General features: G+C 44.4%; 55 protein-coding genes, 3 tRNA genes, 1 other RNA gene, 2 pseudogenes and 1 riboswitch (2 of these 62 cut by a window edge). Of the genes and pseudogenes, 37 read left to right on the top strand and 24 right to left on the bottom strand.

Annotated elements, in window-relative coordinates:
* The 3 genes from RJ60_RS02780 to RJ60_RS02770 form a co-directional block, all read left to right on the top strand.
* Positions 1-897: the 3' portion of a tripartite tricarboxylate transporter substrate binding protein gene (locus tag RJ60_RS02780; RefSeq protein ID WP_103133950.1), read on the top strand. It extends 60 nt beyond the left edge of the window; 897 of the gene's 957 nt are visible here — the last part of the coding sequence; its start codon lies off the left edge, out of view; the stop codon is at positions 895-897.
* A 62-nt stretch (positions 898-959) separates the two neighbouring features.
* The gene (locus RJ60_RS02775) at positions 960-1,457 is read left to right on the top strand and encodes a tripartite tricarboxylate transporter TctB family protein (protein ID WP_103133949.1); all 498 of its coding nucleotides are present in this window, start codon (positions 960-962) and stop codon (positions 1,455-1,457) included.
* A gap of 4 nt (positions 1,458-1,461) precedes the next feature.
* Positions 1,462-2,958: a tripartite tricarboxylate transporter permease gene (locus RJ60_RS02770; protein WP_103133948.1), complete on the top strand. Its 1,497-nt coding sequence runs from the start codon at positions 1,462-1,464 to the stop codon at positions 2,956-2,958.
* Between the two features lie 76 nt (positions 2,959-3,034).
* Here the strand turns inward: RJ60_RS02770 and RJ60_RS02765 are convergent, their stop codons facing one another.
* The 4 genes from RJ60_RS02765 to RJ60_RS02755 form a co-directional block, all read right to left on the bottom strand.
* Positions 3,035-3,313, bottom strand: coding sequence for a DUF427 domain-containing protein (locus RJ60_RS02765; protein WP_103133947.1), 279 nt, complete (start codon positions 3,311-3,313; stop codon positions 3,035-3,037).
* A 540-nt stretch (positions 3,314-3,853) separates the two neighbouring features.
* Positions 3,854-4,207, bottom strand: a complete 354-nt coding sequence (locus tag RJ60_RS02760; RefSeq protein WP_258006162.1) for a GNAT family N-acetyltransferase — start codon at positions 4,205-4,207, stop codon at positions 3,854-3,856.
* 3 nt (positions 4,208-4,210) lie between these two features.
* Complete coding sequence (locus tag RJ60_RS15485; protein WP_180979885.1) at positions 4,211-4,360, bottom strand: hypothetical protein; 150 nt, start codon at positions 4,358-4,360, stop codon at positions 4,211-4,213.
* Between the two features lie 159 nt (positions 4,361-4,519).
* Positions 4,520-5,770 carry an HD-GYP domain-containing protein gene (locus RJ60_RS02755; RefSeq protein ID WP_103133945.1) on the bottom strand — a complete coding sequence of 417 codons (1,251 nt, stop codon included), beginning with the start codon at positions 5,768-5,770 and terminating at the stop codon, positions 4,520-4,522.
* 379 nt (positions 5,771-6,149) lie between these two features.
* Between RJ60_RS02755 and RJ60_RS02750 the strand changes: the two genes are divergently transcribed.
* Positions 6,150-7,454 (top strand): MFS transporter, encoded by a 1,305-nt coding sequence (locus RJ60_RS02750; protein WP_103133944.1) that lies wholly within the window; start codon positions 6,150-6,152, stop codon positions 7,452-7,454.
* Between the two features lie 120 nt (positions 7,455-7,574).
* On the opposite strand, the gene RJ60_RS02745 is transcribed toward RJ60_RS02750, so the two are convergent.
* Positions 7,575-9,224, bottom strand: coding sequence for a peptidylprolyl isomerase (locus RJ60_RS02745; RefSeq protein ID WP_243392217.1), 1,650 nt, complete (start codon positions 9,222-9,224; stop codon positions 7,575-7,577).
* A gap of 71 nt (positions 9,225-9,295) precedes the next feature.
* Here RJ60_RS02745 and RJ60_RS02740 point away from each other — a divergent pair, with 71 nt between their 5' ends.
* Both RJ60_RS02740 and RJ60_RS02735 read left to right on the top strand, forming a co-directional pair.
* Positions 9,296-9,679 (top strand): hypothetical protein, encoded by a 384-nt coding sequence (locus RJ60_RS02740; RefSeq protein ID WP_099828837.1) that lies wholly within the window; start codon positions 9,296-9,298, stop codon positions 9,677-9,679.
* Positions 9,680-9,890: 211 nt separating this feature from the next.
* Entirely contained in the window at positions 9,891-11,561 is a 1,671-nt protein-coding gene (locus RJ60_RS02735; protein ID WP_099828836.1) for a hypothetical protein, read from the top strand.
* 201 nt (positions 11,562-11,762) lie between these two features.
* Here the strand turns inward: RJ60_RS02735 and lpdA are convergent, their stop codons facing one another.
* From lpdA to RJ60_RS02700, 7 genes are all read right to left on the bottom strand, one after another.
* A complete protein-coding gene (gene lpdA / locus RJ60_RS02730) occupies positions 11,763-13,124 on the bottom strand; it encodes a dihydrolipoyl dehydrogenase (RefSeq protein WP_099828835.1) in 1,362 nt (453 codons plus the stop codon).
* Entirely contained in the window at positions 13,117-13,695 is a 579-nt protein-coding gene (locus RJ60_RS02725; protein ID WP_099828834.1) for a sulfurtransferase TusA family protein, read from the bottom strand. Before RJ60_RS02725 ends, lpdA begins: the two co-directional genes overlap by 8 nt.
* 70 nt (positions 13,696-13,765) lie before the next feature.
* The gene (gene tusB, locus RJ60_RS02720; protein ID WP_099828833.1) at positions 13,766-14,029 is read right to left on the bottom strand and encodes a sulfurtransferase complex subunit TusB; all 264 of its coding nucleotides are present in this window, start codon (positions 14,027-14,029) and stop codon (positions 13,766-13,768) included.
* 10 nt (positions 14,030-14,039) lie between these two features.
* Positions 14,040-14,396, bottom strand: coding sequence for an intracellular sulfur oxidation protein (locus RJ60_RS02715; protein ID WP_099828832.1), 357 nt, complete (start codon positions 14,394-14,396; stop codon positions 14,040-14,042).
* An 8-nt stretch (positions 14,397-14,404) separates the two neighbouring features.
* Complete coding sequence (locus RJ60_RS02710) at positions 14,405-14,761, bottom strand: DsrE/DsrF/TusD sulfur relay family protein (RefSeq protein WP_103133943.1); 357 nt, start codon at positions 14,759-14,761, stop codon at positions 14,405-14,407.
* Between the two features lie 10 nt (positions 14,762-14,771).
* On the bottom strand, positions 14,772-15,761 hold the full coding sequence (locus RJ60_RS02705) for a YeeE/YedE family protein (RefSeq protein ID WP_099828830.1): 990 nt from the start codon (positions 15,759-15,761) through the stop codon (positions 14,772-14,774).
* 18 nt (positions 15,762-15,779) lie between these two features.
* The gene (locus tag RJ60_RS02700) at positions 15,780-16,019 is read right to left on the bottom strand and encodes a sulfurtransferase TusA family protein (protein WP_099828829.1); all 240 of its coding nucleotides are present in this window, start codon (positions 16,017-16,019) and stop codon (positions 15,780-15,782) included.
* Between the two features lie 248 nt (positions 16,020-16,267).
* Here RJ60_RS02700 and RJ60_RS02695 point away from each other — a divergent pair, with 248 nt between their 5' ends.
* Together RJ60_RS02695 and RJ60_RS02690 are read left to right on the top strand one after the other, a co-directional pair.
* On the top strand, positions 16,268-16,783 hold the full coding sequence (locus tag RJ60_RS02695; protein WP_099828828.1) for a cob(I)yrinic acid a,c-diamide adenosyltransferase: 516 nt from the start codon (positions 16,268-16,270) through the stop codon (positions 16,781-16,783).
* Positions 16,784-17,111: 328 nt separating this feature from the next.
* The gene (locus tag RJ60_RS02690) at positions 17,112-18,794 is read left to right on the top strand and encodes an HD domain-containing phosphohydrolase (RefSeq protein ID WP_103133942.1); all 1,683 of its coding nucleotides are present in this window, start codon (positions 17,112-17,114) and stop codon (positions 18,792-18,794) included.
* Between the two features lie 184 nt (positions 18,795-18,978).
* Here the strand turns inward: RJ60_RS02690 and corA are convergent, their stop codons facing one another.
* Complete coding sequence (gene corA, locus RJ60_RS02685; protein ID WP_103133941.1) at positions 18,979-20,043, bottom strand: magnesium/cobalt transporter CorA; 1,065 nt, start codon at positions 20,041-20,043, stop codon at positions 18,979-18,981.
* 330 nt (positions 20,044-20,373) lie between these two features.
* Here corA and RJ60_RS15960 point away from each other — a divergent pair.
* Positions 20,374-21,983: pseudogene (locus RJ60_RS15960) on the top strand (dipeptidase).
* 19 nt (positions 21,984-22,002) lie between these two features.
* On the opposite strand, the gene RJ60_RS02675 reads toward RJ60_RS15960, so the two are convergent.
* Complete coding sequence (locus RJ60_RS02675; protein ID WP_258006157.1) at positions 22,003-22,590, bottom strand: flavin reductase family protein; 588 nt, start codon at positions 22,588-22,590, stop codon at positions 22,003-22,005.
* Between the two features lie 259 nt (positions 22,591-22,849).
* Between RJ60_RS02675 and RJ60_RS02670 the strand changes: the two genes are divergently transcribed.
* The 5 genes from RJ60_RS02670 (at position 22,850) to RJ60_RS02645 (ending at position 30,574) form a co-directional block, all read left to right on the top strand.
* Positions 22,850-23,971 (top strand): Ldh family oxidoreductase, encoded by a 1,122-nt coding sequence (locus RJ60_RS02670; RefSeq protein ID WP_103133940.1) that lies wholly within the window; start codon positions 22,850-22,852, stop codon positions 23,969-23,971.
* 43 nt (positions 23,972-24,014) lie between these two features.
* The gene (locus RJ60_RS02665) at positions 24,015-25,280 is read left to right on the top strand and encodes an NAD(P)/FAD-dependent oxidoreductase (RefSeq protein WP_103133939.1); all 1,266 of its coding nucleotides are present in this window, start codon (positions 24,015-24,017) and stop codon (positions 25,278-25,280) included.
* 493 nt (positions 25,281-25,773) lie between these two features.
* Positions 25,774-26,124, top strand: coding sequence for a VOC family protein (locus RJ60_RS02655; protein ID WP_243392226.1), 351 nt, complete (start codon positions 25,774-25,776; stop codon positions 26,122-26,124).
* A 66-nt stretch (positions 26,125-26,190) separates the two neighbouring features.
* The gene (locus RJ60_RS02650) at positions 26,191-28,434 is read left to right on the top strand and encodes a WD40 repeat domain-containing protein (protein ID WP_103133964.1); all 2,244 of its coding nucleotides are present in this window, start codon (positions 26,191-26,193) and stop codon (positions 28,432-28,434) included.
* Position 28,435: 1 nt separating this feature from the next.
* Positions 28,436-30,574 (top strand): hypothetical protein, encoded by a 2,139-nt coding sequence (locus RJ60_RS02645; RefSeq protein WP_103133938.1) that lies wholly within the window; start codon positions 28,436-28,438, stop codon positions 30,572-30,574.
* Here the strand turns inward: RJ60_RS02645 and RJ60_RS02640 are convergent, their stop codons facing one another.
* Positions 30,575-31,474: a GGDEF domain-containing protein gene (locus RJ60_RS02640; protein ID WP_103133937.1), complete on the bottom strand. Its 900-nt coding sequence runs from the start codon at positions 31,472-31,474 to the stop codon at positions 30,575-30,577. It lies immediately after the preceding gene.
* A gap of 107 nt (positions 31,475-31,581) precedes the next feature.
* On the opposite strand from RJ60_RS02640, the gene RJ60_RS02635 reads away from it, so the two are divergent.
* Positions 31,582-32,166: an N-acetyltransferase gene (locus RJ60_RS02635; protein ID WP_258006161.1), complete on the top strand. Its 585-nt coding sequence runs from the start codon at positions 31,582-31,584 to the stop codon at positions 32,164-32,166.
* Between the two features lie 39 nt (positions 32,167-32,205).
* On the opposite strand, the gene RJ60_RS02630 is transcribed toward RJ60_RS02635, so the two are convergent.
* The 4 genes from RJ60_RS02630 to RJ60_RS02615 form a co-directional block, all read right to left on the bottom strand.
* A complete protein-coding gene (locus tag RJ60_RS02630; protein WP_099828817.1) occupies positions 32,206-33,000 on the bottom strand; it encodes a M55 family metallopeptidase in 795 nt (264 codons plus the stop codon).
* Between the two features lie 347 nt (positions 33,001-33,347).
* Positions 33,348-34,034, bottom strand: a complete 687-nt coding sequence (locus tag RJ60_RS02625) for an RNase H family protein (RefSeq protein ID WP_099828816.1) — start codon at positions 34,032-34,034, stop codon at positions 33,348-33,350.
* On the bottom strand, positions 34,031-34,801 hold the full coding sequence (locus tag RJ60_RS02620; protein WP_099829013.1) for an A24 family peptidase: 771 nt from the start codon (positions 34,799-34,801) through the stop codon (positions 34,031-34,033). Before RJ60_RS02620 ends, RJ60_RS02625 begins: the two co-directional genes overlap by 4 nt.
* The gene (locus RJ60_RS02615; RefSeq protein WP_099828815.1) at positions 34,786-35,856 is read right to left on the bottom strand and encodes a lipopolysaccharide assembly protein LapB; all 1,071 of its coding nucleotides are present in this window, start codon (positions 35,854-35,856) and stop codon (positions 34,786-34,788) included. The genes RJ60_RS02620 and RJ60_RS02615 overlap by 16 nt, the downstream gene beginning before the upstream one ends.
* A 151-nt stretch (positions 35,857-36,007) precedes the next feature.
* On the opposite strand from RJ60_RS02615, the gene RJ60_RS02610 reads away from it, so the two are divergent.
* Entirely contained in the window at positions 36,008-36,505 is a 498-nt protein-coding gene (locus RJ60_RS02610; RefSeq protein WP_103133935.1) for a ferritin family protein, read from the top strand.
* On the opposite strand, the gene rnr is transcribed toward RJ60_RS02610, so the two are convergent.
* Complete coding sequence (gene rnr / locus RJ60_RS02605; RefSeq protein WP_099828813.1) at positions 36,502-38,715, bottom strand: ribonuclease R; 2,214 nt, start codon at positions 38,713-38,715, stop codon at positions 36,502-36,504. The two genes, RJ60_RS02610 and rnr, sit on opposite strands and share 4 nt — an antisense overlap.
* A gap of 100 nt (positions 38,716-38,815) precedes the next feature.
* On the opposite strand from rnr, the gene RJ60_RS02600 reads away from it, so the two are divergent.
* The 14 genes and pseudogenes from RJ60_RS02600 (at position 38,816) to guaA (ending at position 50,191) form a co-directional block, all read left to right on the top strand.
* Positions 38,816-39,838 (top strand): 6-phosphofructokinase, encoded by a 1,023-nt coding sequence (locus RJ60_RS02600; protein ID WP_099828812.1) that lies wholly within the window; start codon positions 38,816-38,818, stop codon positions 39,836-39,838.
* Positions 39,839-39,847: 9 nt separating this feature from the next.
* Entirely contained in the window at positions 39,848-40,363 is a 516-nt protein-coding gene (amrA, locus tag RJ60_RS02595) for an AmmeMemoRadiSam system protein A (RefSeq protein WP_099828811.1), read from the top strand.
* A 21-nt stretch (positions 40,364-40,384) separates the two neighbouring features.
* Complete coding sequence (gene amrS, locus RJ60_RS02590) at positions 40,385-41,380, top strand: AmmeMemoRadiSam system radical SAM enzyme (protein WP_099828810.1); 996 nt, start codon at positions 40,385-40,387, stop codon at positions 41,378-41,380.
* On the top strand, positions 41,350-42,390 hold the full coding sequence (locus RJ60_RS02585; RefSeq protein WP_099828809.1) for an FAD:protein FMN transferase: 1,041 nt from the start codon (positions 41,350-41,352) through the stop codon (positions 42,388-42,390). Before amrS ends, RJ60_RS02585 begins: the two co-directional genes overlap by 31 nt.
* Positions 42,387-42,737: a NusG domain II-containing protein gene (locus tag RJ60_RS02580; protein ID WP_099828808.1), complete on the top strand. Its 351-nt coding sequence runs from the start codon at positions 42,387-42,389 to the stop codon at positions 42,735-42,737. The genes RJ60_RS02585 and RJ60_RS02580 overlap by 4 nt, the downstream gene beginning before the upstream one ends.
* A gap of 106 nt (positions 42,738-42,843) precedes the next feature.
* Complete coding sequence (locus RJ60_RS02575) at positions 42,844-43,353, top strand: Gx transporter family protein (protein ID WP_099828807.1); 510 nt, start codon at positions 42,844-42,846, stop codon at positions 43,351-43,353.
* A complete protein-coding gene (locus tag RJ60_RS02570) occupies positions 43,341-43,904 on the top strand; it encodes a nucleoside triphosphate pyrophosphatase (protein WP_099828806.1) in 564 nt (187 codons plus the stop codon). Before RJ60_RS02575 ends, RJ60_RS02570 begins: the two co-directional genes overlap by 13 nt.
* Position 43,905: 1 nt before the next feature.
* Positions 43,906-44,541 (top strand): annotated as a pseudogene (gene radC / locus RJ60_RS02565) (DNA repair protein RadC); the annotation flags it as partial.
* A 40-nt stretch (positions 44,542-44,581) separates the two neighbouring features.
* Positions 44,582-45,130, top strand: a complete 549-nt coding sequence (locus RJ60_RS02560) for an HDIG domain-containing metalloprotein (RefSeq protein WP_099828804.1) — start codon at positions 44,582-44,584, stop codon at positions 45,128-45,130.
* A gap of 36 nt (positions 45,131-45,166) precedes the next feature.
* Positions 45,167-45,916 carry a deoxyribose-phosphate aldolase gene (gene deoC, locus RJ60_RS02555; protein ID WP_099828803.1) on the top strand — a complete coding sequence of 250 codons (750 nt, stop codon included), beginning with the start codon at positions 45,167-45,169 and terminating at the stop codon, positions 45,914-45,916.
* Between the two features lies 1 nt (position 45,917).
* Complete coding sequence (locus RJ60_RS02550; protein WP_099828802.1) at positions 45,918-46,547, top strand: cyclodeaminase/cyclohydrolase family protein; 630 nt, start codon at positions 45,918-45,920, stop codon at positions 46,545-46,547.
* Complete coding sequence (tgt, locus tag RJ60_RS02545) at positions 46,540-47,685, top strand: tRNA guanosine(34) transglycosylase Tgt (RefSeq protein WP_099828801.1); 1,146 nt, start codon at positions 46,540-46,542, stop codon at positions 47,683-47,685. Before RJ60_RS02550 ends, tgt begins: the two co-directional genes overlap by 8 nt.
* A gap of 4 nt (positions 47,686-47,689) precedes the next feature.
* The gene (locus RJ60_RS02540) at positions 47,690-48,517 is read left to right on the top strand and encodes a hypothetical protein (protein WP_099828800.1); all 828 of its coding nucleotides are present in this window, start codon (positions 47,690-47,692) and stop codon (positions 48,515-48,517) included.
* Between the two features lie 38 nt (positions 48,518-48,555).
* Positions 48,556-48,654, top strand: a riboswitch (purine riboswitch).
* A gap of 31 nt (positions 48,655-48,685) precedes the next feature.
* Positions 48,686-50,191 (top strand): glutamine-hydrolyzing GMP synthase, encoded by a 1,506-nt coding sequence (gene guaA / locus RJ60_RS02535; protein WP_099828799.1) that lies wholly within the window; start codon positions 48,686-48,688, stop codon positions 50,189-50,191.
* 190 nt (positions 50,192-50,381) lie between these two features.
* Here the strand turns inward: guaA and RJ60_RS02530 are convergent.
* The 3 genes from RJ60_RS02530 to RJ60_RS02520 all read right to left on the bottom strand — a co-directional run bounded on the left by RJ60_RS02530 (position 50,382) and on the right by RJ60_RS02520 (position 50,635).
* A tRNA-Gly gene (locus tag RJ60_RS02530) sits at positions 50,382-50,456 on the bottom strand.
* 18 nt (positions 50,457-50,474) lie between these two features.
* Positions 50,475-50,559: transfer RNA gene (locus RJ60_RS02525), tRNA-Leu, on the bottom strand.
* Positions 50,560-50,635 (bottom strand) — tRNA-Lys (locus RJ60_RS02520).
* A gap of 172 nt (positions 50,636-50,807) precedes the next feature.
* On the opposite strand from RJ60_RS02520, the gene RJ60_RS02515 reads away from it, so the two are divergent.
* The 7 genes from RJ60_RS02515 to RJ60_RS02485 all read left to right on the top strand — a co-directional run bounded on the left by RJ60_RS02515 (position 50,808) and on the right by RJ60_RS02485 (position 56,934).
* Complete coding sequence (locus tag RJ60_RS02515; RefSeq protein ID WP_099828798.1) at positions 50,808-51,605, top strand: type III pantothenate kinase; 798 nt, start codon at positions 50,808-50,810, stop codon at positions 51,603-51,605.
* Positions 51,571-52,917, top strand: a complete 1,347-nt coding sequence (locus RJ60_RS02510) for a radical SAM protein (RefSeq protein WP_099828797.1) — start codon at positions 51,571-51,573, stop codon at positions 52,915-52,917. Before RJ60_RS02515 ends, RJ60_RS02510 begins: the two co-directional genes overlap by 35 nt.
* On the top strand, positions 52,907-53,437 hold the full coding sequence (gene folK / locus RJ60_RS02505) for a 2-amino-4-hydroxy-6-hydroxymethyldihydropteridine diphosphokinase (RefSeq protein WP_099828796.1): 531 nt from the start codon (positions 52,907-52,909) through the stop codon (positions 53,435-53,437). The genes RJ60_RS02510 and folK overlap by 11 nt, the downstream gene beginning before the upstream one ends.
* Entirely contained in the window at positions 53,434-53,943 is a 510-nt protein-coding gene (locus RJ60_RS02500; protein WP_099828795.1) for a hypothetical protein, read from the top strand. Before folK ends, RJ60_RS02500 begins: the two co-directional genes overlap by 4 nt.
* Positions 53,933-54,838 carry a TIGR01212 family radical SAM protein gene (locus tag RJ60_RS02495; protein ID WP_099828794.1) on the top strand — a complete coding sequence of 302 codons (906 nt, stop codon included), beginning with the start codon at positions 53,933-53,935 and terminating at the stop codon, positions 54,836-54,838. The genes RJ60_RS02500 and RJ60_RS02495 overlap by 11 nt, the downstream gene beginning before the upstream one ends.
* Before the next feature lie 4 nt (positions 54,839-54,842).
* An RNA gene (gene rnpB, locus RJ60_RS02490) (RNase P RNA component class A) lies at positions 54,843-55,171 on the top strand.
* A gap of 20 nt (positions 55,172-55,191) precedes the next feature.
* Positions 55,192-56,934, top strand: a complete 1,743-nt coding sequence (locus RJ60_RS02485; protein ID WP_099828793.1) for a YgiQ family radical SAM protein — start codon at positions 55,192-55,194, stop codon at positions 56,932-56,934.
* Here the strand turns inward: RJ60_RS02485 and RJ60_RS02480 are convergent.
* On the bottom strand, positions 56,866-57,671 hold the 3' portion of the coding sequence (locus tag RJ60_RS02480; protein WP_099828792.1) for an SLC13 family permease. The gene runs 469 nt beyond the window's last position; only the last 806 of its 1,275 coding nucleotides appear in the window; its start codon lies beyond the right edge, outside the window; its stop codon occupies positions 56,866-56,868. The two genes, RJ60_RS02485 and RJ60_RS02480, sit on opposite strands and share 69 nt — an antisense overlap.

The following is a 57,671-nucleotide window of genomic DNA, read 5'->3' as shown; positions in this document are numbered from 1 at the left end:
GTTGACTATCCCAGAAAGCCCGTGTCGGTTATCTGCCCCTGGGGTGCAGGCGGTGGAACTGACAGAGTTGCGAGATACGTTGCTGACGAGTTAAGCAAAGCTCTGGGTCAGCCCTTCACAGTTGTGAACAGAACTGGGGGCGGCGGGGCAGTCGGTCACAGTGCCGGAGTGTATGCAACACCAGATGGCTACACAATAACCCTTGTAACACTTGAGATCGCCAATATGCACTGGCTAGGACTGACAACGATAACTTACGAAGACTTTGAGTACATTGCGCAGTTCAACGAAGACGCAGCAGGCGTTATCGTTGCTGCAGATGCTACGTGGAATGATATTCACGAACTACTTGCCGATATTAAGGCAAATCCAAATGAATTCTTCTTCTCCGGTTCAAGTGCCGCTTCCATATGGGATCTCGCCAGAATTGGTATGTTCAATGAAGCAGGCGTTCCCATTGATTCTGTCACATGGGTTCCGACAACAGGAGCGGCCGCTTCGATAATCGAGCTTCTCGGAGGGCATGTCGATGTAATAACCTGTTCGATAGCCGAGGCAGCTTCTCAGTTGGAGAGCGGTCAGCTTAAGGCTCTCGCAGTTATGTCAGATGAAAGACTAGGCAAATTCCCGGACGTTCCCACACTGAAGGAACAGGGTATAAACTGGTCCGCAGGTACCTGGAGAGGTATTGCCGTTCCTGTCGGCACTCCCGATGAAGTCAAGGCAATACTCGAAACCGAAGTCCTCAAGATAGCCAATTCCGACGCATTTGCGAATTTCATGGCAGTTAACGGATTCGGAATAAAGATCAGAAATGGCGAAGAATTCTACGAATTTGCAAAGCAACAGGATAGCGCCTGGAAAGAAGTTCTCAAGCTTGGAGGATTCATCGAATAAACTGCAGCAGCAGGCGGCCCTCTTGGGTCGCCTTTTCCATATTGAGTAATCGGGGTGATTTGATGAATATCAAGAACATAGTTTTCGGTGTATTTCTAATCGTCTTAGCATTACTGGTATTGTATTTTGGATGGTCTTTCCCAGCCTATAGAATAAGGGGAGAGACTTTACCCGGACCGAAATTCTTCCCTTTCACACTGGCTGTAGTTCTTATGATTGTTGGCGCTTATTATATCATTAAGAGCGTTGTCATGATCAAAAAGAAAATGATACCGAAAGACTCGTCGATTGCGTTTGAAGAAAGATTTACCTTTGAGGGAATAAAGAACATAGTCGCAGTAGTAGCCGCCATCTTGTTCTTTGTTCCGATTATTGAGTTTTTGGGGTTCATACTGGGCACGATAATCGTTTCGTCAGTACTGATGATGATACTTAATGTGAAAGTACTTCGTTCAATCATATATTCAACAATCTTAGCTGTCATGATATTCCTGATATTCGGAACACTATTCAGACTTCCTCTTCCCGAGGGAGTAATCATGAATATCATCAGGGGGTGAACAAATGGACTCTGTATTAGCAGTTTTCAGCCCCGATATAATTTTCCCTGTTCTGATGGCAATGACATTCGGGATTTTTGTCGGTGGTCTGCCGGGATTAACTGCAACTATGGCCGTAGCTCTAATTATTCCAATCAGTTACTACATGACCCCTCTCGCCGGTCTTGGAATGGTTCTTGGAGTATCATTCACATCGATATTCTCAGGCGACATACCGGCAACCTTCTTAAGAATACCAGGGACTCCAGCTTCAGGAGCTGCGGCTCTTGACGGATTTGAGCAGGTCAAGAAGGGGAAGGGCTCTCTGGCGCTTACACTCGACCTGTTTTGCTCGGCAATAGGTGGTTTGATTGGAATACTTCTTCTAATACTAATCGCTCCTCCTCTCGCTAATTTTGCTCTCAAGTTTACTAACTTCGAATACTTCTGGCTGGGCCTTTTCGGACTCAGCATGAGTGCGGTACTCAGCAAAGGCAACATGATGAAAGGTCTGACATCGGCCGTGCTTGGATTGCTGATCTCAACTATAGGAATCGATGTGACTACCGGCTTTCCTCGCTACACTTTCGGAAACATAGAGTTAATGGACGGTCTCGGCTTCATACCAGTTATGATTGGGCTCTTCGGCATTTCTGAAGTATTGAAGCGTGTTCAACAAGGCGCTTCAAAGCTGCAGCTACCTCCAATTACAGAGAAGGTGAAGATATCTCCGCTCGAAGCTCTTCGAATAATCTGGCAAAACAAGTGGACGCTTATTAAGTCTGCATTTGTCGGCACTTTTGTGGGAGCGCTTCCTGGAGCTGGAGCAGATATTGCGTCGTGGGTAGCCTATGGCGTAGAGAAAAAGACTTCAAGAAACAGTGAAGACTTTGGTAAGGGAAATATCAAGGGAGTAATTGCTCCAACAAGCGCGAACAATGCGGCTCTCGGAGGAACATGGATTCCCGCGCTGGTTTTCGGCGTTCCCGGAGACACAATAACCGCTATAGTCCTCGGGGCTATGCTCATGTACGGTCTGAAGCCCGGACCACTAATATTCACGGAATCTCCCGATTTGGTGAATGGCGTTTTCAGTATTGCGATTCTTGCGAATATTCTACTAATTCCGATTGGCTACCTTGGAATAAAGGCTTTCGCCTTCGTTCTGAAGATGAAAACTAGCGTAGTCTTAACAGCAGTAGTCCTCTTTTCAATGATTGGTTCTTTTGCAATAAGAAACAGCTATTTTGATATTTATGTAATGCTGATCTTTGGTCTGATTGGATTCCTTTTTGAAAGGTTATCAGTTCCTTTAGCTCCAATGATACTGGGCTTGATTCTTGGACCGATGGTCGAAGATAATCTAAGAGTCGGTCTTATAAAGACCGGAGGAAGCATGGGTCAGTTTTTCACAAGACCGATTTCACTGGTTCTGTTTATTCTGATAGTGTTGGTCTTTCTGGGCGGTCCCGCCTTGAACCTCTTAAAGAAGGGCTTTTCCAAACACAAAACAGAAGAATAGTCTTGTAAGGAAGAACAAATAAGCGATGCCTATGAGCATCGCTTTTCTGCTTTTCTGCTTTTCTTCTCCAAAGAGTCTACTCAACTCTTACACCTTTCCAAAACGCAACGAAATCCTTGATGATTGATGCTCCTTCAAGTGGTTCAGGGTAGTACCAGGCAGCGTTCTCGTTCTTCTCGCTGTCAACAATGATGTTGTAATAGTGAGCTTCGCCCTTCCAGTGGCATATGGTAGTTAAATCGCTGTGTTCAAGAAGAGCTTTGTTTACTGTCCCGGGAGGAAAGTAGTGATTACCCTCAATTACGATTGTCTGGTTGCTCTCTGCAATGACTTTTCCCTTCCAAAGCGCTTTCACGTTTATCACCTCTCATGGATAAACTTATCATTACGCGGCAATTGCCGATGCCTTTTCTCCACTATTATATGATAAAGAATCGTCCGAAGTGACGTGATTTAAAGAGTCACTGTTGCTTAGTCGGTCTAGCAAAAGTGATTCTGTCCTGAAAACCTGTTGTATTCTTTTGATCTTCACAGAGATCCGTCGAAAGAATTGGTCTAAGAACTCACTTCGTCAGCACAATTACGATTCTCTTCCAAACATACTGTTCACCAGTAGTGAATGAAATCCTTATCTAGAGTTGATTTTGTTTGTAATCGCATCTCTTATTCCATTCTCAGGAGCTTCATATCCCCAGAATATCTCTCTCCCATTTCCGAAAATCGCTCTTGGCAATCCGAACTCTTCCTCGACTCCCGGCTCTTCGATTTCGTGAAGATTGAAAATGACATTTTATTTGAACTCTTTCACAACTCTCATAACTCTATATGCCTCTATTTCACTGGTTGAGCAGAAACGGTTGAAGAAGAGATCGACCACAATTTTCCCTTCAACAGGCTAATAAGTATACTTGCTGACTATTTGTCTCGGTATCTCTGCCTTACTGGATAGAACAAGCATCATCAATCTCTCTTCTCCGTTTCTAGAGATTTCACTTAAGTCCAACTTCTCAAAGAAAGAGACAGGGAGGTACCATTTCGGATCTGTGTATCCAAATAAGATTACCCCTTTTCCTGAAGAACTCATGGCAATATCAATAGCGCTAGACATCATTCTCTTACCTACTCCATTCTTCTGATAGTCCCGCGTAACAAACAGACAGGTAATGACAAACAGCTCTTTGCCAACCGGTCCCCAGGGAAAGATCTTAATCGGAAACATGTTTAGGAACCCAACGCACTTCCCTTTCAGAAGCTATATCAGAGATACCAGACCGTTCAGCCTTTTTCCCGTGAACCACGGTATTCTTCTTTGAACCGATTCAGATATTTCATGGTTAATCACCCGGCCACAACCTGCAATGAACTCTAGTTCCTCTTCTCCAGCCCTTCTTACTTCAATCACCCTAATCACCTCCACAGATAACACTTCAAAGATGAAGCCTTATCCTCAACGGCTCTCATAAGAAAGAAAAAAGAGCAAACAAAGATAACGAATTCTAGATGACGAAATGTATTGATTTCTGACAGTTCCTGCAGTGGTAATAGAATTTGTTTCTAGCAGCTAAGTTTCATAGAAGAAAAGGGTTTTTCGTGTGTTCGTTCTAGTGAAGTCAAGACCTTCGGCAACCAGTTCCCTCAGTTTCGTAAATACATATTCATCAAGTAATCCGCTCTGAACTTGACGGACGATTACGTCCAAAGAAGCACTTATAGACATTCCTTTTCGATACGGTCTATCTTCTGTCAATGCCACAAATACGCCTGCAATCATTATAATTTTTGATTCCAGATCGAGTTCAGCTGAGCTCTTTCCCCAGGGATAACCACTACTGTCCAATCTTTCATGGTGGTTCACTCCCCACTGCAGGAGTCTGTGTTTCTCGATTGCCTCTCTTCCGCCGACTATTAGGTAGGAATCGAAGATGTGGCGCTGAATTATACAGGTCTCTTCTCTAGTTAGTTTTCCCGGCTTTTCGAGAATAGATATTGGAGTTGCCATCTTTCCAAGGTCATGAATTTTGGCAGCAAAAAATACTTCCATCGCCCTTTCCTCTCCAAGATGCTCTCTTTCTGCAAGAAGCTTCGAAACGTAGGCGATTCTCTCTGAGTGAAAGGTGGTGAAACGGCTCTTAACATCGGTCATGTACATGAGAATGTCTCCCAAAGATTGTAGATCGGAATTACTCAGAGGATTTTCCTCAAGATCCCTTTCAAATTCGTCGTAAACGGTGTTCTCATCCACTTCGGCCCACAAGAAGCCCTTCTTTTTCGAGATCTTTTCAAATGCAAACTTCGCTTTCTCTAGAAACTCGTTTGAGTTTACAACTGAGCGTTTGATTGTCTCCATCTGGTTAAAGTCTTTCTCACCAGGCAACAGCCGTATGCTCACGGAATCTGCAAGATGTACAACGCTTGCCATTATGTCATGATCGATCTCCGGGTTAAGTAGCGTCGAATAATAATGGTGCTTTTCAACCATGTCCGATATTTCGGAGATATCTTCTATATGCCTCACTATTCTGGCTCCGACTACCGCGTGATTCTCCTGAAGTCCACTGTCAAGAGCCAACCAATTGCTGATAGTCGCATTTTCAACACCGAGGATTCTTTGAACCTGGTTCACCTGTCCGGGATTAAGGAGACCAATATCATGCAGAAACCCAACAACATTCAGTCTATGCTTGGAGAACCCGAGTTCCCTTCCAACTATCTTTGAAACACACGCAACCTGCAATGAATGAATCTCAATCTTAGAAACCCTTTTGAGAAGTCTAAAAAGTATCAGATACATCTCTTTCGTTTTGAAGCGCACTTCACAGGTCCTCAAGACTCAATTGATCTTCCAGTCAAACCCTGAAATTACTCGAACGCTTTTCTTATACAAGAACACGACAGAATCGCGGACATATTGGTATAACCTCTTCGATGCAGAACACATATACAATGTGTGAAGTCATTTGGCTAATGTGTTGTGACGACTGCCACACCGGTCTCTTAGACCATCCAGACTCTAACACTGTTCGAAAGCAGACATCTTCATACTCATTTGATAATCATAACTGAATTTGAACTATAATTAGCATTGCTTTTACTTGTAATGATATTTATTAAATCACAGCTTGATTTTTTTGCATTGTATGTGATAATATGTACTCATGATTTAATAAATTCAAGGTGGTGCGGCGAAAGATATGGGAAGGAATTTCTGGCTCTTTTCAGTTGGAAGGTTAGTTTCTCTCATAGGAAGCGGCGTTCAGACTTTGGCAATTCCCCTATACATCCTTGACCTAACTGGTTCCGGAACAATTATGGGAACGTTCGCAGTGATTACTATGATACCCAGGATTATCTTCGGACCAATTGCAGGCGTACTTGGTGACAGGTTCAACAGGAAACTGATAATGATCTACATGGATTTTGCCAGAGGCACAGTTATTCTCGCCATGGCCTATATGGCAAATGCAGAAGTTCTTACAATATCTATCCTTTTCATATTTCAGCTGTTGATTTCGACACTTGATATTTCTTTCGATCCCGCAACCGCGGCAATGCTTCCGGATATTATCGAAGAAGACAAGCTCTTGAGAGGAAATTCTATCCTTGGAGCAGTGAATTCCATCTCTTATATTGTGGGACCGGCGCTGGGAGGAGTGCTCTACGGACTTTTCGGAATCGAATTAGTGTTCATTCTGAACGGAGTGTCTTTCGTCGCATCCGCAATCAGTGAGATCTTCATAGTTTACGAACAAACAACTGAGAAATCTAGAATCTCCGTAAAGAGTGTATTTGTCGATATTGTTGAGGGAATCAGCTATCTCAGAAGAATAAAAGGACTGATGATGGTTCTGATATTTGCTATGGTATCGAATTTCCTTTTGGCACCGGTGTTTACGGTTGTGTTCCCGTTTTTCGCGCGAACTGTGGTCGGTTTTTCCAGTCAACAATATGGGTTCCTTCAGTCCGGATGGGTGGTCGGAGTTCTTATAGGAAACATTCTCCTGGGGACAGTTCTTTCTAAGAGAAGACAGGGAAGTCTCTTTGCAGGAGGTCTAGCAACGGAAACAGTCATCAATTTCATTCTGGCAGCTTTCTTCTTTCCTTACTTCATGAATCTTTTTGGCGGCGCTTCATGGTTGTATTTTGCAGCACTTGGAGTGCCGATTCTCGTGATGGGAGTATTTAATGCATTTGTTAACACCCCGCTTCAAACTCTGTTTCACCGGATTGTTCCTACTAGCTACAGATCCAGGGTGTTCTCCGTGATCTCAATTCTCGCTCAGATTGCAACTCCTTTAGGTTCTGCGATCTTTGGTTTTGCTGTTGATCGATTCCCTGTCCATTATCTTGTGCTCTTGTCATGCATTGGCAACGCTATTCTAACTATCTTATTTCTGATGAAGGGCATGTCGAGACTCTTCGAAGAAAAGAGAACAGATAACAGCAATGGCTCAAAGGGAAAGGCCGTCGAGCCTGTGAGAGAAGGAATTGGTGCATAGGTTCCTCAAGTATCATCGTAGCCCTCCCCAGATTCCTCTGCGCTTGACAGGCTGAAGCAAAATCGGTAAAAGAAGAACCGGAGCTTGATTCTCCGGTTCTTCACTCATATTGATGAAAACTTAGTCTGTTGCGCTCTGGCTATCCCTTTCTGCAGCAAGGTATTCCAGTTCTGAGATTATTGAATCGATCTCTAACTGAGCCTCTTCAGAAGGATCGACTTCCATTAGCGCTTCCATGTAAGTGAGCCTTTTACTGAGCTTCTCTTCAATCCAGTCTGGGCTGTAGTCAAGATCTAGAGATAGAGAGTTGTTCCTTATCAAAACGTAAAGAATATCTGCTCTGACTTCCTGAGACATTTCCCTTTCTAACGTGGCTTCCAGTCCCGATTCGATTTCATCAATTGTACTGAAGACATAATCTACGAAACTTTGCCCGTAGTTGCTCAGCTGCTGCTGAAGAAGCTGTTGATTCATGAACGTCATTTCTAGTTCCTCTAGCCAGGAGTTGTAATAAGCAGCTGCAACTTCAGGAACGTTGCTATCAAGCTCATACATCATCTGGACAATCATGCCTCGCTTCTCTCCTATCTCAAACAAGGACCTTACGGCCACTTCGTAGTCAATGCTCTCGGTGTATCCCAACATTTGAGACAACTCGATGTAGACAGCATACTCCACGGGTGAGACCTGCGCAGATGAGTCTCCTTCACCGAAGACTTTTGCGGCAACTTCGACGAAGAATTCATTAGCCGTCTCTTCTGTCCCTATTGCTTCCGCGTATTCCTTGTAGAACAGCAGTTCACCATCAAGAATCACATAGTCAAAGTTGTTTTCGCTTATGTACCTCTCTAACCAACGATTGTAAGAATCGTTCTGATAACCTGAAACGAAATCATTATATCTGCGAGAGCTCACCATATCGGCCAGACTGTTAATCTCTGTTCTCTCTTCAACGATTATTAAGTGAAAACCAAACTCGCTTTTTACAGGACCGTAAAGCTTACCTATTGGTGCGGTAAGGATAGCTTCTTCAAACTCCGGCACAGTTTGCCCTCTTTGCAGCGATCCAAGCTCCCCACCATTGGCAGCCGTTCCTGAATCAATGGAGTAATGAAGGGCAGCTTCGCCAAAAGTGATTTCTCCACTTTCGATTCTACTCATGAGCTCAGTAGCAGTGGATTCATCGGTCACAAGAATGTGTCGTGCCCTAATCGTTTCATACTGGTTCTTGATTTCGGTCCTGAACTCCTCAAAGTAAACCGCTAGAGCTTCTTCAGTAAGCGGAGCAACCGAATTCTGAACGAGTTCGGCCTTGAGGGCAGCATATACGTAACTCCTCATTTCATCTTTGAAGGTCTCAAGCGAGCCGTAGATAGTCTCAATTTGCTCGATCAGCCCAGGATTCGATGTGTACATCTCCATCATTGTATCCGTTTCGGCCTCAACTTCTTCATCAGAAGGAAGAAGATTGTTTTCCTCTGCATAGAAATCGATGAGCTTCTGGTCAACTATGTATGGTATTATCATCGTTTTTAGACCGATCTCGCTAGGGATGTAATAGCTATCGAAATACGGATCAAGAGTTATCCCCTGGCTACTTGCGTTCGCAACGGTCGCGCCAAATGCCTGTTCGATTTCTTCTCTGGTTATCCAAAACTCTTCTGGAACGTCTTCCCCATCTTTGGTAATCCTAACGGCGTACTCTGTTCCGAACAGGGTCAGTGAGAAAATCGCCATCAGGAAAACTAGTAGTAACTTCTTCAAAATCATTCCCCCTCGTGTATTAGGTACATTCATGATAACATTTCATAGGAAATGGTGTGCCACGAGAGGTGAATATTTTGAGAAAGAGTGATCTTGATCTTGAAAGGCTTCACGCAACGTCCTGGAAATGGTTGAATTCAGAAGAAGCGGAATTGTCCGGAGGGGAGAATTCGAGGCAACCTCAAGCCTTGTATTTCTTTGCCGACGAAAGGAACAAATCCTTCTGCAGAAGGTACAATAGGGAAGTGAATTTCAGGAGAGACGTTGAGGACATAGGGCTTTGCGATAAGTGTGGAATGAGGTTTAGAACATATAGAGCCGCCCAGATCTGTGTATTTGCTCCTGCGGAACAATATTTCACAACCGATACACGCGATGAAGCGAAGGCAATCGAGGAATTTCCTGACAAGGATCTTGCGGAAAAGGGAGTAAGCGACTTCGAGAGCAAGAGCTGGCAATAAAGGCTTTCTAATTTGAGTATTCGGACTATCTTTATTCTCATCGTGGGCTTGAAAATGTGTTAAAATATATATTGTAATTTTGTGAATAAATGTTCTTGGTTCTTACCGAGATATTTTTTGATCAAATAGTATAGTTTTTTCATTATCTTTATTTTTTAATCTTGCGGAATTTAAGCTTATCATTGACTTATTTGTTTCCTGGAGGTGGGCTGTGAAGAGCTTAACAAAAACGATTTTGTTGTTTGTAGCAGCATTTTTCGTTGTCTTTTCTATTTCTTCGTGCATTGTTGTGGATAATCCGGTTGTCGTTAGGGTCCCCTTTGAAGAACTTAACGACGGTGCTTATTATGGAGGTGGTCTCCTCTTTTCGCCTTCAGACATGTCGATCTCACATTTGGGAAAAGGAACTCTGATTGCGTTTCAGGATCTTAGAATGGAGTGGACACCTGAAGAAGGTTCTTCTATTGCAGAGAGAAACTTTGGTTACCTCTATATCAAATCCATAGATGTGACAGGCATTGAATATGAGTATCTGATTTACGATTCAAAAGGTACAATCATCAAGCGCGTTGACTCTGTTTTTCACCCGGTTTCTGAAGGATCTCAGGATTTCTCGAGTTTATCTGATACTGATTTGTTCTCCGGTGCCTTATATCAGTCTGGTGCCGGCGTGCACAATCCAAATATTAGCGATGGATATCTTCTAACCTTTAGACACGATATACCAGATGAAGAGAACTCCGGCCCTCATTCCTTCAGAAAAGTTCTTTTCAGAGTCCAGCAACCGCCAATGGTTTCTTCAACCAGATTTCCAAGAGGCGTCATTGCAATTAGCAATTCTGTGCCCAGATCGCTTGTGATCAACTCTTCTCTTCTTTTACAAGAGCCCTGTGAATCGGAAAACCAAATAGTGTTTTCGAAGACGTCTTCTATCCCTCACTTCTCTCTCGGTGATTACATTTTTGACACAATGAACGACTCTTTCGGAAGAGTTATTTCCGTGAATGATACCGACCCTTCAAAAGTAACACTAGGAACTGAAGAAGCTTTTGTAGAAGAGGCGCTGGGCACTTTGATACTGAACATTGAGGGTGATGTATCAGAAATCATACAGAAATTTGGAACTGAAGGAGATCGTGCCTTTGCAGAGAGTGTAACAACAAACCTGATCACAAAAGAATGGGATGTATCAATCATTGACGAGGATGAGATGAAGGCTGCAATCAAGAACAAACTGATCCTTGACGCAAATATCAGCCTTGATTTTCATCTTTCTTTGAACAAATTCAGCTCTAATGGAACGTTTCGCTTTCCGGCAACACTCTCTTCGATACTCGAGATAGTTGGAGAGGAAGGGTTTAAGACTGGACAAACGGAGAAAATTGCTGAACCACAGGTAAGCATTAGCGTATGCGGAATCCCCGTAAAAATCAGCGTACCGATTAAGCTGTTCTATGGAATGGAAGCAAAAGTCGCAAGCATTGATCTTCAATTCGGTCCCGAGATTCGGATTTCTCCGAAATTTCATTATGAAGTCGAGGCAAAGATCGACTTCTACGGCGTTCATGACAGATGCTATTCAAGGGGCTCTATTGACCACAATGCAACCTTTGTTGATAAGATCGAATTTGACGGATCCCCTGAGATAGAAGGAAAGTTTGGCTTCAAGTTTTATCCGGGAGTAACTATTGCCTGTGTCCTTCGTCCGGAGATGGAGATGCCAGTCGGTTTCTCTGCAAGAGTAAACGAAACTAAGGCTGAACTCGATTTTGAGACTGAGGGCCATATAATGATTAAGCTGGATCTGAAGTTTTACAAGCATACTTTTGCTAAGACAGAGGTCTTCAGCCAGACGAAGAATATTTATTCGAAAGACTTCTAAGACTGTTCAGAATCCTTTTGATAATATTCATCTAGTTACTGCTTAAAGATTTAGAGAAAGGAACCTTACGAAAAGGCTGAAGAGCCATAATCAAGAAATCAAGGTTGTAGAGAAGAGCATAGAATTTCCAGCATTAGAAAAGCAAATGTGGGCATCCCAAAGCATTGACTGTAAAGGGATGCCCTTAACTAAGGAACTACTTTAGATATGGATGCTCATTCCATCAATACCCTCTAGGGCACCAAGTACTGTCTCTGATAGCGTAGGATGAGGATGTATTGAGTTCTCAAGTTCTTCTACCGTTAAACCGTTCTTGACCGCAATTACCCCTTCCATTATTAGCTCTGTAGCTGAAGGAGAAACTATACTCATACCAAGAACCTTTCCACTTTCCTTATCTGCTATTACCTTCACAAACCCAGTGTTTTCTAGTACAGTTCTTGCTCTACCATTTGCGCTCAAAGGGAATTTTGCGATACTTACTTTCTCCATGTCTTCGATGTCGTCTTCCCTTATCCCGGTTGATCCTACCTCTGGGCTGGAGAAAATAATCGAGGGAACTGCCGAGTAATCCATTTCGATCTCTTCTCCAGCAATGTTGTGAGCCGCTACTATCCCCTCGTAGCTGGCCACGTGAGCAAGCATTGTTCCGGCTCTTATGTCGCCAATAGCATAAATGCCCTTAATGTTTGTCTGCATTCGGCTGTTCGTAATGACTCCTCTTTCAATTTCGAGGCCAAGATTTCTTACGTCTTCGCTAATGCTCGGTCGCCTACCGACTGCGACAAGAACTTTCTCAGCCTGGAGTGAGAGCTCCTGTTCACCTTCGGCATTCAGAATGAAGGTACATTCCTCCTTCTCCACCTCTGTCACCTTTGTTCTCTCTATTATCTCTACTCCTTGCCTTGTCAATGACTTTCGAATATCGTCGGCAACATCTCTATCCTCGTATGGAAGGATATGGTCTGCAAGTTCGACGATAGTAGTCTTCACTCCGAATGAACTGAAGAATGTTGCAAACTCAACTCCTATAACACCACCGCCAACAATTACTAGACTTTCTGGCATTTCTTCCATTCGAAAAACGTCGTTGCTTGTCCAGATTCCTTCGACTTCACTGAATGGCCTAAACATGGAGGGTTCAGATCCACTTGCGATAACAATATTATTCGTATCCAGAATCTCCCCTCTCTGCTCCAGGAGGACGTGCTTTGCATCCTTAATCACAGCCGTGTCATTGAAGAAATCAACTTCGTTTTTCTTCAAGAGGTGTTCAATCCCTTTTCTAGACATCGTGATCGTTCTATTCATGTGAGCCATGATTTTCTTCAGATCATAATCAAGATCGGATATTTCGATTCCAAGTCTCTTTGACTTGTCAGCTATTTCGGTATACAAATGGGCCGAAGTCAGCATCGCTTTTGTTGGAATGCAGCCCCAGTTTGTGCACGTCCCACCGAGATGTTCCTTTTCAACGAGCGCAACTCTCTTACCCAGCTGAGCAATTCTTATTGCACAAACATAACCGCCAGGCCCACCACCAATTACAACCGCATCAAGCATTTTCTCTCCTCCTTATATAAATCTTTATATCACCGTATTTATCAACTATCTTTTTGATTACCTCATGGCCTTCTTTCTGAATAGACACAGGAATTCTCTCCCCCGAGAGCGGATAGTCTACAATAACAATCAGTACCTCTCCAGGATTCATGTTTTCCAGAGTCTTTCTTGCTTGAATATCCGGAATTGGACAAGATTCGCCTCTCATATCGAGAAGCTGGTCAGGCTCGATGACATCAAGCTCGCCCCCCAGATAATAACTGCATATTCCCTCAGAGCAGGAAATTGGCTTGAATCCCTTAAGTTCCGTTATGAAGGAGATTGCCTCATCAAGCATTCTGAAAATGTGTGGAGAACTGAAGTCGAATCTCTCAACGCCATGCAAATGTCTTGAAGTAAGTATCCCAAGCTTCTTCATTTGCTGCAGATGTCTGTATACAGTTGACAAATCTATTTGAAGTAGCGACGCAATTTCTGAAGCAGTTAGGAAGTTGTCCATCAGCATCGTAACTATTTCAATTCTTGTCTGATTTGAGAAAGTGCGAAACAAATCCGGAAGCTTTAATGGCATCTAAAATCCCTCCCGTAGAAAGAGGTGCACGTCTGAACGAAGTGCACCTCCCACATCACGCTATAATAGCCTAACCTATTGACTTCTCACATTCCTCAACTATGTCAATGAAGCCTTCATAAGTTATCAGAGGCACGGTAACGTCATCAGCTGAGTATCCCCTGGCCTCAACATCGTCCTTAATAGCAAAGACCTCCGCCTTTGTGGTCAATTCGTTTAGTCCCCAAAAAACACCGTCCTGAATTAGGACAACCTTGTCCCCATCTTTCGCCGCACTGATCTTGATTCTATCGGCAGAATTATTGGGCCCGTTTTTCACTACTATTAAATACATACCAGACACCTCACATGAAGATTACATTGTCAAACTTGTGGAAGAACTCTCCGATATCGGCTTCAGCTATTAATTGTGCACTGAAACTCTCTTCGATTTCATTTACTTTCAGTTTTTCCACATGTTCTTTGACACCATAAACTGCTGTCTCGTACCTCTTGATAAACCTAAAACACATGGAGATCGAGAGCAGGCCAAGACATTCAGGCTTAGTCTTCTTTGAAAAAGCAACACTTGCCTCTTCCATCAAAAGAACAGATGGCTCAATATCTTCGCCATACATTCCAAATGCAGTCCTAAAGGCTTCATTGACCCAAATAGAGCCTGCTGGAGCCTGATAAACAACAAACAGTATCTTCTTATCCATACAGCACCTCATGCCATCAGGTTAACAAACCTGTCGCTGTTGTAAATCAATGAAGCCAGTTCAGGAAGCCCGCTAGGTCTGGACCCGGGAATAATCATATCCTTAGTTACACCCCTGTAGTCCATACAAATTCCGCAGATCTCCACTTTCAAACCCTTCTCTTGTATTAGCGATTCGAGTTTTCGTGGAATGTCTCTATCTATCCTTATCGGTTTGACTTTGCTGTTAACGGATAGTATTGAATCGGCAAAGAGGAAAACCGTCACTTCGTGGCCTTTATCAAGTCCTGCTTCCGCGATCTTAATTGCAGTGTCAAGATCCTCATATGAATACGGTGGTGCAAAAACCTGGATTGTAATCTTCAAATCAGACGCCTCACTTTCTGTAAAGTATGTAAGCCATTGTCCAGTTGCCGAGAATAAGGAAGACACTTGCGATTATTGACGAAATGGCAAGAGTTGGAAGTCCGGAAAGGAAATGACCGATATTACATCCACCGGCAAGGTTAGCTCCTGCTCCCATCATTGTTCCACCTATCATAACCACGAGATAAGTCTTCGGATTCTTCGGCATCCTCAACTTGAATTCTTTGGCAATTACTGACGCGATGAGTGCTCCCAGAATTATTCCGATTATTTCGTACCCATCCCATCTCAGTGGCTGATTACTGATGTAGGAGTCAAATATCGAGACCCAACCACCGGTGATACCAAGTCCATAATTTCGACCAGCAGCCTCGCTTGTTATCCATGCAATGGGAGAAAGAACAGCGAGAGATACCGCAGCAACTTTCCAGTTGAACTTAGTCTTTCTCTCCGTGGTCTTCGTGCCAAGCGTGTACCAAAGTAAGACAGCTGCTAGTATTACTGCAGGGATCCAGGGATTAACATTCAGGACTGTCGCGAGTGTGGGCCCTACCTTGTCAAAATATACGGAAGAATTCCCATCAACTGTTATGTTAAATTGCGCCGCCCAAGTCCTTATGGGTGAAAACACTCCTCCTCTCATTGCCATAGCTCCTATACCGTAAAAGACCGCGGCTATCATTGCGGTTGTCATTCCCTCTCCGGACCTATAAGTAACACCTGACGCACATCCACCGGCGAGAACCATTCCCAGCCCAAATACATAGGCACCAACAATATTCCCAAACAGATTTAGCGTCGGAGGAGCAATCCTTATCCAGCCCATCTGAGCCACAAAGAGAACGGTGATCATCTGTAACCCGACTGCAAGAAAACCCAGTTTCCAAAGGTAATTATCCTTAAATAACAAAACATCCCTAAAAGCTGAGTTGAAACACACTCTGCCTCTTTGAAGAATGATTCCAAAAACGAGACCAACTAATAGACCCGTCCAGGCCATGTCATCTCACCCCTTTTTTCACTTTACTTTGATATAGATCTTCCACTCGCTGTTCCCGACTTCCTCAATTTCGAGAACTTCGTGTCCCATTCCCTTGACTGCCTCGGGAATTCTCTCTTTCGACATGGCATAGTCAATCCAAACCTCGAGTATCTCTCCGGCTTTCATCTTCTTCAGAGCCCTCTTGGTTTCAACATCCGGTACTGGACAGACTTCTCCTCTTACGTCAACAGACTTAGTTACTTCATACTTCGCCATTTTCATACCTCCTGTAATGTGATTTATTTCACATATTGGTCAACTTAGTAACTCTGCAGCTGCTCATCATGAATTTCAAGCCAAATCTACTATTTGAAAAGCGGAACTTCACTAGAATCATAAATGCTACTAATGTCGATTAATTTATCATTCCATTCCAACTTGGTTACCAACTCGTTCGCAAAACATTCACAAACTCTCATTGCTTTCGAAGTAGAATAACACTAACTCACGATCGGGGGGTCACTATGGAAAAGGGTTACATTCATATCTATACGGGAAATGGTAAAGGAAAGACCACTGCAGCTATTGGTCTTGCGATAAGAGCATGTATGGCGGGCGAGAGGGTCTTCATCGGTCAGTTCATAAAGGGTATGAAATACAGTGAACAAGCGCTATCGAATTATATCGACGGAATAACCATTGAACAGTTTGGAAGGAAATGCTTCATTAGAGAAAATCCTGAAGTAGAGGATCTTGAAGCTGCTCGCACTGGTCTTGCAAGATCCCGAGATGTTTTGCGCAGTGAACGGTTCGGTCTCGTTATTCTTGACGAGATATTCATTGCTTGCCATTACAGATTGGTAACAGTAGAGGATATTACGAAGCTTTTTGAGATGAAGCCCTCAAACGTCGAACTTGTTCTGACTGGCAGAAATGCTCCGGCCGAGATTTTTGAGAAGGCAGACCTCGTCACTGAAATGAGAGAGATCAAGCATTATTACCATAGGGGAGTTGAAGCTAGAAAGGGGATAGAGTATTGAGCAAGGCAACTGGACAAGAAGTCAATTATGGCCGGTTCAGGCAGTAACTCTTGATTTGAACGCATTCTGCTTGGAGACTCAAAGGGAGCTCTGATACCGCGCTGCCATTATTCAGAGGACCCTTCTGTGTTCCTATCAAGTTTTTCTTTTGCGAAATTACTCATCAAACGTGCGCTGCATTCCTCGTAGGATAAAGATGAAGGATTACACTGGAAAGAGATTTCGAAAGTAACGCAAATGATGTTAGAATCTAAAGTGATAGAGAAGCACCACGAAACGCGCTTGATGTTCAAACCAACGCTCGAACTTATTATTATGAGAATGAGGGATGAATACCTTGTCTGCATATGGTTTAAAAAGGTCTTACCTTGACCTTATTGATGAAGCGGTCATATTCGTTGATGAATTTGGGAAGATCACCTTTCAAAACTCTGCTTCGCAACGGCACTTTGGAGATGTATTTGGAAGGATTTATGAAACTCTTTTTGGTTCTGACGATATCTGCGTAGATGATAATGGAGGAATCTGGAGCGTTCTCTCTCACCACGACAATAACGAACAAGGCGAAGTGAAGATTCTGAAAAAAGCAAAGAAGGTTTATCTTGATCCAACGGTCACAGAAGTAAGGATAAATACAATTCCCTCATACAGTGAAGCAATCCCAAGAAAAGGTTCCTCGCAGTTCTCAAGTAGGAATTATTCTCAGGACGGTGAGAATTATCGAAGCACAGTTTTCGAAAAGAGTTTTGAAGAACAGACTTCAGGCATTGCAATCTTCTCCTTTGACAGAACTTGTGAGACAATAGTCCCGGTTTTGAAGAACCTTGCTTTCGAAACAGACCGTCTTGCACGTCTCCCAGTACTGGAAGGCATTCCGCTTGGCAGACCCATTAGCAAGGCCGATCACCTTTTTCTTTGGGCGTTGAGAAGGGTTGCAAAAACGGGAAGAGAAGAGATTATATCGCTTTCGGAAGGGGAAAACTTCAAAGAAGTTCTGATTAGGCTTCTTTCAGACCGGCAGCTGGTCAGTATCCACAGAGAGAAGACGACGGAAGCTAGAGCAATAGCGGAGCTTCACACTGTAAAGTGCATCCTAGATTCATCTAGTGAAGCCACACTCTCGACTGACGAACAGGGCAGGATAATCCTCATTAGTAAATCTGCCGAGAAGCTTTTTGGAATAAGGAGAGAGCAATTACTCGGTGAAGAAGTGTTCAGATTCATAAGGGACTCAGGAGATCAAATCAGAGAGATTCCCTTTCTCAAATCAAGTATTGGCGAAAAACGGCTTCTATGTATTCATAAAGAAGATGGCTCTACCTTGCAAGTCTCGGCTCTCGTGAGAACGATAAGAGATTCACACGAAGGGGCGGACATAGCGCTAGTCATCTATTCATTTGCTGATCACGAAGATCAGAATTTGATTCCGAAGTCAGCGGAAAGAACTATCAGGAGCTTAATTGAGACACTTTCAACAGTGGTAGAGGTAAGGGATCCCTACACGGCCGGTCATCAGAGGCGGGTCAGCAAACTTGCTACTGCAATTGCCATTGAAATGGGGCTCAGCCCAGATCGACTGGACTCGGTCAGAGAAGGTGCTCTTCTGCACGACATCGGGAAGATCTCCGTGCCAACAGAAATTCTGAGCAAGCCGGGCAGATTGACGGAGAATGAATGGTCCCTTATTCAGAACCACAGTGAAGCCGGTTTCAGGATGCTTGAGAGAACTGAGTTACCGTGGCCAATATCAAGCATCGTACGTCAACATCATGAAAGACTGGACGGCTCAGGATATCCCCAGGGATTGAAAGGAAGAGAGATCCCATTTGAGACCAGAATAGTTTCGGTCGCGGACGTATTTGAAGCGATCGTCTCTCACAGACCCTACAGGCCAGCTCATGAAAGACTTGCCGCAATCACTGAGTTGACGCAGGGAGCAGGCAGGATTTATGACGCAGATGTGGTGGATTGCTGCCTTTCTCTAGTCAACAAGGGCTTTTCTTTTGACTGATTTTTCAGAAGTGAGCGATGAGCTTTGCTTTATTCAACCAGAAGCTCCGGTAAACCTCAATTGAATTCAGATTCAGCCGAAAGAGACATCATACCGATTTCTTCGTTTCTGTGGTTTTTCCAACACTCTTCTTGCGAAATTTACGACAGACCTTAACTGAAGCTCAAAACAATTAGTGCAAAAGTCATTTCCTAAACCAACCTTTCTTGTGTACCAGAAGCAACATGATCGATGCCACAACTCCCATTATGACGAGAACTACAGGATATGCCCACTTGAGAGCCAGTTCTGGCATGAAATGGAAATTCATTCCGTATAGACTCGCAATAAAAGAGAGAGGGATGAAAATCGTCGATATGATAGTCAACACTTTCATGATTTCGTTCAACCTGTTGCTTGTAGAAGAAAGGTAAAGGCTCATAAGCTCTGACGCGAGGTCTCGACTCAGATCTAGCATATCAATTGACTGCATCACATGGTCGTAGACATCTCGGAAGTAAAGCATAGTACGACTTCCGAAGTAAAGACTTCCATCTCTAGAAATGCGCCCAATTGCTTCTCTAGTAGGCCATAACAACCTTTTCAAGTGAGCCAGTCTGTGCTTGATGAAGTAAAGCTTTTTAAGACTCTCTTTTGCCATCGTTTCCACCAACTGATCTTCAAGGTTTTCGAGTTCATTTCCGAGATTCTGCAACACCGGAAAGTAATTATCGACGATTGTATCGACTATTGCGTAAGCTGTGTAATCGTTGTTCATTTGTCTTATCTGGGCCTTCCTTCGAATCCTATTCCTAACAGGATCAAGAACGTCTCCGTATCTTTCTTGGAATGTAAGTACGAAAGTTTCGCCTACGAAGAGACTCACCTGCTCCGAAATCAGATTCACATCTTCCATCCTCAGCATGGGAAGGCATAGAAAGACACAGTTATCATACTCTTCAACTTTGGGGATCTGCGGGACGTTCGTGATATCTTCAAGTGCAAGCGGATGAAGAGAAAAAATGTCACCAAGCTTCCGAATAGTTGACTCATCTCCCAATCCCTGTACATCGATCCAGTGAATCTTCTCTTTCTCTAATACAACGGACTGAAGCCCGGTCAAATCATCAACAACCTCTTCTCTCAATGAATTCGAATCAAATTCGATAAGTCTTATTCTTGGGAAAGGCGATTCTTCATCTATACTTAGAGTTCCCGGAACTGAACCCAATGGGGGTTTCCTCTTACTGAAGAGACCTTTCTGATTCATTGCATACCTCCTTGATGACAGAAACATCCACTCATTGCAAAGGGTTTTTTCCCTTTGATTCTAGCACTGACTGTCTGAATTGATTTCTTACAAGCCGTCTAAGTCTACCAAAAAAGAGACAAGAAAAGAAGTTCCTTTATCTTCTGCTGTAGGAGTATATTTGATGGTTGGCAGAAACCAAGATTCAGTACTTGCCTTTCAAACCAAGTGAGGTGAATAGCTTTGAAAGTCTTGAGTGTCTTTGGTGCAATTCTTGTTCTGACTTTGGCATCAGCTTCCTTTGCCTGTACTACTCTTATTGTGACAAAGAGTGCGAGTGTCGATGGATCTATGATTGTTGCTCATTCAGACGACAACGACCTTGCCGATCAAAGAATCGTCTACGTGCCTGCTAGAGACCATTAACCAGGCTCGTTCAGACCAGTATACTGCACTGCAGTCGCAATTGGGGAGCTTCCTCAGTACAACAGCTTCACCTATCCGCGAATTGTATCTACAAGAGCATCGGCCTATGATACACCGCAATATCCTCCGTCGATTCCCATCGGAATGATTCCTCAAGTACCACATACTTATGCTTACTTTGACGGATCATACGGAATCATGAACGAACATCAGCTGATGTTCGGAGAATGCACTGATGGAGCAAAGATACAGATCGGACCTGAGCCAGGCAGAAGGATATTCTATTCCTCTGAGCTTTCTCGCGTTGCTCTCGAGCGTTGTAAAACTGCACGTGAAGCAGTTGACCTGATTGGTTTCCTCATTGAAGAATATGGCTACTACGGCACAGGAGAGACCCTTCCGGTTGCTGACCCAAACGAAGCTTGGATTATCGAGATGGTCCTTCGCCTGAGGGCACTGGAGGATTATGGGTAGCAAAGAGAGTTCCCGACGGAGAGGTTTTTGTAGCCGCTAATCAGTTTCGAATTAGGGAAATCGATCCTGAAGATCCCGATATCCTCTTCGGGAAAACTCTTCACAAGATTGCTGAGAAACACGGCTGGTGGAACCCAGAAGAGGGGCTTCTTGACTGGCTCAGGACTGTTAGTCTAGGCGAGTACAACCATCCCTATTACTCTTTGAGAAGAGTGTGGCGCTTGTTCTCTCTGATTGCTCCCAGCATGAACTTCTCCCCGTGGGTTGAGGATGGATTCACAAGAGAGTATCCCTTCTCTGTGAAACCCGACAAGAAGCTTTCTGCAAGAGATGTAATGAACCTTTACAGAGATCACTATGAAGGAACGGAGTTCGACCTCACAAAAGGAATTGCCGCCGGCCCATTTGGTAATCCTGACAGATTCTATGGTCCATACGATGGCCAGGGAGATGTAGGGGATCCCTCCCGTAAACTTGACGGAGCTTGGGAAAGACCCGTATCGGTTACGTATTGCGGTTATACTTTCGTTTGCCAGGGAAGGGACTGGCTTCCCGATCCAATAGGAGGGTTGATGTGGATAGGGCTCGACAAGCCCGCAGACACTTGTTTCATTCCATTCTACGCAGGGGTGAATGCTCTTCCTGATTCTTTGGAAGTGTGCGACACTTCGGAGTTCAGTAGGAACAGTGCGTGGTGGGCATTCAACTTCGTTTCGAACTGGGCTTCTATGAAATACAGTTACATGCACGAGGATATCAGATTAATGCAAGAAAAATACGAGACTCTTTCTCCTGGTCGTCTTCAAGAAGTTGAGGCATACGTTACCGCTATGACTTCTAACGGTCCGCAAGAGGTTTCAGAGTATTTGACGAAGTTCTGCGCAAGAAACTCCGAAGAGATCATCAGGGCATGGTGGGATTTTTCGGAATACTTGATAGTAAGATACAACGATGGGTTCATAAGCGAAAAAGGGAACATGGCTCAACCTGTTGGGTATCCACAAGAATGGCTGGATCAGACCAATTGGCCTGAAGGGCCAACTTCCTACGACAGGAAATGAAACTTACCACCCCTCCGAACTATTCTGTTCCCTCTCTTGGAGGCGTGTATTTCACACCTATGTTCCATGCCTTACCGAGATGCATACCTATGGACCAATATGAATTGTCATATACTGAAAAGACAACCGGACTGATCTTCTTGACATCCGGGAGTCCATCAACTAGACATGACTCGGCGCAGTATGTCTGAACAACTTCACCTACAAAAGTTACATGCATTCCACCGAACTCGAAACTCTGGATAAGTTTGCATTCCATATTGAGTGGTGCTTCACTGATCATCGGAACTCCCACGGTTTCTCCCATGAAAGTACTGAATAGCTCCGACTTGTCGGTTGTCTTTCCGGAGTAGATCCCCATATAATCTACCCCTCTAAGCATATCAAGAGAGGGCACATTTATACTAAAGCATCCAGATTCTTCAATATTATTGCAACTCAATCTAGTCTTCGCCAAAGAAATCTGAAGCATCGGCGGCTGAACCTCCACTACCCCACAAAACGCGACAGTCGTATAATTAGGTCTTTCTTCATTCATCGTACCTATAACTACAAGAGGCATTGGGTACAGGTATATTCCCGGTCCAATTCTGTCCTTCAACCACACTCACCGTTCCTTCGTCAGAAGATAACACTGCAAACAACCTATCACCAAATGCGGGAAATCTGCTATCAATCCATTCTACTCGATTGCACCTCCGAAAAGCAAGTAGCCGATATGCATTCAAAAGCCGGCTTTGCATGAGAAGAAAATCGAAATAGAAGAAGACCTTCAGATGATGTGATGAATCTCTTAATGACCGAAACTGTACATAGTTTTGTCAGAATGTATAATTAACTGAGGAGAAAGACAAGGAGGCGATTTTGTGGGAAACATATATGATGATGTTATCTGGGTCGACTTTGATACTCTTGAAACCTTTATGAAAGATGTCTTTGTTGGCGTTGGAGTTCCGGAAGAAGATGCCGGAATCTGTGCTAATGTTCTTATTGCATCGGACAAGAGAGGTATCGATTCACACGGCGTAGGTAGATTGAAGCCTATATATGTCGATCGAATCAGGGATGGAGTTCAGAATCCAGTAACAGACTTCGAGATCGTTAGAGAAAGTCCCACTACGGCTGTAGTAGATGGGCACAATGGAATGGGGCATGTGATTGCTTATCGATCCATGAAGCTTGCTATCGAAAAGGCAAAAGCTTATGGAATGGGCATGGTTGCAGCGCGCAATTCAACGCACTACGGGATAGCCGGCTATTATCCAATGATGGCAATCAATGAGGGCATGATTGGAATAACCGGCACAAATGCTCGTCCGTCAATTGCTCCAACCTTCGGGGTAGAAAACATGCTAGGAACCAATCCGCTGACCTTCGGAATACCCACAGACGAAGAGTTTCCTTTCGTCCTTGATTGTGCAACGTCTGTGGCTCAAAGGGGAAAGATAGAGGTCTATGCTCGTGCAGGAAAGGAGATTCCTGAAGGGTGGGTTATTGGTTTCGACGGCAAACCGAGGACGGACACTCAGGAAATCCTTATTGACCTGACAAAGGGAAAGGCAGCCTTAACCCCTCTAGGAGGAATAGGTGAGGAGACAGGAGGATACAAGGGATATGGCTATGCAACTGTCGTTGAGATTTTATCTGCGGCACTGCAAGCGGGCAGTTTCTTGAAGATGTTATCAGGATTTGGACCAGCACAGGAAAAGCAACCCATCCCAATCGGTCACTTCTTCATTGCGATCAACATCGAACCATTCAGTCCAATAGCAGAGTTCAAGAAGACGGCAGGCGATATTCTTAGAGAGCTAAGGGCATCAAGGAAGGCTCCCAATCAAGAACGAATCTATACTGCCGGAGAAAAGGAATACATTGCATGGCAATCGAGAAAAGATAAAGGGGCCCCTTTGAATGCGGTTCTAAGAAAGCAGCTAGTACAGCTTCGTGATGAATTGGGGCTATATGAGTATAAGTTTAGCTGGGAATAATACAATTACCGGGAGGTGAAATGTCCTTTCAGGGACTCATTTCATGAAAATCGGAGTAGTTGGATTTGGTGCGGCATCAATAGGGTTCATAAGCGAGATATTGGGTGAAAACCATGAGATTCATATCCTGGAACGTTCCAAAGACATTTTCGGTTCAAGCATAAGCGGTATCAGGTCCGACGGTAAGATTTTCGTTTCCGATACCATGGGCGGCGACATGGAAATACCTATTTCTGTTCAAAAAGAAGTAGTTGATTACTATTTGGGAAAACTGGACTCAGACGACAGCCTCCAAGTCAAGACCGGTATCTCTTTTGATAGAAAGTCGCGTTTCTTTAATCTCTTCTATGAGAAAGGTTTTGAGCCCGTTAACTCGAAATTCTGGCACATAGGTACGGATAAACTCGGTTCAGTATTGACAAGGATCTTCGATGAGTTTTCGAATAGAAAGAACATCCACTTCCATTTTGACTCCAGAGTCGACGGAATAAATATCGAAGACTCCAAGATAGTTCTTCAAGGAGAGAGATTTGAGGCCGAGTTTGATTACGTGGTTATTGCAGTAGGAAGGAGTGGTCATGCTCTGATAAAAAAGGTTACCGATCGATATCCTGAGATCGTTGTGTCCAGTAATACTGTGGATATTGGAGTGAGATTCGAGCTGCCTGATCATGTAGTGGAAGAGATCAACAACGAAATGTACGAGTTCAAAGTCAGATTGAAGACCAAAACAGGCTACACTGTAAGAACCTTCTGTAACAACCCCTCGGGAAAGGTTGTGCTAGAGAATTACGACGACTTCGTAACGGTTAACGGTCATTCAAATTCTGATGGAAGCTCCGAAAACACAAACTTCGCCATTCTATGTACAACACGGTTCACGGAACCTTTTCACGATCCGATTGGTTATGGCTCATATATAAGTAGGTTAAGCAACATTCTTGCCGGAGGTAGGAAAGTCATTTCGCAGACTTATGAAGACTTCATCCAAAGCAAGAGAACCAAGAGGCTGGGAAGAGTCAAGCCTACATTGCCCGAAAGAGATTTCATTCTTGGCGACATCAACCTAGTCTTGCCAAGGAGAATTTCCGTTTCCATCACTGAGTTTATTGAGAAACTGAGCGAGGTTATTCCCGGTATCTCTTATCCTGACAATCTGATGTATGCTGTTGAGGTCAAGTTCTACTCAAATAAGATAGACAACGGCAGATACAGCAATTTGAAGTTCATCGGTGACTGCAGCGGACACACTAGATCGATAACCTATGCCACAGGCCACGGGAGACTACTGGGTTCTTCCCTCAAATAAGGAGGTTTTGAGGCGCGGTTTGCTTTTACCACAGTAAGTTACTTCTGAAGACGATCAACTCGACTGTGCTTGCGATTTGTTTCAGCACCAAATTTAGTGTAGTTGAGTCAGAAGCAAAGAATGAGCCTTCTTTCGTTGTACCAAAGATCGCTTCTTTCTCTATCTCTTTTTGCTTTTCGAAAGTGATTGCGACTCTTGAAAGGCTAACCGCTTGACCGAGAAATCGATGCCGGTAAAGCATTTGCAACTATTCCGCAACTGAAAATATACATATTTCCTGAACTACTTGTCTCATCGAAAGGTCTCAAAGTTGAAAAGCCGAGATGAAAGATTGTACTGTTACGTGAAAGACGGCAACGCCAGAGCAAAGCACACCAACACCCTTTTAAGTGCGACTTCTCCTCATAGCACCCGATAATGTATGAAAGATCAACCGGAAGGGTCCGATCAAAGATCGGGCCTTTACTTTAAAAGGGAGGGATAGTTCTTGAAGGTGATAAACTCCATAGTCTTCTTTGGAACAAGTAATCTCGGCTCTGCGAGAACATTCTATAAAGACCTAATCGGTCTGGACTTGTTTAAAGATCAGGGGAAATGCTTGATCTTTTCAACCCCGGGAGGCGGCATGCTCGGGTTCTGCAATCATCTTCATGATCGTTCCAGAAAAGGCGATCCGATAATAACGTTATTGACCGAAAATGTTGATGAATTTCACAGGAAATTGATCAGTGCTGGAGTAGTTTGCACCGACCCGATAGTTAATGAGGAGTTCAATATCTATCACTTCTTCACAAGCGATCCGGACGGCCATCGATTAGAGATTCAGAGATTTCTTGAAGAATAGTCCAAGCTGTTTCTTATCGGTCATGAATGGTAGAATTGTTTGAGAACTCCAGTCAGGGTGATAGATTTGAGAAAAGTTACACTCTTTGTTATTTTGCTTTGTTCTCTCATTGCGGTTGGTATAGACTACTTGCCTGATGGCAAGGCATTCAGTGTTACTTCAGTTGCTGTCAGTTCCGACGGAGAGAAGTTGGTTTCGGGTTATATCGATAATACGGTCAAAGTTTGGAGTCTTCTAGATGGAAGGCTCCTAAACAACCTCTTACTGAACAGCGCTTGGGTTACTTCAGTAGCCGTTTCGCCTGACGGAAAGATGGGAATTGCCGGTTATGATGATGGAATGATCATCGTATGGGATCTCAAGACTGGCAATAAGATCAAAGTCCTTAGCAGTCATACAAGTGCTGTGAATGACTTGATAGTAACAGATGATAGTAAAACACTATATTCATGCAGTTCTGATGCAACGGTGAAAGTTTGGTCGCTTTCTTCTCTCTCTTTCATAAGGACTCTAAGAGGCCACTCTGGACCGGTGCACTCGATAGTCGATTGGCCCGAACAGAATCGTCTTTACTCCGCTTCAGAGGATGGGACCCTAAGAATCTGGGATACTTCAACAGGTCAACAAGTAAAGGTTATCAGAGCCGAGGTTGGATCTCTCACTGCCGTCTCCATGGATCGGGGGAGGACGATTCTAATTCTGGGCTCCGAAGCCGGTCACTTGAAATCCTACGATGTAAAAACGTGGTCTCCACTTAAGACTTCAAGAGCCCACAACGCGCGAGTCACGAAGATACTAGTCGAAGATGCTGTGGTCTACACGGCTTCTTGTGACAGAACGATAAAACTTCTTTCTCTTCCGTCACTCAGCCTGGTAAATATGATTACGGGTCATAACTGGGACGTAACGGAGATTGTTCTGTCGAGTGATGGTTATGCCCTATATTCTTCTTCCACAGACGGGACTATTAAGATATGGGATATCGAAAAAGGCTCAGCAATAGGGACTCTTATAGGCTTTGGAGACGGAGAGTATTTCTCTTACAATGCTCTTGGAAATTGGGTTTCTTCTTCAAAGGCACTTGATCGAGTAAGCACAAATGAAGGAGCAAAACCATCGGAAGTAGCAAAGCAGATCAACTCGCTTCTTCTCCAACTTGACAAATTGCCAAAGATTTACGGCCCTTCGATTCAGAACATCACCATAGAGGAAGCCTTTGTCGGTTTTTCTGTCTCTCAATCCGTGACGCAAGTGACAGTAAATGGAGAGCAAGTCGCAATTGGAGCGGACAGGGAAGTTGTCTTTGAGCCAGATGGCGCCGGTGACTATATTATAAGAGCTTACGATAGTTCGGGGCTCTACGACGAAAGAACTCTTACGGTGCGCTTTGAAGAGATAGTAATGTACGTTGTCAAAGATATCGGAGTTTATCAAAGGGGTGACAGGGTTATCATAGATGATTCAAGAGAGACAGCCTTCCTAGTGAACGGCGAGTGGCTCGACAAGGACTCATTCTCCAGATCAGCTCCGGACGTTGAACCTCCCCTAATAGAAGGTGAAGGAGTGCAGAGAGTCTCGCTAGGGGAAACCAAGTATCTTGAGTTTTCCGTTTCGGATAACGCTACCGTAACTACCGTCGAAATCGTCTCACCAGATCTCACAGTCTCAACACTCGAAGTCAATTCTGCTTCAGAAGAAATAAAGACTGAAGTTCAAGGAACGGGTGTTTATACCGTTTATGCTTTTGACTGTGAAGGGAACAAGAGTGCCGCAACCTTTGCTATTGAAGCAGAACCGAGAAGATTCTGGGTTTCCGAGGATCATGAGAGCCTCAGACAGGGCCAAGAGGTGCAGGCAACTGAAGAAGGCGAGAGTTGCTACTTTGTTACAGGTTACGGATGGCTAGAGAAGATGTACCTCTCTGTGAATCCAGTTTCAACAGGGTATCCTGATATTTATGGCGATCCAGTCCAGTTTGCCGCTTCCGACAATGAAAGAATACTGACTTTCACGGTCAGAGATGACGTAAATGTGAAAGAGGTTGTCGTTTCTGGAAAGGCTTACCCGGTAAACGAAAGAGAAAGGGAAATGTATATTATTGTAAATGGATACGGAGAATACATTGTTACTGTTAATGACGTTGAAGGGAACTCTACTCAAGCGAGTTTCACGCTTATGGCTCCTCCTGAGGATAAGAAAGCTTCGATTACATCCTGGGCTTGGTTAATCCCAATTTTGGCAATAACCATGGGTTTCCTTCTCAAGATTACACACTCCTCAAAGAAGAAGAGACGTAAGGTAAGACTTTGACATGAAAAGGATGCTTTTCATAATTTTGGTAAGCTCTGCTGCCCTGGCAGCCGTTCTTGGTCTCGGGCTGCTGAGACGACAGACACAAGATTTCGAGTTGCTTCAGACTGAAGCAATCAGGATCAAGTTCGGAGAACAGCTTTCGCTTTCACTTACAGATCTCGTGAAAAGTAACGGAAATAGCCTCTCTTTTTCGGTGGTTGGCGGAAACGGTAAAATAGTTGACGATTTGCTTTTGATTGATTCAAGGCAACTCAACCTCCCCAAAGATAATGTTGAAATCGTTGTTCAATCGGATACCTTAACGGCAGTCATTCCGATTGAAGTCTTAATAGAGAACTCGCTTCAACCACCATTACTAAGAATAGATAACAAGAAGCTTCTTGAAGGCGAAACCCTCGAAATCGACTTGAGAGAGGTCACTATTTCAGAGTCCGGCAATGTGAAATACGAGTTGGTGAGTGGAGTAGGTTTCATAAAGGATTACAAATACAGTTACACTGCTACATTTACCGAAGCCCCTTCAGCGCATAGAGTAACCATTAAAGCGATAGATGAGTTGAAACAGTGGCACTGTGAAACCTTCAGCATAATCATTATGGACAAAAATCAATGGCCTCTAGAGCCTTTTTCCCCTTTTCCTGAAGATGGGATCGAAGACTTTTTCAGTGATCTCGTTCTTTCGTGGAAATGTGCTGACCCGGACGGAGACCCTCTGTCGTACGATCTGTTTTTTGGGAGTGCGGAGCTGGAAAAACTGGTCGAGAACATAACGGAGAACCACTATTCGCTACCCCCTCTTGAAGACGGGGTGAGGTATTTCTGGCAGGTTGTCGCAGATGACGGAAAGGGCGGTTCAGTAAAGAGTCCTATCTGGTCATTCTCAACAAAGACAATACCCGGCTTATTGTGGAAAAGGATTATGGGTAGCGAATCAAGGGATATCTTCACAAGGGTGAGGTCATTATCTGATGGAAGTTTGATTCTAGCAGGATCATCGGAAAGTTTCACACAAACTAATGCAACACCCGGCAGCCCTTCAAGAGATGGGTGGATTGTGCGACTAGATGGAAATGGGTACCTTGCCTGGCAGAAGAGATTCGATCTAGGTTGGACTGAGTTCGGTGATGTAATCGCTACTTCTGACGGTGGGTTTCTTGTTTCAGGTAGAGTGCATGCATCATCGGGAATGAAGATCGGAGAATCATCTACTCTAATTGCGATCAAACTTGACAGATTTGCCAATGAGAGTTGGAGGTTCCAGATCCACGGGCCATTATGTGAAGCTGCTTCGGTGATAGAGTCTGAAGATGGATACTTTCTTTTGGGAACTAAGTCTTCACTTGATGGTATCAAAAGCGATGTGGTGCTCTTGAAGCTAGATAACTTTGGAAAAGAGGTTTGGCAGAAATCGTTTGGTGGCAGCTCTTTCGATAGGGCAGTAGCTTTTGATCTTGATCCTAACGGTGACATTGTTATTGTTGCAGAGACCACATCAGATGACGGAGACGCAGAGGGAAATTCAGGGAGTAAACTGACAGTTAATGGAATCACTATAGAATTCTCATCAACTCTTGTCCTGAAGGTTTCAAGAGAAGGAAACCTGATTTGGTCACGCGTGCTGGCAGGAGAAACCGAGGTTTCTCCTTCTTCTGTGAAGGTAGACCCTTCTGGCGACATCTTTATCAGTGGCTCTACTAACTCCACTAATGGGACCTTCTCTCACAGGCAGAGTCCAGATTATGATGGTTATGTTGTTAGGCTCTCAACCGAAGGAGAAGTCCTGTGGGCAAAAACATTCGGTGGTGACGGCAACGATGTGATAAAGGATTTCTATTTGACACCTTCCGGAGGAGTTCAGGCGGTGGGTTTCTCTGAGTCGAATGTCAGTTCGAATAGTCATGAGAGTTCATCGTTGAGAAAGACCGGGTTAACCCACAGCGATTTCTGGATTCTGCAGCTTGATAACAATGGAAGACTGCTTTGGCAAACCTTCCTGGGCGGAGACATGGAAGATGTGGGTCTTTCGATCGCGAGTTGCGGCGATGGATTTGCTGTAGCGGGTTATTCGGCTTCCAATGATGGCGATGTGGGTTCCAATAGAGGAGAGTTTGATGCGGTTGTTTTCTATCTCCACTGATCAACAATAGAAGCTCCACTTCAGATTTTTCCTCTTTGCGATAAACGCGGCTGAAAAGCAATTGCTCAAGAGGGAATCCGAGCTTTCTCCATCTACTGGGAACTGACAGACTCCTATCAACACCGAGGGCAATATCTCTGTATCGCCTATGAAAACAGGTCTCTCAAGACTTGAAACAAGTGAAGACACCATAGAAGAAACAGTGTACCTTTCACCGGAATCAATTGCGATTATGAAAACATCCTCCATAATTCTGAAGAGCCTTTCTTCAGATGATTCTTTGGCGAGCCTCCGGCTGAATCTGTGCAAAAACCCATCCGCCGTCTTCTTTCCAAACATCGCAGTGATTTCTTTTATCCCAGAGAGGAAGATACAGATCACATGAAATGAGAAGCCTTCTTGTTTCGAAAGAAAAATCCTTTCGGTCAGAAAGGAATGCATGGAGCTCTCGTTTCCAAATCCCGAGAGTGGATCGGAAAAGGCCATATCTTTCAGCGCATTCATAAGACAACTGGATTCGTTGTCATCCCTAATGGAAATCAAGTAAGACAGCTCTTCCGATATACCCAAAGAAGAGATGCTAATCGTCAATGAAAAACCTCCACGTTGGCCTTCATCTTCTAGCGAGAAGTACTCATTGGCTTCATGACCGTCCATAACTGCTATGAATCTGCTGGTTGCCGGGCCATCCAGCAGAGAAAGAAAGCTTTGAAAATCGAATTCATCATTTCTTATGAAACTCATTTCACAGTAGTAAGCGGCAACTAGCCCTTCCCACCTTGTGTTTTTAACGACAATCTTACCCTTGATGGAAAGAATTGCCGAAGGTTCAGGGAATCCGCCAAGCAGACGTTCTGCAATCTTCAAACTCTCATCTGGTTTCCTCTCTCTAGTATTCATAAGCCTCCTTAAGCGCCCAGCTCAAACTAATTTTATCAAATGCAATTCCATGCCAGCATACAGTTGAAGAACTTCTTTTAGAAGTATAGAATTCACTTGTGAAGACGATGATGCATTTCAGATTGGGTGAACTGAGCGATACGGATTTCATTGCTCCGCTCATTTACGACACAGATCCCTCTCACTTCGAAAAGGCTTTTGGGAAAAGAGCTATAGATGGGATTGTGTGTCTTGCTTCAATGAATAGCCCGATAAACCACAGCCGCATAACACTTTGTACAATTAATGAAGAACCAGTTGCAATATTTGCTCTTTACTCTCCAGAAACAATGAATGAATTGGTTTCTGAAAAACCTGAGCTTAGGAATTTTCCTTTTGGTCCTTTCGGATTAAGACTATTCAAAGAGTATCGAGTCTTACAGAAAGCTATGAGCATGAGCATTCGTGCTTGTCAGAGATATCTGGGTATGATTTCTGTCAAAAGAGAATTCCGAAGTATGGGTTATGGGCGTGTGATTCTTGATTCTCTTGACAAAACAGGGTTTGAGGTTGTCCTTGATGTGTCTCGAAGAAACAGAAAGGCATTGTCTATATACGCTAAATGTGGTTTCAGGCCGGAAACCGAATTGCCTCCTGAATATCCACTAGAGACAAGTGTTCGGCTTAAAAGACCAAGTCTATCGATTCGCTAATCTAGCGCGTCATAACCTGTGTAGTGCTAGAGAGAACACTTACAGCAAAAACAGCAACTTTCTAAGGACCTCATAATAGTTCTTTTCTTCGAAGGCTAGAGTTCTGTCATCTCTTCTGCTGACCCCAGGGAAGAAAGAGAGTTTGTGAGCCACTCTATGGTCAATATAAGCTATCTCCACGTTAAATTCTGCCGGCAATTCCAGAGGAACGGCTTCTTGTTTCCTAACTGCATTGTATACACCTTCCTCAATCAGCTTTAGTGCCTTTTCTGGATGAATGGAGTCAACCGAAGAACCGCTTCCTCTGTTGGTCGGGACCGTAATTATACCCTTCACTGATTCTTCAGCAATCTTTGAGACTCCTTCGTCGCCACTTACGAAGACTACAGGTACTTCATAGTAGGAAGCCGACATTGCGTTAATCAAGAATTCACTCATCAACTCACCGTTGATCTTCAGATAGTATATTTCTCCAGACATGGTATGAGAAAGAGGGTTCATACCCATCCCGGAAGGCGAATGATATCCAGTAAACACAGCAGCTCCAAAACCCTCGTTTATGCCCTGCATCATCATCAAAGGATCTCTCGCCCATCCTCTAATAATCCGAACCTCTGAAGGCAGAGCAGAAGGATCGATGTTTCTCGCACTTCCGTGGGCATCTCTCACAACAACTTCCGAGGCTCCTGCCTTCAACGCCCCTTGAACCGCCGCCCTCACTTCAGCCGTCATCTGCTTGCTGAAGTATTCGTAGTCTTTGTGACCCTTTTTTGCTTCATCCCAGTCAACAATTCCAGCTGTTCCTTCAATATCGGCACTTATGTACACTTTCACAGTCGTTCCTCCTCGATTGACTTGTATAATAGTTTCTTCAGTTGACCGTCAATGCTATCAAAAGCGCTCTTCGTAACGCAGCCCTCTCATAGTTTTTTGCTCTTCCATATAGAAGAAACAAAAACAAGAGTAAAAATTTGCCTCACGGTTTCAGAGAAGACTTAAACCAACAAAAATATGAATAACCAAGCCCGATTCACGGTCATCGGTATCAGCGCAAGTGAATAAACGCTCACCTAATCATCGCATTCCTAGAGAGGTCATACAAGTCTTCAAGGTCTACTCGTATTAGCAGATCGAAAAAACCTTCTCTGGAACGAAGATTTCGATAGCTTTGCAGATGCCACTCACTTCCTTCGAGTGAGATGATCATAATCACACTCATCAACTGCTTCCTTGGCAAGCTTATCCGCAATCTCGTTGAATGTATTTCCGGTATGCGCCTTTACCTTCTCCCATTCGATTATTATTCTATTCGACATATCGCGGGCAAGTTCTGAATACCTTCTCGTAAGATCGTTTTTCGCTTCCCATTCTCCTGTTAACCAGCTTCTCAATCCTTCATAATCGTAATGAATAGTCGCCTTCTTGTAGCTCCTTTTCAGGCAGTAGGACAATCCTTCTATTACTGCTTCGATCTCGCCCACTACATTCCTCATTTCCGGGTTTTTCTTGGCACACCCCTTCATCTTCTTTTCAATTCGACCTTCAGTAACTACTACCACTCCGTATCCCGCGATGTTATCCTTGAAGCTCCCGTCAACAAAGACATGAGTTCCTTCATAGACTCTTCCATTGTATTCTTCCCAAAGAAACAGCAGTCGCTCCGCTAGTTCTTCCGGAAAACTTGAGGGCATAATCAGACGGATGTTACCTGACCGGTTAGTGTAAAGCTTGAAACCCTTGCCATTCTTCAATTCCACAAAGTACTCTCCAAGAGTACCCATGGAATAGTTCAGTCCCTCATTCTTCAGAAACTCTGCAAATCCAGAAGCAGCAACTCTCAAATTGGCAGTCCACTTCCCAATTCTCATACTCTGTACAGCGCCTCGATAAAATCCAGAAAGAGTAGCGTAGAGTAGCCTCCGATTGCAATAAATGGGCCAAACGGAAGTTGAGCCTTTCTATCAAAGTGCCTTCCTTTTGCTGCAGCTGTAACTGCATAGACTATGAGAGCAGAGAAAGAAGCTATCATAATCGTGTAGAGAGATCCAATGATACCCGTTCCCAACGAAAGTGCAGCAAGTAACTCAACATCTCCGAAGCCAAAACTGTCCTTCCTGACGAGATTTGCAATAAGAAAGAATGCAACCATTGCACCTGTGACAAGAAGAGCGTGCAATATGTTCTCAGGAAACCTTCCTTCTAGTGTTGACCATGCGAAGGCACCGATTCCTACCATGATTACTCCCGAATCAGGAATCATATAATAATCTAGATCAATGAAAGAAGAGACAATCAGCCCCGTGGTCAAAACAGACAAGGCCGTTGCCATCGTAAGAGAGAAAACCAAAGCATTTATCGCATAGAGGGATGCTGTAAGAAGCTCAACAATGGGGTATCTTATAGAAATAGGTTTACCGCAGTACCTACATCTTCCCCCCAATAGAATATAGCTGATCAATGGAATATTGTCTTTCCATGAGAGCTCATGTTTGCAGCCAGGGCAGATACTTCTTCTTGGTCTTACTATAGAGTATTCTTTTGAAGGAATCCTGAATATCAGAGCATTGGAGAAGCTCCCGAATATGAGCCCAAACACGAAGAATGCAGGAACTCTCAGAACTAGATTATTCCACACCGTCTTCTCTCTTCCTCAGTAAGATATTCGTCAAAAAGCTCCTTCTTTCCGTAGTAATACCATACCTGTTCACTTTCAAAGCCCTCAAGAAGGCGCTTTGCTTCAGAACACTTCCCTTTCTTCATGAAAGTAACCACAAGAAGCATCTTAAGTTCCGGCCTGTCGGGGTCATCATTCAGAAACTTCTTCGCAGATTCTTCGACTACGTCGAAATTCGAGTGTTTGAACTGTACCTTTGCCCAAGGCTCCATATCATTTATGTAAACTGGTCTTGCGCTAAGTACTTCTTCTTCCATCTTCTTCCTCATTTCGCTATTGCCCATTTTACCGTAAAGCTCTGCCATTTCTACTTTTGTAAGAATGCTGTCAGGATCTCTTTCAGAAAGGCTCTTGAGAACGTTCAAGGCTTCCTCCATGCGCCCCGCATTTATGTAAGCATCGGTGAGCATGAAATATGTGACGAGGTGATCTGGCGACAAAGCGATTTCCTTCTCCCAGTATGCCGCAGCCTCATTGAACTCCCCTCTGTTATAAAAGGTTTGACCTAGAAAAGAGTACGCTGTAACTAATGAGGGGTCGATCTTCAAGGCTCGCTGCAGCCAGTTGATACCTTCATCTTCGTTTCCAGATTCAAGAAAGACCGTTCCTTTGAGCTCGCAAACGGTTGCTTTGTCCACACTTGCTTCCAAAAGCATATCTAGAAACTGCTGAGCGCTTTCGTAATCGCCTCTATCTGCAATTGCTAGCACCTTGTCCTGAAAACCAGAGAATGTCCCCCTGGGAAATGATTTTATTGTCAAGTCAGTCTCCCTGAGGTATTCCTTGAACTCCTCAACCTCGATTGGCGCGTAATTCTCAGGTGTGATTATATCATCGAACAAGTTGGCTAGATTCTTTATGCAAATGAGATCTCCTTCTATCTTGCTACCCTTCAAATCATCAATTGCAAGATAAATGTCTCCGTCGTATATTTGATCAAGAATAGCAATTGAAAAAGGCAATGTCTCGGTTATTGCAAAAGTATTTTCCCCATACTTGAGGCGAATAATCTCCATGTGGCACCTCTTCTCTGAGTCTTTTGTAGAAAATATACCACGTTTGATCACTATAAGAGTGACTTTCCGAACATCAAGCATATCTTGGTTGAAGTGAAAAGTAATGAGATAATACTTGTGAATGTCTTAATAGAACTTAAGGAGGCACAATATGGGAAATGAAGAGTTGGCTATATTGAAGTATGCTTTGGCCCGAGAGAGAGAGGGTGCAAAGTTCTATAGAGAAAGAGCCAGGGAAATTCACGTTCCGGAAGTTAGGGAATTGTTCGCTGAACTGGCGGAAATGGAAATGGATCACGTATCTTTCATCGCCGCAATGTTCGAAGGAGTCTCTAGAGGAGATGAAATCTCTTTCACAGAAATCGAAGATAGGGACACATTCTCTTCGAGGGAGGCTCTTGAGCTGAAAGGCATTTCTGCTGACTCCCTAGCTGGAGACTTATCCGCGCTTAGAATAGCTTATCTTATAGAGAAAGACTTCGAAGACTTCTATAATCAAAAATCAGAGGAATCTTCGAAAGCCGAAATCAAGAGATTATTCAGTACGCTCTCAAAATGGGAACAAAATCACAAGCAGGCTCTTCTCAGTCTCTATGAGTCTCTTATGAAGGAATACTGGAACACCCAAGGATTTGAGCCTCTGTACTAGTTTTTTCTCTTCTTCCCGTTGTGTTCCTTCGTTCTGGACTTGTTTGATGATACGGTTTTCTTTTTGTTGTTTCTTGATTCCTTCTCTTTTGCTATGCTGAAATCTATCTCCATTGTAGTCTTGTCTGCCCTTACAACTTGAACTCTCAACTGATCGCCGATTCTGAAAATCCTCTTACTCTTCCTTCCAACTAGAATGTTCTGGTTTTCTATGAAATCGTAATAATCATCTAGAGTTGAAATATGGATTAGACCTGATATCATCTTCTCCGTAAGCTCTACGAAAATCCCAAACTTCGTGACACCTGTTATAACGCCGTCAAAGGTGTCACCGATTCTGTTAGCGATATACTCGACCTTTTTCATGTCTAGCAAATCCCATTCAGCTTCATTCGCAACTCTCTCTCTCTTAGAAGCCCAAGAAGCAATTTTGGGAAGAACTTCTTCAAGATCCTTTGATTCCTCAATGAGGTCTCTCCCGGAGTTATTCACCAGTTTCTTCAGGAGCCTGTGCACAATTAAATCTGGATATCTTCTTATAGGCGAAGTGAAGTGAGTGTATGCTTCTGAGGCCAGCCCAAAATGCCCGATATTCCTACTGGAATATACCGCTCGCTTCATACCTCTTACAAGAACTCTCTCTATCGAAGTGTGGAGAGGATGATCCTTTGTCTTCTCAAGTATCTGTTGAAGAGCTTTAGGATGAACATTTCTAGGGATTTTTACCTTCATGCCAAGAGCTTCGAGATAGTTCTTCAATTGCATCATCGACTCAGGATCAGGCTCTTCATGAATCCTGTAAACAAATGGTAATCCTCTACTGTTGAAAATCTCGGCCACTGTCTCGTTGGCCAGTATCATAAACTCTTCAATAATCCACTCAGAAATCCCGCGGGTCTGAGGCAGGATATCTGCTACTCTGCCTTCTTCATCAAAAATGATCTTGACTTCTCTCGAAGAAATGTCCATGACCGAGCCCCGCTTCTTTCTGAGATCTCTGATTTTCTGAGCCAACTCATGTGATAATCTCAAAGACTCGGCAACAGGCCTAAGCTTTTCCATCGTTTCGGCAGAGGCTTCTCCATTAAGAAATCCATTTACCTCCGAGTAAGTAAGTCTTCTCCTTGAATTGATCACGGAATTCTTAATCTCGGAGGCAATCACCCGTCCTCTCTGATCTATTTCAATCAAAAGAGAAAGAGTCAACCTGTCTTCTTCTGGTCTCAGCGAACAAATATCGTTTGACAACTCAAATGGGAGCATCGGAATAACCGTATCAAGCAAATACACAGACGTTCCTCTTGAATAGGCTTCGGAATCGATCTGCGTCCCTTCGCGAACATAGTATGAGACATCGGCTATGTGAATTCCCAACATATAATTCCCTTCGGAATTCCTTCTAAGAGAAATCGCGTCGTCGAAGTCCATCGCATCATCGCCATCGATTGTGAATACCAGTTCACTCCGGAGATCCTCTCTTTCTTTTATCTCTCTCGAGCTAATCTTCCTTGACATCTTAGCGGCCTGAGTCTTAACTTCTTCGGGAAAATATCCGGGCTCCGGCAGACCCTGCTTGTATATGACCGTTAAGAGGTCTACCTCTGGACTTAGCGCATCTCCGAGAACTCGCTCTACTACTCCTTCGGGATTTCTCCCCGGTGACGGATATTTGGTAATCCTCACAAGAACTTTGTCGTCTGGTTTTGCTCCGTTGAATCCTTCTGGTGGAATGTAGAAGTCGTTCTTTATTCGGATGTCATCGGCTACTACGAAGGCCATTATTCCCCTTGTCTTGAAGGTACCTACTACCTTTTCCTTATTCCGTTTTATGACTTTGACTATCCTTCCTTTTCTTATCTCTCTGAATCTGCCGGTTATCTCTACGAAGACAGTGTCTCCATGAATTGAGAAGCCGGTATCCTCCGACGGTATGAAGATATCTTCTCCGTCTTCAATAGTTATAAAGGCTCCCATGTTCCTTCTAGCAAACTCTACTGTCCCTACCACCGTTTTCTCACCAGGAGAGATGTATCTTCCCTTGGAATCCTTAACGATTACCGATGAATCAACCAATTGCTGAAGATATTTCTTGAGCAATGCCCTGCTTTCATTATCGCTTAGCTCTAGCTTGGCAGCAAGACCTCTCAACGTAGTTGGTGAGTATTCCGGAGATGTCACATGTTCTCTCAATGTTTTCAAACTTAGCTTCATAAGCCTCTTCCCTCTCTGTCGTCAGACAAGATTGCGTCACTTCATGTTATAATTATACAGTCTATGCGTCAGCATTATTAGAACTTACAGGAGGTTAGTAATGCGAATTGGGATACTGACTGGCGGCGGGGACTGCCCAGGGTTGAATGCGGTTATTAGAGGAATTGTCAAATCTGCTCCAGAAAGCGTAGAAATAATCGGCTTGATGCACGGTTGGAAAGGGCTGGTCAATGGAGAAAGCATGAAGCTTACCGATAACGATGTTGAAGGAATTCACATCCTTGGCGGTACTATTCTCGGAACATCCAGGACAAACCCCTTTAAGTCGGAAGATATGAGAACCAAGATGGAGGAAAACATTAAGAAGTTGGGACTGGACGTAATTATCGGCATCGGTGGAGACGATACGTTAAGTGTCGCCGCAAAGCTTTCCTCTATGGGATACAAAACGATTGGGGTTCCAAAAACAATTGACAACGACGTTGCAAATACAGATTATACTTTCGGGTATCAGACGGCTGTTAATGTTGGAGCAGATGCTATTGACAGGCTGCATTCAACCGCGAAGTCTCACGGAAGGATAATCATCGTGGAGCTAATGGGGCGCGAAGCAGGATGGGTTACTCTAGAAGCAGGAATGGCTGCTGGGGCTCATCTTATACTTATTCCCGAATACCCGATGACAATAGATGAAATCCTTGACTATGTGAAGAACAGGATGGATCGCTATGGTTATATGATTGTTGCTGTTGCCGAAGGGTTCAAACCAACAGAACTTGAGAACGTTGTGGGCGATGAAAGTAAGATCGATGCTTTCGGGCATATCAAACTGGGAGGAATCGCCCATTATATGGCAAACATCATTTCTGAGAGGACCGGTTACGACACAAGATCAGTAGTTCTTGGACATCTTCTGAGAGGAGGTACTCCAACTGCTTTCGACCGAATTCTCGGAACTAGATATGGAGTACATGCAATGGAGCTTGTTATGAAAGGTGATTTTGGAAGAATGGTTGCACTTAGGGGCAATGACATTATCTCTATACCTCTTGAGTATGGAATAGCCACGAAGAAGCTTGTGCCTTTTGAATACTACAAGTTGTCTCAGATCTTCTTCGACTGAGGGACAGTGTTGCCAAATTCCGAGCCTGTAAGAGTTGCAAAATATGCGCTGGAGGAATATTTGCAGCAGCGTTCAGTAATTCCTGTGCCCGAATGGGTTTCTGAGGAATTGACTGCCAGAAGGGCCGGATGTTTCGTATCAATCCATACTCGTGACGGCTCGCTTAGAGGGTGCATAGGAACGATATATCCCACCGAAGAAAACGTGGCTCTTGAGATAATAAACAATGCGATTTCAGCATCGACTAGAGATCCTCGGTTCTCACCAATTAGCGTGGGCGAATTGCCTTGTCTGGATATAACGGTGGACATTCTGGGACTACCTGAAGAGACAACTGTCGCAGAACTGAATCCAAAGATGTTTGGGGTTATTGTCACCCTTGGAAACAGAAAGGGTGTCCTTCTACCCGATCTGGAAGGCGTCGAAACTGTTCAGCAACAGTTGAGAATAGCATTACGTAAAGCAGGCATCAGGGAATCCGAGGACTACAGGATATTCAGGTTCGCGGTTGAAAGGTATTACTGACAACGATAAGAGGTGGTTGTTTTGAAATCGGCCGTGTATTTTGACGAATATGGTGAAGAAGACGCTCTTCAGTGCCTACTCTGTCCTATGCGTTGTGTGATTAAGCCAAATCAGGTTGGCTTCTGTGGTGTAAGGAAGAACGTTGACGGAATGTTGTATTCGCTGAATTACGGTCAGCTTACTTCGATAGCAATAGATCCAATCGAGAAGAAACCTCTGTACCATTTCTATCCGGGAGAGACAATACTGTCGGTAGGTTCGTGGGGGTGCAATCTTAAGTGCAATTTCTGTCAGAACTGGGAAATCTCCAAAGAGAGACCGAAAACAGTGAAGCGTGTGATGCCTCAGCAGCTGATTCAGATAGCCCTTGAAAGGGAGTCTAGGGGCATCGCATTCACGTATAATGAACCAATAGTCTCTTTCGAGTTCATTCTTGACACCTCGAGAGCGGCGGCAAAGGAAGGAATTTACAGTGTGCTTGTTACAAACGGTGTGATTGAAGAGGAGCCAATGGATCTCCTTTCACAGTCGGTTAGAGCAATGAATATCGATTTAAAGGGTTGGAACGATGACTTCTACATCAATGAAATTGGCACAGAGAAGAGAAATGTTCTAAGATCAATAGAGACGGCAAAAAAGGTAGGAACGCATTTGGAATTGACAACATTAATAATTCCTGGTAAGAATGATTCCACTGAAGAAATGAGAGAAGAGGCAAAATGGATTTCAGAGCTTTCGAAAGACATTCCCCTTCACATAAACAGATATTATCCTAACTACAGGAGTGAGATCCCGCCCACTTCTCCAGAGTCGCTGGTAAGGCTTGCAGATGTTGCAAAAGAATACTTGAGATATGTCTATGTTGGGAACATTAGTCTTCCCGGTCTCTCCGATACGTCATGCCCTCACTGTGGAAATCTTCTGATTGAGAGGAAGGGAATGCGAAGTTCAGTAATCGGCATAGATGAAAAAGGAAGGTGCAATAAGTGCCAGGAAGAGATTCCAGTAGTCTCCTGAGAAGCCGTACTGTAGCCTATGCGTTGCTTTTTATCTCTGCGATGGTTCTGCTGATTTTCGTTTTCTTTCGACAGAAACCTGTTGAGTACTACGACAGAACCGAATACCTTCTTGGGACTTATGTTACCATAAGAGTTTCATCCTCGAAAATGTCTCCTGTTGCTCTGGCAGAAGCCGCCTTAAGCGAGATCAAGCGAATTGACGAAAAATTCGGTAGCCGAACCAATGGCATAATTGCCGAGCTAAACAGAAGTGGAGAGCTTCATGACATCGACAAAGAAACAAGTTTCCTTATTAAGTCCGCTCTTGAGATCTCGAGAAACACATCCGGTGCATTCGATCCTACACTTTATTCGCTAACCAGACTGTGGGGTTTTGACGATGAGTCTTCGTTGAGAAGAATTCCTTCAGAAGATGAAATCGAAGCCGCTCTACGTTCCACCGGATTCTCCAGGATCACGTTCGATGAGAAGACAGGATATGTCTCGCTGTCGGACGGTGCAATGATGGATCTTGGAGCGATTGCAAAGGGATACGCAGTAGATATGGCTATTGCGAAGATCAAAGCGCTCGACGAGGGAGCGACTGGCTTCATTGATGCTGGCGGAGACATTGGGGTAATCGGTCCGAAGTACGGAAGCAGGCCGTGGATAATCGGTGTGAGAGATCCGAGAGGGGAGAGTGTCCAAGACGTTATCGAGTATATCTATCTATATGATGGTGCAGTTGCTACTTCTGGGGACTATGAAAGATTTTTTGTGGAAGACAACGTACGTTACCACCACATTCTCGATCCAGAGACTGGATACCCATCCCGCAACGGAGTTATTAGCGCAACCGTTATTGGCAGAAGCGCCATGCTTGCAGATGCATATGCAACTGCCGCCTTTGTGATTGGTATGGAGCCGGGAGTAACATTCTTGCCGAGATTTGGAGCACTCGTTCTTCTCGTAATGGAAGATATGAGTACTTTTAAGTCACCGGGTTTTGAAGTTTATCAGGAGCGATGAAGTTATTCACAAAATACGACTTCGCGCTTGTTGTGTCACTGTTAGCAGTGATTGTGATTCTTTTGTTCCCAAGGGGAACCTCCTCTCATGTAGCTGAGATCTATTTTGATGGGAATCTGATAAGAACCATGAACCTTAAGGAAGACCAACAAGTTTATCTTGATGTTGGAATGCTAGTCAAAGTGGAAGGCGGAAGGATCTCAGTTGTAGATTCCGATTGCCCAGAAAAACTATGTGTTTCACAGGGTGCGATAGACAAGCCGAATATACCGATTGTATGCGTTCCAAACAAGATAATCATAAGAATTCCTTCAGGCATAAGCGACATCGATGTGATAACGCAGTGAGGCTTTTTTTCAAAATATCTAGGTGAAATCCCTTGTGCAACCGGCAAATTTGTCCGCAGAAAAATTTCGGCGCGGGTTTGTCACCTGTCACGAAGATGGAGTAGTAATGGAGGCAAGAAGAGTAACCACACTATCGATGTTAATAGCGATAGGTTCTGTACTTTATCTTCTAGAAACCCTCATACCTTTTCCTTTGCCAGTTCCAGGCGGAAGATGGGGCTTCTCAAATCTTGTCTTGTTATTAGCTCTATCAGGAATGCCATTCAAAGACGTTATCGCCATTTCTATTGGGAAAACCTTCATAGGCAGCCTCTTAACAGGAAGACTAGCAACACCTGGATTCTTGATGGGGATTTCGGGAGCTTCTACATCGGCCTCAGTTATGTGGCTACTTAGCAAAACAGAGAAATTCGGCTTGATAGGAATCAGCCTTGTCGGTGCTTCTGTCAATAATTTCACTCAATTGCTGGTTGCTTCAACGATAGTTGTGAAAAGCTTTGAGATCGTTTTTCTTTACCCTTACATGTTGCTTCTTGGATCGATATCGGCAGTAATCAATGCTTATATTGCATTTGAAGTCATTCGAAGGATTGGTGATACTCTTTGGCAAGACTGATATTAGGTTCATCTTCTCCCAGAAGAAAAGAGCTCTTTCGGCTACTAAGAATCCCCTTTGAGATCGTCCCTCCCGAAGGAGTTGAAGAGAATCTCTCTGAGAGATACTCCGAAGCTGAGCTTTCGGAGCTATCTCACAGAAAGGCCCAAAACGTCTATCTCAGACGTCCCGATTCAATAGTTGTGGGAGCAGATACAGTAGTTGTGCTAGATGGATTTGTGCTTGGAAAACCAAGTTCTGTTGATGAGGCGTTCAGGATGCTTTCGTCCCTTACAGGAAAAACTCACTCAGTATACACATCACTGTCAGTAGTTTCCGAGAAGATCGCCTTCGAGTTTATTGAAGAGACCGAAGTCACTTTCAGAGAAGTACCTGAGAGAGTTTTGCGAGAGTATGCGGAAAGCGGCATCTCTCTGGACAAAGCCGGCGCATACGGAATACAGGATTACGGCGCACTCTTCGTGAAATGCATCTCAGGAGACTTTTACAATGTGATGGGATTACCAGTTGGAAGGCTATGGCAGGAGCTTCATTCGCGGGGGGTAGAATAAAATGGACACCCAATTGATGCCAAGGGAGAAACTGATAGAATACGGTGCCGGCTCTCTCACCAATAGTGAACTAATAGCAATTCTGCTGAGAACAGGAAGCAAAGGCAAAGGTGTAATTCAGATGAGTGAAGAGCTTCTCAACTACTATGGTTCGTTGACTGCGCTTCTTTCTGCTGAGGTATCTGAACTCATGAATATCAAAGGCCTCGGCACAGCAAAAGCCGTGTGTCTGAAAGCCTCTCTTGAACTAGGGCAGAGAATCTTCAGAGAAATGTCGGAAAATACAAGGGTACGTCTTGACGAACCGGAGGGTGTCTACTGTCTTTGCCATGATATGGCCTTCATGGATAGGGAGACAGTAAGAGTGATTTCTTTAGATACCAAACTGAACTACAGAGGTCTCAACACTGTGAGCATAGGAATTCTGGATTCTTCCCTTCTTCATCCCAGAGAGGTCTACAAACCCGCCATCAGCAGAACTGCCGCAGCAATAATCCTCGTCCATAATCACCCCTCCGGTGATCCATCTCCCAGCAAAGAGGACGAAGGCATTACCTCTAGGATTAGAAACGCTGGAGAAACTCTCGGAATTAAGATGCTGGATCACGTTATAATAGGAAGCGGCAGATACTATAGTTTTGCAGCAGGAAAGGTCTTCACAGCGGAGGTGGCGCATAATGATTTCGAGAGAAGAGGCAATGCTTCTTATAAGAAACAACATACATTCAAAGAATCTAATTAAGCACGTACTTGCTACTGAGGCGGTAATGAAAGCTCTGGCTGAAAAGCTGGAACAGGATAGAGATGTTTGGGCTATGGCAGGGCTTCTCCATGATCTTGACTACGAATTCACAAAGGATAATTTCAATGAACACGGTAACAAGTCCGTGCAGATGCTTGAAGGAAAGGATCTTCCCAACGAAGTGAAAGATGCTATTCTAGCGCACTGTGATAAGAAGGAGAGGGAGTCACTTATTGAGAAAGCCATTTATGCAGCCGACCCTGTGACAGGGTTCATAGTAGCTGCCGTCCTTATCAGAAAAGGAACCCAACTTGTCGATATTGATGTCGAATTCCTCTTGAACAGATTCAAGGAGAAGTCGTTTGCTAAGGGCGCAAGCAGGGAGCAAATGGCAAGTTGTTCAGAATTTGGAATTTCCCTTCCGGAGTTTCTCTCTCTTTCCTTAAGAGCTATGCAGGGAATTTCAAATGATTTGGAGCTTTGAGATTTCAAAAAGAGTGAGAGAAGGAAAGGTGATGCGATGATTAAAGAATCAGTTAGGAACGAAATCAGGAGATACAAGGAAGAATACTCCCCTGTTGTTAGAGAACTGCCCGATAAACTAAATGTCTCGAGATTCATCGACCATACTCTTCTGAAGGCCGACGCAACACCAGAAATGGTAAGAAAGCTTTGTGAAGAAGCTATGCGTTATGAGTTCTGGAGTGTCTGTGTGAATAGCGGATACATTCCTTTGGCAACTAAGTTGCTCGCAGAAAGTGATGTAAAAAAGACGGTTGTTGTGGGATTTCCTTTGGGACAGATGTCAAGTGAAGCAAAAGTTTTCGAAGCTTCATGGGCCTCTGACAATGGGGCAGACGAGTTTGACATGGTGATCAACGTGGGCCTTCTGAAGGCTGGAGAGTACGAAACCGTTTTTGATGACATAGTTAAAGTGGTAGAATCGGCTCATGGAAAACCTGTTAAGGTGATTTTGGAAACTTGTTTGTTGACCGTAGAAGAGAAGATCGCTGGCTGCGTTATTTCGAGAGAGGCAGGTTCCGCTTTCGTGAAGACTTCTACCGGTTTCTCCTCAGGTGGAGCAACTATAGAAGATGTTTCGCTTATGAAATTTGTGGTCGGTGACAAATGCAGAGTAAAGGCCTCCGGAGGTGTCAAGTCAAGAGAAGATGCTCTCAAAATGATAGTCGCCGGCGCAAACAGGATAGGTACAAGTTCTGGTATAAAGATAGTGACTGGAGAATCAAATGATAATTGGGGGGGTTATTAAAATGGATTTCTGCACACTACCAGTTAAAGACTTCTTGAAGAAAGTTGCTGAGAAATCTGCAACTCCAGGAGGCGGAGCAGTAGGTGCGGTCGTAGCTGCTCTCGCAGCGTCATTAGGGTCTATGGTTGCGAACTTGACCATTGGCAAGAAGGGATACGAAGATGTTGAAGGTCATATGGAGTCCGCTTTAGAAGTCTTTGAGTCAGAAAGCAACTACCTATGTGATCTTATGAACCGCGATATCCAGGCGTTCGACCAGGTGATGTCAGCCTATAAGATGTCAAAGGCCACAGATGATGAAAAGAATAGCAGGGAGATGAAGGTTCAGCAGGCTTTGAAAACAGCAATAGAAGTGCCTTTTGATCTCGCCAGACGCTGCAAGAATATCATTTTCAACGTCGAACGACTTGCCAAGTGGGGGAACTCAAATGTGCTTTCGGACGCAGAAAGTGCCGCTCACCTTCTTCATGCGGTTTACAAAATAGCTAAAGCCAACGTAATGATAAACATGAAATCTCTTAAAGACCCTGATTATGGCTCGTGGGTAAATGAAGAAATGAAGCAGTTGGAAAAACAGATAAACGCTTCCTACGAGAAAATCATCGAGATAATCGGGAAGCGAAATGGTTGAGCTGAGCATCAGAGCATCTAGCACCGAATCAAAGGCAAGAACCGGCATTATTAGTACTCCTCACGGAGAGTTTGATACGCCAGTGTTTATGCCGGTTGGGACCAATGGAACAGTTAAGGGAATATGGCAAGACCAGCTCCATGAACTCGAAGCAAGAATAATACTTGGCAACGCTTTTCATTTGTTCTTGCGCCCGGGGCTCGATATTCTACGAGATTTCGGTGGACTTCACAAGTTCATGTCTTGGGGTCATTCAATCCTAACGGATAGCGGGGGGTTCCAGGTTTTCTCGCTAAAAGACAAAAAGGTGAGCGATGAAGGAGTTAAGTTTCGCTCACCGCTTGATGGGAGGAGTCTTTTCGTTACTCCAGAGCTTTCGATGGAGATACAAGAAGCTGTTGGATCAGACATTGCAATGGCTTTTGATGAGTGTACTGAACCAAGTGCAACAAAGGAATACGTAAGGAATTCCGTGAATAGAACAACGGCTTGGGCAAAGAGATTTTTGATCGCACATAGAAGGAACAGTAAGCAGTCCTTTTTCGGTGTAGTTCAGGGAGGGTTCTTCAACGACTTAAGAGAAGAAAGCGCTTCTCAAATAACCGCCATGGATTTTGACGGGTTTGCACTAGGCGGGTTGAGCGTCGGAGAGGATTTTGAGACTACCGAGAGGGTGCTTTCAAGCTCTGTCGAGTTTCTACCGGAGGATCGGCCTAGATATCTAATGGGAGTCGGGACACCCGAACTGATAATGGTTGCTGTCGAAAACGGCGTTGACATGTTCGACAGTGTTCTCCCCACAAGGCTAGGAAGGCACGGGGCAGCTCTTACATCGCGGGGAAGAGTTAACCTGAAATCGGCGAGAAACAAGTTGGACAGATCTCCTGTTGATCCATTTTGTCAATGCAAAGTCTGTTCAACATACAGTAAAGCGTACATTCATCACCTTTTTACGAGGGATGAGATACTTGGAAAGACTCTGTTGAGTTACCATAACATCAGCTTTCTTATGCAGTTCGTGAAGAAGATCCGAGAGGCTATACTTGAAGATAGACTGGCTGAATTCAAAAACTACTGCCTAGAAACCGGCCTTATTCAAGCAGTTAATCCAAAGACTTCTGAAGAACGTATGGGGTGATAAGATGAAGAAGCTCTTGATTTTAGTGGTCGTATCTCTTGGTGTGGTTACTGCGGCATTGAATCCATTCTCGCTTCAAACAGGAGGAAATGGCATACTGGCAAAAGGGTATAGTTCGGGATTTGGAAGTCCATCAGATCTCTATGGAGTACTCAATTCAGCATTTTCATCGAGCTTTGTTGAACTCACCACAACCGCTTCCCCTTCATCAAATGAGCGTGGACTATACGTTCAGTTATTTGAGGACTCCGATGACGGAATGGCTGGAATGCTTCAGTACTATATGGATATTGGCAAAACGTCAAGTATTAGGTCTCTCAGCTACATGATATCTGGCGAACTTGGGCCCCTAACTGCCTATGGCGTAGATCTACAAATAAACATGTCCACCGCAACAACAACAAACTACGGTGTCGCAATCAAGGGTGGTATTACTGGAAAGGCTTACGAGATCCTGGACTACGTAGTAGCCTTCAGTAGTTCTATTTGGAATAGCGGTTCATCCGCAAATTCGATCGATCTTCTGGCAGGAATACGATTTGTTCCTGACCCTTTCATGATAGGACTTGAATTGGGAACAAGAGAGGGATTGGAAATCAAGTATTTTGGCCTTTCGACACAGTATACATACAACAGTCTTTTTTCGGCTCGAGCAGGAGTCTCGATGAACGCGGATCTTCTCGGAAACATGGATTTTCTTGTCGGAGGAGGAATCGAGGTTAGGGTTGGAGACATGCTTATTACATCCGGAATTGGTACTAACCTCACTAATAAGATCGAATCTATTAGTTTCGAGAGAACCTGGAGTGTGGGGCTTCTTGGCCGGTGGTGATTCTTTATTTACTAATCCTTAGTACCTAGCGTTTTCCGAGGTGATAGAATCCATTTACCCGTATAATCCCGCGAATCGGCGCGGGAGTTTCTACAGAAGGCCATAACCTTCTTTCTACGGCGTGCATTAATACTACCCCGCCTGGGGGTTTTTTCTTTCGGAGGCAAAATGGACAGGATTATTGTTCTTGACTACGGATCTCAATACACGCTCCTTCTCGCTCGACGAATACGAGAAATCGGTGTTCTTTGCACCGTAACAACTCCGGACTGCTTCACATTCGACAACAGCATAAGAGGCGTTGTTCTTTCTGGCGGCCCGCAAAGCGTCTATGAAGAAGGCTCTGCTGATGTCCCTGAACAACTACATGAACTCTCCGTGCCTATCCTCGGAATATGCTACGGAATGCACCTGCTGGCAAAACGAATGGGAGGGTTTGTCTCACGCGGAATTCGTGGCGAGTATGGCCTCACTGCGATATCTGTCGACACTAATCATCTTCGTGGAATCCCTAGTGAGATAGAAGTTTGGATGAGTCATGGAGACGAAGTAACCAGTCTACCTGAGAGTTGTTCAGTCATTGCCCGAAGCAGAAATGGAACGATTGCCGGATTCACGAACGGTAGAGACTTGGCCTTTCAATTTCATCCAGAGGTTCATCAAACTCAATATGGAAAGGAGTTGATAGAAAAGTTTGTACTTGGCATATGCGGAGCTTCTCGGGATTGGAAGATCTCTGATTTCGCGAATGAGAAGATTGGAGAGATCCGAAGAACCGTTGAAGGGAAAAAGGTTGTTGGCGGGCTTTCTGGAGGGGTTGATTCGACTGTAGCTGCAGCATTGACAACCAGAGCAATAGGCGACGACTTCATCGGAATCTTCGTAAATCATGGCTTGATGAGAAAGAACGAGGAACTTGAAGTCCCAGGAACTCTGAAGAGTCTCGGTATGAACGTTATAACTGTTGATGCGTCCCAAGAGTTTTTCTTTGCACTAAAAGGGATTGTTGATCCCGAGGACAAGAGGAGAGCGATAGGAGAGACATTCGTCAAGGTCTTCGAAAGAGAAGCAAATAAACTGAGTGCAGACTTTCTTCTGCAGGGAACGATCTACTCTGATGTCATTGAATCCGGCGCATCCTCCAGAAGTGCGGAGAAGATCAAGAGTCACCACAATGTTGGTGGTCTGCCTGAGAATATGAAACTGACGCTCCTCGAGCCAATAAGAGAACTCTTCAAAGATGAAGTAAGGAATCTTGGTAGATCTCTCGGCATAGATGAAACCCTGATTAACAGACAACCCTTTCCTGGACCCGGCCTAGGGGTGAGGATAATCGGCGAAGTAACAGCCGAAAGGGCAAGAATATTAAAGGAAGTTGACTCTATCTTTCTCGAAGTGCTTGAAGAATCGGGCGAAATAGAAAGGATCTGGCAGTCCTTTGCGGTGCTGCTCTCAATTTCAAGCGTCGGGGTTAAAGGTGACAAGAGATCATATGGTTCCGTAGTTGCACTTAGAGCCGTAGATAGCCATGAAGGCATGACTGCTTCCTGGCATGCGCTTCCTCATAACCTTCTTAGAGAAGTCTCTTCAAGGATTACGTCTCGGGTGAAGGAAGTCGGAAGGGTCGTTTTCGACATAACTGACAAACCTCCTGCAACCATCGAATGGGAGTGAGAAGAAGACGGTAACCCAGCCGGACAGCTATTCAGAAAACCAGTGGTGCTCAAAGCACCCTCATTGAGGTAGGTTTGCTTTCCAGTTTTTCTTACGAGAAAGCGCTTTCTGCTCTTTCAATGACCGAATAGATATCCGGGAACAGAAAGATAAGATCGTATAAAAAAGAAGACGCCTTCAGGCGTCTTCCTGGAGCGGAAGACGGGGTTCGAACCCGCGACCCCCTGCTTGGCAAGCAGGTGCTCTACCACTGAGCTACATCCGCATGAAGAGAATCATTCTCTGGTGCGAGAGGAGGGACTTGAACCCTCACAGGTCTCCCCACTGGATCCTAAGTCCAGCGCGTCTGCCAATTTCGCCACTCTCGCTGGTGACTCGCGCGGGATTCGAACCCGCGACCCCCTGATTAAAAGTCAGGTGCTCTACCTGCTGAGCTAGCGAGTCGCTCCCACTTACAGTCTCCAGCCTGCGCTGGCAGAAAGATTATATCATCACATCATCTGCCTATCAAGTGGAGAGAATTATTAAGATAATGTGAAACAGCAAGGATTGGCCAGAACCAATGCTAGTACAAAGAGTCCAAATGAGATGTTACTATCTAGCTAGGAGGTATAGAATGCTGTTACTTGCTGACGTGGGAAACACGACGACCGTTTTTGGTCTCGACAGTGGGAGCAAAATAGAGGCTGTATGGAGGCTTCCTTCTTTGAGGCTCGAGACGGAAGATGAACTATTCGTCATTCTTGAAGGACTCTTGAGGTACGAACAAGCTTCACTTTCGAGTATAAAAGGGCTTTGTGTGGCAAGCGTTGTTCCAAGACTAAACTCAACAATTGATTACTTCGCCAGAAAATATCTGTTGGAACCGGCCATGTTTGTCAAGGCCGATAGGTTTGTTTCTGTCGATCTGGAAACAGACAACCCTTCGGAAATTGGTGCCGATAGACTGGCAAACGTAATGGGCGCGAAGGAATGTTACGGAGCCAACGTAATCGTTGTCGATGTTGGGACTGCAATTACCATAGATATTGTTATGGATGGCGCATTTGCAGGTGGCGCAATTCTTCCTGGACCTGAAACGGCGATGTCTGCTCTCTTCTCCAGGACTGCAAAGCTGCCGGAAGTCGAGCTCTTCTTTGAAGACCACTACTTCGGAACGAGTACTGAGGACAACCTTAGAATCGGTATAGTAAACGGAACGTATTTCGCTCTGCAGGGAATTATTAGCGAAATCGAGAAGCAGTTTGATGTCAAGCCGAAAATCGTTGGAACGGGTGGAAAAGCACGTCTCTTCATTACTGAAGATGGGTTCATAGAAATGGACGACCCTTATCTAACCTTGAAGGGAATAAGATCCTATTACAATCGAGTGAAGTCATTTGAAAAGAATATTACTGATCAATCCTTGGATTGAAGATGTATCAGCCTACGATTACTGGCTAAAGCCTTTGGGGTTATTGTACATATCTTCTGCTCTGAAAACCCTTGGAGTTGAACCGGTCTTAGTTGACTGTCTTGATCGATACGATTCGGACCTTCTCTCATATTCCTCCGGTTCAGGTGAAAAATACTTCGGAACCGGGAAGTTCGTGGAAACCGTTGTTCCAAAACCAGACTGTATAGCTTCCATCCCAAGAAGGTTCAAGAGGTTCGGTTTTCCTGAAGAAGTATTCAGGAGCAAACTGCAACAACTAGACCACGTTGACGGTGTCTTCGTTACTTCTATGATGACGTACTGGCATTATGGAGTGAGCGACACAATAAGGGTTGTTCGCCAAGAGTTGCCGTCAATACCTATTGTGCTTGGTGGGGTCTACGCAACGCTGCTTCCGGAACACGCAAAAAGGAATGCAGGGGCAGATTTGGTCTGTCCCGGAACGGGAATGAAGCCTATAGAGAAGGCTCTGCTATTCCTCGGAATAAACAAATCTGTTCAGTCTGATTGGTTTGATGAGCTTAGTCCCGATTACTCGGCCTACGAATCTCCGCATTATGCTGTTGTAATAACCAGTCTAGGGTGCCCTTTCAGATGCGTTTACTGCGCAAGTAGTTATCTATGGCGCCATTTCTTAAGAAGAGATCCGACAAAGACTGCAGAGCATATCGAGTACCTGGTTAAATCATCGAATCTCTCAGACATTGTCTTTTTTGATGACGCGATTCTTGTTGGTGGCGGTTTCAAGACACTTATGAAAGAAATCGAACATCGTAGCATAAGAACAAGGTTTCACCTGCCTAATGGAGTGCACGCGCGATTTGTAGACAGGGAAACCGCAGATTTGATGTACGCTAATAACTTCAAGACGATTAAAATCGGACTGGAGACTTCAGATCGAGCCTTGCAAACTTCCACAGGGGGGAAAGTTTTTCTTAACGATATCTACAGAGCCGTCGATAACCTCTCAAAGGCCGGATTCACCTACAAGGAGATTAGCGCCTACATCATGCTGAATCTACCTGGACAGAGCGAAGAAGATGTACTGGACTCACTGAGAATCTGTGAAGAGTTAGGCCTGTCCCCAAGTCTTAACGAATTCACGCCTATACCAGGAACTCTGCAATGGAAAGAACTAATTGAAAGAGGTTCATTTGCTGAAGATATTGACCCACTACTTCTTGACAACTCGATCATTCCGCACTGGTGGAAGCAGGGATTCTCGTTGGACACTGTGCAGAGACTAAAAGAAGCGGCGTGGTCATTACGGAGGAAGTTGAGTGGAGAGTGATCTATTTCTCGCATTTGGTAGCAATATCGACAACAGACTGAATTACATCGCGGAAGCTTTCACAAAGCTCATCGAATTGGGATTGCCCCTTTTAGAGGTCTCGTCAGTATACACTACACAACCGTACGGAAACACAGAGCAGGATGATTTCCTGAACTGTGTCGGCAAGTTCCGTTACTCAGGAGATGTCAGGTTACTCATAAGAGATATTAAGTTCATTGAAAATGCTGTTGGCAGAGTTCAAAGATTCAGATGGAGTCCGAGGGAGATTGATATCGATATCTTGCTTCACGGAAAAACGGTTCTCCAGACAGTAGAGCTTACAGTTCCTCATAGCGATATAATTAATAGGAAGTTCGTTCTGGTCCCCTTGCTTGAAATTGATAGGGAGCTTAAGGACCCGAGAGACGGCACTCTCTTTTCGGATCATTTAGAGAGGCTGGGACAGGAGAGTTGGCCTAAGCCCTTCTTGAAAGCCAGACGCTTCAGAGAATTAATCGACCGGGAGGTGAAGAAATGAGAGGCAAACAATCCCGTTTCATCGTAGCGCTATTGTTTCTGGTAATTCTGGTTTCTTCCTGTGGAAGCTCCAGAGTTGACCTGGTACCTGGTAGGTTCGCAGGATTCACTATGAGTGGCTACATGGACATTTCAACGACTACAAGTGTTGGAGGCAGACTATTAGGCTTTACTCTTAATGAAGACTCTCTTCTTCTTCATAAAGAATTCGCAAAAGGAACGAAGGAGCTCAGCATATATATAGCGAAATTCGAGACCGCTTCAGGGACCACAAGTCTCTGGTATTCGCTGATTAGAGAAATTTCAAATGAATTCAGAGCGCTCGTAAGTGCGATACCGTGGATCTATGGAGAATTTTCGGGGAAGATCGATGGAGGATTTGTGAAGACGTGGTTCTCGGGAAAGTGGCTGTATTTGTTCATAGGTAGTTCCAAAGAGGAGGTAAACTCTGCAGTTGATGCCTTCAAAGAGTTCGAAAAGAGTCTGGTGAGATCCGTTGAATCATAAGCCCTACAAAGATCTGAAGACTCACCTGAGGCTTAAGTACGGCGAGTATGTTCATAGAGTCCCACTTGATGCCGGTTTTTCATGTCCTCATAAAGTCAATGGAATTGGAGGTTGCATATACTGCGATCCTTCGGGAAGCGGGTTCTCTGTTGACTCCAGTCTTTCTTTGAGGGAACAGCTCTTTCAAAGAATATCTCTTCTTAGAAAAAAGGGAATTGGAAAGTTCATGGCATACTTTCAGGCCAACTCGAATACGTACGCACCAACTGAAAGACTGAGAACAGTGTACAGAGAGGCTCTCATTGAAGATGTAGTAATACTGGACATTTCGACAAGACCGGATCTTGTGTCGGAAGAAGTACTGGATCTTCTGGAGGAGTTCTCCGAAGAAGTTGACGTTATTCTTGAACTCGGTCTTCAGAGCATTAATCCAAACACTCTGAAAGCTATTAATAGAGGACATACGCTTGCACAATTTGTCGATTCTTCATTGAGAGCGAGAAAGAGAGGTATTGAGGTAGTCACTCACGTGATAGCCAATCTGCCTTGGGATACCGAAGAGGATGTCTGCGAAGCGGCAAGGTTGATCTCAGTACTTGGTATCGAAGGAGTTAAGATTCACTCTCTGTACATTGTTGAAGGCACTGAGCTAGCGAGAATGTATAAGAAGGGAAAAGTGGACCTAGGTACTGCAGAGCAATTTGTGGAGAGAGTCATTCTCTTTCTTGAGCATTTGAACGAAAACGTAATAATCCACAGACTCGTCTCCGATCCGCCGATCGAAGGTACTCTCTTCGGTAACTGGGGAATGTCGAAGATCAAGCTCTTGAATATGATCGAGAGAAAGATGATAATTGAAGGTAGATATCAGGGCATTAAGGCCTTGGCAATCTAATCGGGAAGCGAAACGTGTGACCGCGGAAATTCCGAGGAAAGTCCGGACTCCATGGGCAGGGGCGCTGGGTAATACCCAGGGAGAGTGATCTCCGGAAAGGGCCATAGAAAAGAAGACCGCCTTAGGGCAAGGATGGAAAGGTGAAGGTAAGAGCTCACCGGCTGTCGGGCGACCGGCAGGCCTGGTAACCCCCGTCTGGAGCAAGTCCAAGCAGAAAGGGTCTGAGGATGCCCACCAAATCCCTTTCGGGTAGGATGCAAGAGGGCTATGGTAACATGGCTCCCAGATAGATGGTCACAGTAACAGAATCCGGCTTACGGTTTCGCTTCCCGTTTTTCTTTTTGGAGTGCCTTATGAATATACCAATGACGACCGAAGAGATGGTAGAAAGAAACTGGAACGTTCTCGATGTGATCCTTGTAACGGGGGATGCTTTTGTTGATCATCCTTCCTTTGGAACTGCAATGATAGCCAGGGTCCTTGAATCTGATGGGTGGAGAATTGGTGTTATCTCACAACCCGACTGGAGAACAACCACAGAGATCAGAGCGCTGGGAAGACCAAGACTCTTCTTTGGTGTGACCTCTGGGAATGCCGATTCGATGGTTGCAAACTATACTTCAACCGGGAAGAAGAGAAAGAGCGATGATTACACACCAGGAGGGATCGGGGGAAAGAGACCCGATAGGGCAGTGACGGTCTATGCTAACCTAATTAGGCAGGCATTTAAAGACACAATTGTAGTTATTGGAGGCATAGAAGCTAGTCTGAGAAGATTCTCTCATTTTGATTGGTGGAGCGACAGAATAAAGAAGTCGATTCTCCTTGATTCCAAAGCCGATTTGCTTGTTTATGGAATGGGAGAAAAACCGATTGTGGAAATTGCCAGAGAGATTGCTAATCAAGGAAGAGTGTCTCACAATGTAGAGGGTACAGCTTTCTGGTCAAGCGCAAAACCGGATGGAGTGGAACTCCCATCACATGAGTCTGTAGTCCGCAACAAGAAGGATTACTTCAAGCTCACCAGAATGATCCACGAAGAGACCGATGCCGCAAGAGGGAATCGGCTTTACCAGCTCCAGGATAACAGATATGTTGTTCAGAACAAACCGCCAGTTGTTATTCAAGAGGAGCTGGACTCATTCTACTCTCTTCCTTTCACTCGTACCGTGCATCCTGTATCTCTCTCCAAAGGTAGAGTTAAAGCTGTTGATACGGTACGCTATTCAGTGACGAGCCATAGAGGTTGCTATGGTCAGTGCAATTTCTGCGCAATTGCCCTTCATCAGGGAAGGACAGTAGTCTCAAGAAGTGAGACATCTATTCTTGACGAAGTCGTTTCTCTCACAAGAGATGGTAATTTCAGAGGAACCGTAACTGACATAGGTGGACCAACGGCGAACATGTACGGCTACGAGTGTTTGGTTAAGCTGAAGGCTGGAGCCTGCCGAACCAAGAGATGCCTCTTCCCGGAGGTATGCGGCTCTTTGGAACCTGATCATTCAAGATATTTGTCTCTTCTAAAAAGAGCGAGAGAAATTCCTGGAGTAAAACATGTATTCGTCTCCTCGGGCATCAGATATGATCTCATTCTAGGTGATAAAAGATACGGGAAGGAATTTCTGAAGGAACTAATGAAAAACCACGTCTCGGGGCAGCTGAAGATAGCTCCAGAGCACACAGTCGATCATGTGCTTGAACACATGTGCAAACCCTCGAATAAGATGCTGACTAGCTTTCTTGAAGAAGTTGATCGGCTATCAGACAGAAAAAACTTCGTTGTTGGTTACTTCATCGCGGCCCACCCAGGGTGCACGATTCGGGACATGGAAGAACTAAAGAGATTTATTCGAGAGAAAATGCGCTATAATCCTGAGCAAGTCCAGATTTTCACTCCTTCACCTTCGACACTCTCCACGGCTATGTATTACACTGAGATGACTTCAGAAAATGGCGACTCAATCTTTGTAGAAAAGTCCTCAGGTTCTAGAAAAGCACAAAAAGAGGTTTTAACTGAAAGACGAACCCTAGAAGGAAAACCTCACAAGGATATACGCAGTACCGGCAGCAAGGGTCATGATCGTCAACGGCATTGAAAACTTCAAGAAATCCGAATAACTCAGCTTTTCCCTTGAATGCTTTTCTATCAGTCCGACACCAACCATATTGGCTGCGGCGCCCGCAATTGAGAAACTCCCCCCAAAACACGCTGAGATCGATATCACCCACCAAACATCCATGGGAACTCCGTATTTTGCAGTCATCCCCTCAATAACGGGAATCATAAATGTTACAGCCGGCACCGCACCGATAAAACCGCTCATGAGTGCAGATAACCAGTAAAGTGTTAGAAAGAGAATGATCCTGTTGCCCGAAAGAGAACCAAGTAGATCGGAAATAGATGACGTAATACCTACTTGTTGGAGTGCCGACGCAAGCACAAACAACCCCATGAAGAAAAAGATCGTGTCCCATTCGATATCCTCAGACAGACTTGAAAAACTCTTACCGCTAAGGATCATCGCAGCAGCAGCACCGCCGAGGGCAATCAAAGATGGCTCAACTCCTATCAAGTCGTGCAGAAGGAATCCTGCTATTATTCCAAAAAACACGGTCAGCGACTTGTACAGTGAGGATTTTGAGACTATAGCCTTGTTGGGATCCATACTTGCAAGCCGCTGAAGTTTGTCTCCCATCAATCTATAACTCTTGAAAACCCTTCTGTCAAGAAAGACGACAGTAATTAGCAGTGCAATGAGAGTAATAGGGCCATCTATCCTTATGAAATCCATAAATCCGAATCCACTCGCTGAACCGACAAGGATATTGGGCG

It is taken from the genome of Mesotoga sp. B105.6.4 (assembly GCF_002896535.1).
GTDB lineage: Bacteria > Thermotogota > Thermotogae > Petrotogales > Kosmotogaceae > Mesotoga.
The sequence above is the reverse complement of the archived record's forward strand: the minus strand, read 5'-3'. Positions and strand labels throughout refer to the sequence as shown.

Excerpts from the sequence above, each read along its gene's own strand:
- RJ60_RS02775 (WP_103133949.1), top strand. The coding sequence starts at position 960 with ATGAATATCAAGAACATAGTTTTCGGTGTATTTCTAATCGTCTTAGCA.
- RJ60_RS02770 (WP_103133948.1), top strand. The coding sequence starts at position 1,462 with ATGGACTCTGTATTAGCAGTTTTCAGCCCCGATATAATTTTCCCTGTT.
- RJ60_RS02750 (WP_103133944.1), top strand. The coding sequence starts at position 6,150 with ATGGGAAGGAATTTCTGGCTCTTTTCAGTTGGAAGGTTAGTTTCTCTC.
- RJ60_RS02745 (WP_243392217.1), bottom strand. The coding sequence starts at position 9,224 with ATGATTTTGAAGAAGTTACTACTAGTTTTCCTGATGGCGATTTTCTCA.
- lpdA (WP_099828835.1), bottom strand. The coding sequence starts at position 13,124 with ATGCTTGATGCGGTTGTAATTGGTGGTGGGCCTGGCGGTTATGTTTGT.
- RJ60_RS02725 (WP_099828834.1), bottom strand. The coding sequence starts at position 13,695 with ATGCCATTAAAGCTTCCGGATTTGTTTCGCACTTTCTCAAATCAGACA.
- tusB (WP_099828833.1), bottom strand. The coding sequence starts at position 14,029 with ATGTATTTAATAGTAGTGAAAAACGGGCCCAATAATTCTGCCGATAGA.
- RJ60_RS02715 (WP_099828832.1), bottom strand. The coding sequence starts at position 14,396 with ATGGATAAGAAGATACTGTTTGTTGTTTATCAGGCTCCAGCAGGCTCT.
- RJ60_RS02705 (WP_099828830.1), bottom strand. The coding sequence starts at position 15,761 with ATGGCCTGGACGGGTCTATTAGTTGGTCTCGTTTTTGGAATCATTCTT.
- RJ60_RS02700 (WP_099828829.1), bottom strand. The coding sequence starts at position 16,019 with ATGGCGAAGTATGAAGTAACTAAGTCTGTTGACGTAAGAGGAGAAGTC.
- RJ60_RS02695 (WP_099828828.1), top strand. The coding sequence starts at position 16,268 with ATGGAAAAGGGTTACATTCATATCTATACGGGAAATGGTAAAGGAAAG.
- RJ60_RS02690 (WP_103133942.1), top strand. The coding sequence starts at position 17,112 with ATGAATACCTTGTCTGCATATGGTTTAAAAAGGTCTTACCTTGACCTT.
- corA (WP_103133941.1), bottom strand. The coding sequence starts at position 20,043 with ATGAATCAGAAAGGTCTCTTCAGTAAGAGGAAACCCCCATTGGGTTCA.
- RJ60_RS02665 (WP_103133939.1), top strand. The coding sequence starts at position 24,015 with ATGAAAATCGGAGTAGTTGGATTTGGTGCGGCATCAATAGGGTTCATA.
- RJ60_RS02645 (WP_103133938.1), top strand. The coding sequence starts at position 28,436 with ATGAAAAGGATGCTTTTCATAATTTTGGTAAGCTCTGCTGCCCTGGCA.
- RJ60_RS02640 (WP_103133937.1), bottom strand. The coding sequence starts at position 31,474 with ATGAATACTAGAGAGAGGAAACCAGATGAGAGTTTGAAGATTGCAGAA.
- RJ60_RS02635 (WP_258006161.1), top strand. The coding sequence starts at position 31,582 with ATGATGCATTTCAGATTGGGTGAACTGAGCGATACGGATTTCATTGCT.
- RJ60_RS02625 (WP_099828816.1), bottom strand. The coding sequence starts at position 34,034 with ATGAGAATTGGGAAGTGGACTGCCAATTTGAGAGTTGCTGCTTCTGGA.
- RJ60_RS02615 (WP_099828815.1), bottom strand. The coding sequence starts at position 35,856 with ATGGAGATTATTCGCCTCAAGTATGGGGAAAATACTTTTGCAATAACC.
- RJ60_RS02610 (WP_103133935.1), top strand. The coding sequence starts at position 36,008 with ATGGGAAATGAAGAGTTGGCTATATTGAAGTATGCTTTGGCCCGAGAG.
- rnr (WP_099828813.1), bottom strand. The coding sequence starts at position 38,715 with ATGAAGCTAAGTTTGAAAACATTGAGAGAACATGTGACATCTCCGGAA.
- RJ60_RS02600 (WP_099828812.1), top strand. The coding sequence starts at position 38,816 with ATGCGAATTGGGATACTGACTGGCGGCGGGGACTGCCCAGGGTTGAAT.
- RJ60_RS02580 (WP_099828808.1), top strand. The coding sequence starts at position 42,387 with ATGAAGTTATTCACAAAATACGACTTCGCGCTTGTTGTGTCACTGTTA.
- RJ60_RS02575 (WP_099828807.1), top strand. The coding sequence starts at position 42,844 with ATGGAGGCAAGAAGAGTAACCACACTATCGATGTTAATAGCGATAGGT.
- RJ60_RS02560 (WP_099828804.1), top strand. The coding sequence starts at position 44,582 with ATGATTTCGAGAGAAGAGGCAATGCTTCTTATAAGAAACAACATACAT.
- deoC (WP_099828803.1), top strand. The coding sequence starts at position 45,167 with ATGATTAAAGAATCAGTTAGGAACGAAATCAGGAGATACAAGGAAGAA.
- RJ60_RS02550 (WP_099828802.1), top strand. The coding sequence starts at position 45,918 with ATGGATTTCTGCACACTACCAGTTAAAGACTTCTTGAAGAAAGTTGCT.
- tgt (WP_099828801.1), top strand. The coding sequence starts at position 46,540 with ATGGTTGAGCTGAGCATCAGAGCATCTAGCACCGAATCAAAGGCAAGA.
- RJ60_RS02540 (WP_099828800.1), top strand. The coding sequence starts at position 47,690 with ATGAAGAAGCTCTTGATTTTAGTGGTCGTATCTCTTGGTGTGGTTACT.
- guaA (WP_099828799.1), top strand. The coding sequence starts at position 48,686 with ATGGACAGGATTATTGTTCTTGACTACGGATCTCAATACACGCTCCTT.
- RJ60_RS02515 (WP_099828798.1), top strand. The coding sequence starts at position 50,808 with ATGCTGTTACTTGCTGACGTGGGAAACACGACGACCGTTTTTGGTCTC.
- RJ60_RS02500 (WP_099828795.1), top strand. The coding sequence starts at position 53,434 with ATGAGAGGCAAACAATCCCGTTTCATCGTAGCGCTATTGTTTCTGGTA.
- RJ60_RS02485 (WP_099828793.1), top strand. The coding sequence starts at position 55,192 with ATGAATATACCAATGACGACCGAAGAGATGGTAGAAAGAAACTGGAAC.